At 67.2% G+C, this 53,774-nt stretch carries 64 protein-coding genes (2 of these 64 cut by a window edge); 17 read left to right on the forward strand and 47 right to left on the reverse strand.

Annotated elements, in window-relative coordinates; all coding sequences use genetic code 11:
• The 6 genes in view from GFS60_RS14810 to GFS60_RS14835 are tightly spaced (at most 53 nt apart) and all read right to left on the reverse strand, a layout consistent with a single transcriptional unit that may run on beyond the window.
• Window positions 1-1,774: the 5' portion of a xanthine dehydrogenase family protein molybdopterin-binding subunit gene (locus GFS60_RS14810; protein WP_159922306.1), read on the reverse strand. The gene continues 320 nt to the left of window position 1, outside the view; 1,774 of the gene's 2,094 nt are visible here — the first part of the coding sequence; it begins with the start codon at window positions 1,772-1,774; its stop codon lies off the left edge, out of view.
• A complete protein-coding gene (locus GFS60_RS14815) occupies window positions 1,774-2,763 on the reverse strand; it encodes an FAD binding domain-containing protein (protein ID WP_159922308.1) in 990 nt (329 codons plus the stop codon). Before GFS60_RS14815 ends, GFS60_RS14810 begins: the two co-directional genes overlap by 1 nt.
• Window positions 2,760-3,296: a 2Fe-2S iron-sulfur cluster-binding protein gene (locus tag GFS60_RS14820; RefSeq protein WP_159922310.1), complete on the reverse strand. Its 537-nt coding sequence runs from the start codon at window positions 3,294-3,296 to the stop codon at window positions 2,760-2,762. The genes GFS60_RS14815 and GFS60_RS14820 overlap by 4 nt, the downstream gene beginning before the upstream one ends.
• Window positions 3,297-3,342: 46 nt before the next feature.
• Complete coding sequence (gene phoU, locus GFS60_RS14825; RefSeq protein ID WP_109329850.1) at window positions 3,343-3,993, reverse strand: phosphate signaling complex protein PhoU; 651 nt, start codon at window positions 3,991-3,993, stop codon at window positions 3,343-3,345.
• A gap of 39 nt (window positions 3,994-4,032) precedes the next feature.
• A complete protein-coding gene (locus GFS60_RS14830) occupies window positions 4,033-4,302 on the reverse strand; it encodes a DUF4235 domain-containing protein (RefSeq protein ID WP_159922312.1) in 270 nt (89 codons plus the stop codon).
• A 53-nt stretch (window positions 4,303-4,355) separates the two neighbouring features.
• Window positions 4,356-4,817: an SRPBCC family protein gene (locus GFS60_RS14835; RefSeq protein WP_159922314.1), complete on the reverse strand. Its 462-nt coding sequence runs from the start codon at window positions 4,815-4,817 to the stop codon at window positions 4,356-4,358.
• 135 nt (window positions 4,818-4,952) lie between these two features.
• Between GFS60_RS14835 and GFS60_RS14840 the strand changes: the two genes are divergently transcribed.
• Genes GFS60_RS14840 through GFS60_RS14850 form a run of 3 tightly spaced genes read left to right on the forward strand, consistent with a single transcriptional unit; the run spans window position 4,953 to window position 6,861 of the window.
• On the forward strand, window positions 4,953-6,275 hold the full coding sequence (locus GFS60_RS14840; protein ID WP_159922316.1) for an NAD(P)/FAD-dependent oxidoreductase: 1,323 nt from the start codon (window positions 4,953-4,955) through the stop codon (window positions 6,273-6,275).
• 45 nt (window positions 6,276-6,320) lie between these two features.
• Complete coding sequence (locus tag GFS60_RS14845; protein ID WP_159922318.1) at window positions 6,321-6,644, forward strand: GNAT family N-acetyltransferase; 324 nt, start codon at window positions 6,321-6,323, stop codon at window positions 6,642-6,644.
• Window positions 6,637-6,861 carry a hypothetical protein gene (locus GFS60_RS14850; protein ID WP_109329860.1) on the forward strand — a complete coding sequence of 75 codons (225 nt, stop codon included), beginning with the start codon at window positions 6,637-6,639 and terminating at the stop codon, window positions 6,859-6,861. Before GFS60_RS14845 ends, GFS60_RS14850 begins: the two co-directional genes overlap by 8 nt.
• A 47-nt stretch (window positions 6,862-6,908) precedes the next feature.
• Here the strand turns inward: GFS60_RS14850 and GFS60_RS14855 are convergent, their stop codons facing one another.
• On the reverse strand, window positions 6,909-7,601 hold the full coding sequence (locus GFS60_RS14855) for an HAD family hydrolase (RefSeq protein ID WP_159922320.1): 693 nt from the start codon (window positions 7,599-7,601) through the stop codon (window positions 6,909-6,911).
• Window positions 7,602-7,718: 117 nt separating this feature from the next.
• Between GFS60_RS14855 and GFS60_RS14860 the strand changes: the two genes are divergently transcribed.
• Window positions 7,719-8,183: an SRPBCC family protein gene (locus GFS60_RS14860; protein ID WP_159927192.1), complete on the forward strand. Its 465-nt coding sequence runs from the start codon at window positions 7,719-7,721 to the stop codon at window positions 8,181-8,183.
• An 82-nt stretch (window positions 8,184-8,265) separates the two neighbouring features.
• Here GFS60_RS14860 and GFS60_RS14865 read toward each other — a convergent pair whose 3' ends face one another.
• The 4 genes from GFS60_RS14865 to GFS60_RS14880 form a co-directional block, all read right to left on the reverse strand.
• Window positions 8,266-8,535, reverse strand: coding sequence for a hypothetical protein (locus GFS60_RS14865; RefSeq protein ID WP_159922322.1), 270 nt, complete (start codon window positions 8,533-8,535; stop codon window positions 8,266-8,268).
• Window positions 8,532-9,224, reverse strand: a complete 693-nt coding sequence (locus tag GFS60_RS14870; protein WP_328799832.1) for a DUF6098 family protein — start codon at window positions 9,222-9,224, stop codon at window positions 8,532-8,534. Before GFS60_RS14870 ends, GFS60_RS14865 begins: the two co-directional genes overlap by 4 nt.
• 14 nt (window positions 9,225-9,238) lie before the next feature.
• Entirely contained in the window at window positions 9,239-9,481 is a 243-nt protein-coding gene (locus GFS60_RS14875; protein WP_159922324.1) for an acyl carrier protein, read from the reverse strand.
• A 78-nt stretch (window positions 9,482-9,559) separates the two neighbouring features.
• The gene (locus GFS60_RS14880; RefSeq protein WP_159927194.1) at window positions 9,560-10,003 is read right to left on the reverse strand and encodes a DUF4383 domain-containing protein; all 444 of its coding nucleotides are present in this window, start codon (window positions 10,001-10,003) and stop codon (window positions 9,560-9,562) included.
• A 238-nt stretch (window positions 10,004-10,241) separates the two neighbouring features.
• Here GFS60_RS14880 and ctaD point away from each other — a divergent pair, with 238 nt between their 5' ends.
• Window positions 10,242-12,005, forward strand: coding sequence for an aa3-type cytochrome oxidase subunit I (gene ctaD, locus GFS60_RS14885; protein WP_159922326.1), 1,764 nt, complete (start codon window positions 10,242-10,244; stop codon window positions 12,003-12,005).
• A 32-nt stretch (window positions 12,006-12,037) separates the two neighbouring features.
• Here ctaD and GFS60_RS14890 read toward each other — a convergent pair whose 3' ends face one another.
• Together GFS60_RS14890 and GFS60_RS14895 are read right to left on the reverse strand one after the other, a co-directional pair.
• A complete protein-coding gene (locus GFS60_RS14890) occupies window positions 12,038-12,844 on the reverse strand; it encodes an MBL fold metallo-hydrolase (RefSeq protein ID WP_159922328.1) in 807 nt (268 codons plus the stop codon).
• A 13-nt stretch (window positions 12,845-12,857) separates the two neighbouring features.
• Entirely contained in the window at window positions 12,858-13,286 is a 429-nt protein-coding gene (locus GFS60_RS14895) for an STAS domain-containing protein (protein WP_159922330.1), read from the reverse strand.
• A gap of 283 nt (window positions 13,287-13,569) precedes the next feature.
• Between GFS60_RS14895 and GFS60_RS14900 the strand changes: the two genes are divergently transcribed.
• Together GFS60_RS14900 and GFS60_RS14905 are read left to right on the forward strand one after the other, a co-directional pair.
• Window positions 13,570-14,001, forward strand: coding sequence for an ATP-binding protein (locus tag GFS60_RS14900; RefSeq protein WP_159922332.1), 432 nt, complete (start codon window positions 13,570-13,572; stop codon window positions 13,999-14,001).
• A gap of 112 nt (window positions 14,002-14,113) precedes the next feature.
• Window positions 14,114-14,362 carry a DUF6480 family protein gene (locus GFS60_RS14905; RefSeq protein ID WP_159922334.1) on the forward strand — a complete coding sequence of 83 codons (249 nt, stop codon included), beginning with the start codon at window positions 14,114-14,116 and terminating at the stop codon, window positions 14,360-14,362.
• An 18-nt stretch (window positions 14,363-14,380) separates the two neighbouring features.
• Here the strand turns inward: GFS60_RS14905 and GFS60_RS38595 are convergent, their stop codons facing one another.
• From GFS60_RS38595 to mbp1, 15 genes are all read right to left on the reverse strand, one after another.
• Window positions 14,381-14,530: a hypothetical protein gene (locus GFS60_RS38595; RefSeq protein WP_201453576.1), complete on the reverse strand. Its 150-nt coding sequence runs from the start codon at window positions 14,528-14,530 to the stop codon at window positions 14,381-14,383.
• 55 nt (window positions 14,531-14,585) lie between these two features.
• Window positions 14,586-15,650 (reverse strand): NAD-dependent epimerase/dehydratase family protein, encoded by a 1,065-nt coding sequence (locus GFS60_RS14910; protein WP_159922336.1) that lies wholly within the window; start codon window positions 15,648-15,650, stop codon window positions 14,586-14,588.
• A 41-nt stretch (window positions 15,651-15,691) separates the two neighbouring features.
• Entirely contained in the window at window positions 15,692-16,726 is a 1,035-nt protein-coding gene (locus tag GFS60_RS14915) for an NAD-dependent epimerase/dehydratase family protein (RefSeq protein ID WP_159922338.1), read from the reverse strand.
• Entirely contained in the window at window positions 16,717-18,036 is a 1,320-nt protein-coding gene (locus tag GFS60_RS14920) for a UDP-glucose dehydrogenase family protein (protein ID WP_159922340.1), read from the reverse strand. The genes GFS60_RS14915 and GFS60_RS14920 overlap by 10 nt, the downstream gene beginning before the upstream one ends.
• Window positions 18,029-18,991 carry a glycosyltransferase family 9 protein gene (locus GFS60_RS14925; protein ID WP_159922342.1) on the reverse strand — a complete coding sequence of 321 codons (963 nt, stop codon included), beginning with the start codon at window positions 18,989-18,991 and terminating at the stop codon, window positions 18,029-18,031. The genes GFS60_RS14920 and GFS60_RS14925 overlap by 8 nt, the downstream gene beginning before the upstream one ends.
• The gene (locus GFS60_RS14930) at window positions 18,982-19,686 is read right to left on the reverse strand and encodes an SDR family oxidoreductase (RefSeq protein ID WP_159922344.1); all 705 of its coding nucleotides are present in this window, start codon (window positions 19,684-19,686) and stop codon (window positions 18,982-18,984) included. The genes GFS60_RS14925 and GFS60_RS14930 overlap by 10 nt, the downstream gene beginning before the upstream one ends.
• Before the next feature lie 28 nt (window positions 19,687-19,714).
• Complete coding sequence (locus GFS60_RS14935) at window positions 19,715-21,145, reverse strand: PfkB family carbohydrate kinase (protein WP_159922346.1); 1,431 nt, start codon at window positions 21,143-21,145, stop codon at window positions 19,715-19,717.
• The gene (locus GFS60_RS14940) at window positions 21,142-21,654 is read right to left on the reverse strand and encodes a D-sedoheptulose-7-phosphate isomerase (RefSeq protein ID WP_159927196.1); all 513 of its coding nucleotides are present in this window, start codon (window positions 21,652-21,654) and stop codon (window positions 21,142-21,144) included. The genes GFS60_RS14935 and GFS60_RS14940 overlap by 4 nt, the downstream gene beginning before the upstream one ends.
• A gap of 83 nt (window positions 21,655-21,737) precedes the next feature.
• Window positions 21,738-22,781, reverse strand: a complete 1,044-nt coding sequence (locus GFS60_RS14945; protein ID WP_159922348.1) for a glycosyltransferase family 9 protein — start codon at window positions 22,779-22,781, stop codon at window positions 21,738-21,740.
• Window positions 22,778-24,358 carry an HAD-IIIA family hydrolase gene (locus GFS60_RS14950; RefSeq protein WP_159922350.1) on the reverse strand — a complete coding sequence of 527 codons (1,581 nt, stop codon included), beginning with the start codon at window positions 24,356-24,358 and terminating at the stop codon, window positions 22,778-22,780. The genes GFS60_RS14945 and GFS60_RS14950 overlap by 4 nt, the downstream gene beginning before the upstream one ends.
• 8 nt (window positions 24,359-24,366) lie before the next feature.
• On the reverse strand, window positions 24,367-26,007 hold the full coding sequence (locus GFS60_RS14955) for a carbamoyltransferase family protein (protein WP_159922352.1): 1,641 nt from the start codon (window positions 26,005-26,007) through the stop codon (window positions 24,367-24,369).
• A 119-nt stretch (window positions 26,008-26,126) separates the two neighbouring features.
• Complete coding sequence (locus tag GFS60_RS14960; protein WP_159922354.1) at window positions 26,127-27,077, reverse strand: UDP-glucuronic acid decarboxylase family protein; 951 nt, start codon at window positions 27,075-27,077, stop codon at window positions 26,127-26,129.
• 23 nt (window positions 27,078-27,100) lie between these two features.
• Window positions 27,101-28,315 (reverse strand): glycosyltransferase, encoded by a 1,215-nt coding sequence (locus GFS60_RS14965; protein WP_159927198.1) that lies wholly within the window; start codon window positions 28,313-28,315, stop codon window positions 27,101-27,103.
• Between the two features lie 43 nt (window positions 28,316-28,358).
• Window positions 28,359-29,336, reverse strand: a complete 978-nt coding sequence (locus GFS60_RS14970) for a glycosyltransferase (protein WP_159922356.1) — start codon at window positions 29,334-29,336, stop codon at window positions 28,359-28,361.
• A gap of 131 nt (window positions 29,337-29,467) precedes the next feature.
• The gene (gene mbp1 / locus GFS60_RS14975; protein WP_109329899.1) at window positions 29,468-29,710 is read right to left on the reverse strand and encodes a microaggregate-binding protein 1; all 243 of its coding nucleotides are present in this window, start codon (window positions 29,708-29,710) and stop codon (window positions 29,468-29,470) included.
• A 217-nt stretch (window positions 29,711-29,927) separates the two neighbouring features.
• Between mbp1 and GFS60_RS14980 the strand changes: the two genes are divergently transcribed.
• Window positions 29,928-30,755, forward strand: a complete 828-nt coding sequence (locus GFS60_RS14980; protein WP_159922358.1) for an SDR family NAD(P)-dependent oxidoreductase — start codon at window positions 29,928-29,930, stop codon at window positions 30,753-30,755.
• Window positions 30,756-30,842: 87 nt separating this feature from the next.
• Here GFS60_RS14980 and GFS60_RS14985 read toward each other — a convergent pair whose 3' ends face one another.
• The 9 genes from GFS60_RS14985 to GFS60_RS15015 form a co-directional block, all read right to left on the reverse strand.
• A complete protein-coding gene (locus GFS60_RS14985; protein ID WP_159922360.1) occupies window positions 30,843-31,166 on the reverse strand; it encodes a hypothetical protein in 324 nt (107 codons plus the stop codon).
• Between the two features lie 63 nt (window positions 31,167-31,229).
• Entirely contained in the window at window positions 31,230-31,379 is a 150-nt protein-coding gene (locus GFS60_RS38600) for a hypothetical protein (protein ID WP_201453577.1), read from the reverse strand.
• 27 nt (window positions 31,380-31,406) lie between these two features.
• On the reverse strand, window positions 31,407-31,658 hold the full coding sequence (locus tag GFS60_RS14990) for a hypothetical protein (RefSeq protein WP_159922362.1): 252 nt from the start codon (window positions 31,656-31,658) through the stop codon (window positions 31,407-31,409).
• Window positions 31,655-32,113, reverse strand: a complete 459-nt coding sequence (locus GFS60_RS14995) for a phage holin family protein (protein WP_159922364.1) — start codon at window positions 32,111-32,113, stop codon at window positions 31,655-31,657. Before GFS60_RS14995 ends, GFS60_RS14990 begins: the two co-directional genes overlap by 4 nt.
• 79 nt (window positions 32,114-32,192) lie before the next feature.
• Window positions 32,193-32,429 (reverse strand): DUF3072 domain-containing protein, encoded by a 237-nt coding sequence (locus tag GFS60_RS15000; protein ID WP_159922366.1) that lies wholly within the window; start codon window positions 32,427-32,429, stop codon window positions 32,193-32,195.
• Window positions 32,430-32,556: 127 nt separating this feature from the next.
• Entirely contained in the window at window positions 32,557-33,060 is a 504-nt protein-coding gene (locus tag GFS60_RS15005) for a DUF6328 family protein (protein WP_109329912.1), read from the reverse strand.
• Between the two features lie 35 nt (window positions 33,061-33,095).
• A complete protein-coding gene (locus GFS60_RS15010; protein ID WP_201453618.1) occupies window positions 33,096-33,812 on the reverse strand; it encodes a metallophosphoesterase family protein in 717 nt (238 codons plus the stop codon).
• Window positions 33,809-34,069 (reverse strand): BON domain-containing protein, encoded by a 261-nt coding sequence (locus GFS60_RS38605; protein ID WP_201453578.1) that lies wholly within the window; start codon window positions 34,067-34,069, stop codon window positions 33,809-33,811. The genes GFS60_RS15010 and GFS60_RS38605 overlap by 4 nt, the downstream gene beginning before the upstream one ends.
• Window positions 34,066-34,722: a nucleotidyltransferase gene (locus GFS60_RS15015; RefSeq protein ID WP_236603472.1), complete on the reverse strand. Its 657-nt coding sequence runs from the start codon at window positions 34,720-34,722 to the stop codon at window positions 34,066-34,068. The genes GFS60_RS38605 and GFS60_RS15015 overlap by 4 nt, the downstream gene beginning before the upstream one ends.
• 153 nt (window positions 34,723-34,875) lie before the next feature.
• Between GFS60_RS15015 and GFS60_RS15020 the strand changes: the two genes are divergently transcribed.
• Window positions 34,876-35,721: a DNA topoisomerase IB gene (locus tag GFS60_RS15020; protein ID WP_442972192.1), complete on the forward strand. Its 846-nt coding sequence runs from the start codon at window positions 34,876-34,878 to the stop codon at window positions 35,719-35,721.
• Window positions 35,722-35,802: 81 nt separating this feature from the next.
• Here the strand turns inward: GFS60_RS15020 and GFS60_RS15025 are convergent, their stop codons facing one another.
• The 3 genes from GFS60_RS15025 to GFS60_RS39940 all read right to left on the reverse strand — a co-directional run bounded on the left by GFS60_RS15025 (window position 35,803) and on the right by GFS60_RS39940 (window position 36,912).
• On the reverse strand, window positions 35,803-36,078 hold the full coding sequence (locus GFS60_RS15025; RefSeq protein ID WP_109329916.1) for a GlsB/YeaQ/YmgE family stress response membrane protein: 276 nt from the start codon (window positions 36,076-36,078) through the stop codon (window positions 35,803-35,805).
• 106 nt (window positions 36,079-36,184) lie between these two features.
• Window positions 36,185-36,724, reverse strand: coding sequence for a Dps family protein (locus GFS60_RS15030; protein WP_159922372.1), 540 nt, complete (start codon window positions 36,722-36,724; stop codon window positions 36,185-36,187).
• 65 nt (window positions 36,725-36,789) lie between these two features.
• Window positions 36,790-36,912, reverse strand: a complete 123-nt coding sequence (locus tag GFS60_RS39940; protein WP_257792479.1) for a hypothetical protein — start codon at window positions 36,910-36,912, stop codon at window positions 36,790-36,792.
• A 498-nt stretch (window positions 36,913-37,410) separates the two neighbouring features.
• Between GFS60_RS39940 and GFS60_RS15035 the strand changes: the two genes are divergently transcribed.
• The 4 genes from GFS60_RS15035 to GFS60_RS15050 all read left to right on the forward strand — a co-directional run bounded on the left by GFS60_RS15035 (window position 37,411) and on the right by GFS60_RS15050 (window position 40,300).
• Window positions 37,411-37,614, forward strand: coding sequence for a cold-shock protein (locus GFS60_RS15035; RefSeq protein WP_201453620.1), 204 nt, complete (start codon window positions 37,411-37,413; stop codon window positions 37,612-37,614).
• A gap of 160 nt (window positions 37,615-37,774) precedes the next feature.
• On the forward strand, window positions 37,775-38,572 hold the full coding sequence (locus tag GFS60_RS15040) for an SDR family oxidoreductase (protein ID WP_159927200.1): 798 nt from the start codon (window positions 37,775-37,777) through the stop codon (window positions 38,570-38,572).
• A gap of 108 nt (window positions 38,573-38,680) precedes the next feature.
• Window positions 38,681-39,178, forward strand: a complete 498-nt coding sequence (locus tag GFS60_RS15045) for an adenosine-specific kinase (protein WP_236603473.1) — start codon at window positions 38,681-38,683, stop codon at window positions 39,176-39,178.
• Window positions 39,179-39,463: 285 nt separating this feature from the next.
• A complete protein-coding gene (locus tag GFS60_RS15050) occupies window positions 39,464-40,300 on the forward strand; it encodes a formate/nitrite transporter family protein (protein ID WP_159922378.1) in 837 nt (278 codons plus the stop codon).
• 18 nt (window positions 40,301-40,318) lie between these two features.
• On the opposite strand, the gene GFS60_RS15055 is transcribed toward GFS60_RS15050, so the two are convergent.
• The gene (locus tag GFS60_RS15055; RefSeq protein WP_159922380.1) at window positions 40,319-41,221 is read right to left on the reverse strand and encodes an ATP-dependent DNA ligase; all 903 of its coding nucleotides are present in this window, start codon (window positions 41,219-41,221) and stop codon (window positions 40,319-40,321) included.
• 123 nt (window positions 41,222-41,344) lie between these two features.
• Window positions 41,345-41,974 (reverse strand): antibiotic biosynthesis monooxygenase, encoded by a 630-nt coding sequence (locus GFS60_RS15060; RefSeq protein WP_159922382.1) that lies wholly within the window; start codon window positions 41,972-41,974, stop codon window positions 41,345-41,347.
• Window positions 41,975-42,200: 226 nt separating this feature from the next.
• Here GFS60_RS15060 and GFS60_RS15065 point away from each other — a divergent pair, with 226 nt between their 5' ends.
• Window positions 42,201-43,502 (forward strand): ISL3 family transposase, encoded by a 1,302-nt coding sequence (locus GFS60_RS15065; RefSeq protein WP_159918917.1) that lies wholly within the window; start codon window positions 42,201-42,203, stop codon window positions 43,500-43,502.
• Between the two features lie 59 nt (window positions 43,503-43,561).
• Here GFS60_RS15065 and GFS60_RS15070 read toward each other — a convergent pair whose 3' ends face one another.
• From GFS60_RS15070 to GFS60_RS15090, 5 genes are all read right to left on the reverse strand, one after another.
• Window positions 43,562-44,791 carry an NAD(P)/FAD-dependent oxidoreductase gene (locus GFS60_RS15070; protein ID WP_159922384.1) on the reverse strand — a complete coding sequence of 410 codons (1,230 nt, stop codon included), beginning with the start codon at window positions 44,789-44,791 and terminating at the stop codon, window positions 43,562-43,564.
• Window positions 44,792-44,904: 113 nt separating this feature from the next.
• Window positions 44,905-45,372, reverse strand: coding sequence for an SRPBCC family protein (locus tag GFS60_RS15075; RefSeq protein ID WP_159922386.1), 468 nt, complete (start codon window positions 45,370-45,372; stop codon window positions 44,905-44,907).
• Between the two features lie 73 nt (window positions 45,373-45,445).
• Window positions 45,446-46,954, reverse strand: coding sequence for an FUSC family protein (locus tag GFS60_RS15080; protein ID WP_236603500.1), 1,509 nt, complete (start codon window positions 46,952-46,954; stop codon window positions 45,446-45,448).
• 231 nt (window positions 46,955-47,185) lie between these two features.
• Window positions 47,186-49,723, reverse strand: coding sequence for a polynucleotide kinase-phosphatase (locus GFS60_RS15085; protein WP_159922388.1), 2,538 nt, complete (start codon window positions 49,721-49,723; stop codon window positions 47,186-47,188).
• Window positions 49,716-51,146 (reverse strand): 3' terminal RNA ribose 2'-O-methyltransferase Hen1, encoded by a 1,431-nt coding sequence (locus tag GFS60_RS15090; RefSeq protein WP_201453579.1) that lies wholly within the window; start codon window positions 51,144-51,146, stop codon window positions 49,716-49,718. Before GFS60_RS15090 ends, GFS60_RS15085 begins: the two co-directional genes overlap by 8 nt.
• Window positions 51,147-51,338: 192 nt before the next feature.
• Here GFS60_RS15090 and GFS60_RS15095 point away from each other — a divergent pair, with 192 nt between their 5' ends.
• From GFS60_RS15095 to GFS60_RS15105, 3 genes are all read left to right on the forward strand, one after another.
• Window positions 51,339-52,526 carry a serine hydrolase domain-containing protein gene (locus GFS60_RS15095; RefSeq protein ID WP_159922390.1) on the forward strand — a complete coding sequence of 396 codons (1,188 nt, stop codon included), beginning with the start codon at window positions 51,339-51,341 and terminating at the stop codon, window positions 52,524-52,526.
• Between the two features lie 74 nt (window positions 52,527-52,600).
• Window positions 52,601-53,179, forward strand: a complete 579-nt coding sequence (locus tag GFS60_RS15100; RefSeq protein WP_159922392.1) for a putative immunity protein — start codon at window positions 52,601-52,603, stop codon at window positions 53,177-53,179.
• 138 nt (window positions 53,180-53,317) lie between these two features.
• On the forward strand, window positions 53,318-53,774 hold the 5' portion of the coding sequence (locus GFS60_RS15105; protein WP_159922394.1) for a hypothetical protein. The gene runs 86 nt beyond the window's last position; only the first 457 of its 543 coding nucleotides appear in the window; its start codon is at window positions 53,318-53,320; its stop codon lies off the right edge, out of view.

Genomic DNA, 53,774 nt, shown 5'->3' on the forward strand with positions numbered 1-53,774 from the left:
CCGTCCGCGCATTGACGACCCGTCCGATGGCGAACACACCGAGCATCCGATCCACCCGAATCTCACAGGTGTCGCGATGGACGTGCGCCTCCACGAAATGAGCGCCGAACGAATGGAGTGCGAACTTTTCGGCGTCGGGGTTACCCGGTGTCTCCGCACTCGCTTCCGCCCCCGGGTGCGGCGCCGTGCCGTGTGTGTCGCGGAACGCCCGGGCCGCGGCGATGACGGCACTGCCCCAGGAACTGATACCCGTGGAACCTCCGGCCACCGTGGCGGACGGTAGGTCGCTGTCGCCGATCTCCAGGTCGATCGCGTCGAGAGGACAGCCGAGGGCATCGGCCGCGATCTGGGTGAGGGCGGTCCACGTTCCGGTGCCGATGTCGACGGACCCGATCTGCACCCGGTACCTGTCGCCCTCGTAGCGAATGCGCGCAACCGACCCCGGTGACGTGTTCGCCGGGTAGGTCGCGGCCGCCACTCCGTACCCGACCGACCAGTCCGAGCCGGAGCGAGTCCCGGCTTTGGTGTCCCGGTCGGCCCAGCCGAAACGGTCGGCGCCTTCGCGGAGGCAATCGACGAGGCGCCGGCCCGACCACGGGTGACCGGACTCCGGGTCGGTGGCCGGTTCGTTTCTGATGCGCAGTTCGATCGGGTCGATTCCGCATACCTCGGCGAGTTCGTCCATCGCGACTTCGGCCGCGAACATTCCGGGGGTCTCGCCCGGGGCCCGCATCCAGGACGGTGCGGGCAGGTCGAGGGCGACGAGGCGATGGGAGGTGTACCGGGCGGGGGAGGAATACATCATCCGCGACGGCACCGCCGCCTGCTCGGCGAATTCCTTGATCCTGGCGGACTGGGTGAGCACCTCGTGGGAGACGGCGGTCAGGTGACCGTCGGTGTCCGCGCCGAGCCGGATGTGCTGCAGCGTCGGGGCTCGGTAGGCGGACAGCGCGAACATCTGCTGCCGGGTGACCGCGAACTTGACCGGCCGGCCGGGTACCTTCTGCGCCGCCAGCGCTACCAGAACGTTGTGCGCGTGAGGCAACCCCTTCGATCCGAAGCCGCCGCCGACGTGTGGTGCGATGACCCGGATGTCCTCCGGTTCGAGACCGAACACCGGTGCCAACGTCTTCCGGACCGAATGAACGCCCTGCGTCGAATCGTGCAGTGTCAGGACGGGGCCCGGTCCGCCCGGCCGCCACTGGGCGATCGTGGTGTGCGGCTCCATCGGATTGTTGTGCTCCATGGCCGTGGAGTACACCTGGTCGACCGTCCGTGGGGCGGCGGTCAACGCCGCCTCCACATCACCGCTTCGCGTGTCGGTGGGAAACCCGCCATTCACTGTTTCCGGGGCGTAGAAGTCGCTCCGGTCGGCGCGGAAGTCGGTGTCGTGGTCACGCACGTCGTACTCGACTCGGATCAGGTCGGCAGCCTGACGGGCAGCTTCGGGCGACTCCGCGACCACCGCGCCGAGGAACTGACCCCGGAAGTGGACCTCGGGGTCCTGCAGGATCGCGAGTTCACCGTCGGAGGTGTCCGAAAGCCGCGGCGCATCGAATACCGTCAGTATGGTGACCACCCCGTCCACGGCCTGCGCGTCCCCTGCATCCATGGCGGTGACCTTCCCGCGGGCGATGCTCGACAGGACGGGATGCAGATACGTCGGATTCGGCACTGCGTGCTCGAAGGCATACCGCGCCGCACCGGTCACCTTGTCGTGACCATCGAGGCGCTCGGTGGGCGTCCCGACGACCCTCGGTTCGAGCAACGCCATCAGCGTGCCTCCTCGGTGAGGGAACGGAGCGTCGCGGACAGGACGCGTCTGGTGAGGGTCACCTTGAACTCGTTTCCCGGCAGGGGGCTCACCGCGGACAGTTCGGCGTCGGCCGCCGCCGCGAAAGTCTGCTCCGTGGGTGCGGAACCCTTCAGCATTTCTTCGGCTCGCTCCGCGCGCCACGGTCGGTGCGCCACCCCGCCGAGTGCGATCCGCGCGGAACCGATGCGGTCGTTCTCGATCGTCAGTTCTGCGGCCACGGACACGAGCGCGAACGCGAACGACGCCCGGTCACGCACCTTGTGGTACGCCGACCGGCTTGCCGGCACCGGCGGTGGAAGCTCCACCGCGGTGACGAGTTCACCGTGCGTGAGCTCGGTGTCCCGGTCGGGGCTGTCCCCGGGGAGCCGATAGAACTCGGCCAGGGGAATGCGCCGGTCGCCGTCGACACTCCGCACGACCACCACTGCGTCCAGCGCGGTCATCGCGACGGCCATGTCGGACGGATGCACGGCCACGCAGTGCTCGGAGGCACCGAGGATGGCGGAGTAGCGGGCATACCCTCCGAGAGCAGAGCAGCCGGTACCCGGTGCCCGTTTGTTGCACGGTGTCGTCATGTCCTGGAAGTACACGCACCGAGTGCGCTGGAGAAGGTTGCCCGCGGTGGTGGCGAGATTGCGGAGCTGACCCGACGCGCCGGACAGCAGTGCCCTCGACAGCATCGGGTACCGGGAACGGACGAGTTCGTGCGCGGCCAGATCGCTGTTGCGGACGGTGGCACCGATCCGGAGCCCGCCGTCCGGGAGTTCGTCCACGTCGCCCAGGGGAAGCGCACTGACATCCACCAGTCGACCCGGCTGCGCCACACCGAGTTTCATATGATCCACGAGGTTGGTGCCGCCGGCCAGGAAGCGCGCGTCGGGGTCCGCGGTGACGGTGGCGACGGCCCCGTCGACGTCGGTGGCCCGCTCGTAGTCGAACGGGATCATGCCTCTGCCGCCTGACGAATCGCGGCCAGAATATTCGTGTACGCGCCGCAGCGGCACAGGTTCCCGCTCATCCGTTCACGGATCTCGTCGTCGGTCAGCTCGGGCGGCGCCGTCAGATCCTCGGTGACGTTGCTCGGGTGCTGCGCCCAGAACTCGTCGAGCATTCCGACGGCGGAGCAGACCTGACCGGGTGTGCAGTAGCCGCACTGCAGCCCGTCCTGCTCGACGAATGCCTGCTGCATCGCGTGCAGCTCGTCGCCGTCGGCCAGGCCGCTCGCCGTGGTGATGCGGGCACCGTCGTGAGCGACGGCGAAGGTCAGGCAGGTGGTGGCCCGCCGACCGTCCAGTAGCACGGTGCACGAACCGCATTGGCCGTGATCGCATCCCTTCTTGGGTGCCGTCACACCCAGATGCTCCCGCAGGGCGTCCAGCAACGTCGTCCGCGTGTCGACCTCGAGGGTGCGATGCTCGCCATCGACGTCGAGGGCGATCTTCGCGTGCCGTGCGCCCCGCGGACCGGAAGGGAGATTCATGTGTTGAGGCGTACCCATGAGCCCAGATTCCGAACCGCATCTGCCGCTAGCCCTGGTCGGGGAGGACTCCGGTCTCGAGGAAGATCACCCGCCTGCCGATTTCGACGGTGTGATCGCAGAACCTTTCGTAGAACCGGCCGAGGAGGGTGATGTCGACCGCAGCCTTGACACCGTGTGGCCAGTCCTCGGCCTGCGTGATCGCGAAGAGTCCGCGATGCAGGTCGTCCATCGTGTCGTCGGCGGTCAACAAACCCCTGGCGCGCTCGGGGTCGCGGTGCTGCAGGACCTGCTCGGTTTCCTCGGCCTGTGCCACCGCGACCGCACCCATCCGGGTGAACACCTCGAGCACCTCGTCCGGGACGACATGCTCCGGATGCCGTCGGCGGACGATCTTCGCGATGTGCACCGCGAGGCCACCCATCCGATGCAGGTCGGCGGAGATGTGGAGACCGCCCACCATGAATCGGAGGTCGTGAGCGACCGGTGCCTGCAACGCCAGCAGTGAGAACGCGCGCTGTTCCCAGCGGGACGCGGCTGCGTCGAGCTCGCCGCTCACGTCGATGACGTGCTCGGCGAGCCCCAGGTCCGCCTGCAGCAACGCACCACTGGCCTCCCGCATCGCCGTCACGGTGAGCCGGCACATAGCAGCCAGGTCACCGGCGAGACTGTCGATGTTCTCCGCGAATCGTGTGCGCATCGGGTCAGCCTAGGTGTGTTCTGTAGCAATTGCGTTGCACTAGCGGGGGTCCGCGTGCGCGAGCTTGCGGTATCCCCGCGCCCCTGCGCGGTCGACCGCAGCTCGGACCAGACCGAAAATCGTGCCCTGCACGGCGGCGGCGATGAATACCTCGCGATCGGTGCGGGAGAGATCCTTCGGGTCCGGCGCCTCCGGTTCACCCGCCACGCGCTTCCACACCTGGCCGAACACCGCCCCCGCCAGTATTCCGCCGCCGACACTCGCGGCGAGGGCCAGTGGTTTGTACATCACTTTCGATACGGCACTCATGTTCTCGTCCTTTGCGGCGTCGTCGCGGGTCGCGGTAGTCGGTGATCTGGTCTTCAGGGGCCGGGGCGATCGACCTCACCGCGCCATGCATCGGTCTCGGTGCCACGGGACTCGATGAACTCCTTGAACCGGGCCATGTCGCCTTTCACTCTCTTGCCCAGCACGCCCAGCTTGTCGGCCACGTTCTCGACGAACCCGTCGGGGTCGACGTCCATCTGCGCCGTCACGCGTGTCTTGTCGTCGTCCAGACGGTGAAAGGTGATCACCCCGGCGTGATGGGGGCCGTCATCGGACTTCCATGCCACCCGTTCGTCGGGGTGCTGCTCGGTGATGGTGGCATCGAATTCGCGTTTCACCCCGGCGATCGACACGACCCAATGGACGTGTGTCGGATCGATCTGACGGATTTCGTCGACACCCTCCATGAATCGAGGGAATTCTTCGAACTGCGTCCACTGGTTGTATGCCGTGGTCACTGGAACGGACACGTCCACGGCCTCGGTGATGGTGCTCATTTCGTCTCCTGTCGGTCGGTGTCGCGGTGAACGCGTACCCCGAGGGGGCCCGGGTCAATCCGGCGAGGAGGACCGGGCCCGCACGGACCGGCGGCTCGTGTTTCAGAATTCCCCGGGTGGGGCAATGCCCCCTATATGGCCAACGAATCAACTGGAGGGCCGCCGCGGATCGTCGTGGTGGGAAGCGGCTTCGCCGGATTCGAATGTGCGCGGCGACTTCGGCGCTCACTGCGCGGCACCGGCGCCCGCATCATCATGGTCTCGCCCAACGACTACATGCTCTACACCCCGTTGCTGCCCGAGGTGGCGGGCGGCATTCTGGACGCCCGGTTCGTCACCATCGCACTGTCGGACGCGCTCCCCGGCGTCGAACTCGTCCGGGGCGCTGTCGATTCCATCGACCTCGACAATCGCACCGTGCACGTCACCGATTGCGAGGCGGGTGCGGAGGTGCTGTCGTGGGACCGGCTGGTGTTCACGCCCGGCTCGGTGACGCGACTGTTCGACATCCCGGGCCTCCTCGACCACGGCCGGGGACTGAAAACGCCCGCGGAGGCGCTGTACTTCCGTGACCAGCTCCTCACCCAACTCGAAATGGCCAGCCGCGACACCGATCCGCGGGACGCGCGGGCGCGGCGGACATTCGTCGTGGTGGGCGCGTCCTACGCCGGGACGGAGTTGATTGCCCAACTGCGCGCTCTGGCCGACAGCGCGGCCGCCCGCCAGGGCCTCGACCCGACCGCGGTCCGGTTCGTGCTCCTGGACGCCGCCGACAAGGTGATGCCGGAAGTGGGGGAGAAGCTCGGTGCCCAGGTGCTCGACGTGCTGCGGTCGCGCGGTATCGAGGTGCGGCTCGAGACGACGCTGACCGAGCTCACCGAGAACAGCGTGACACTGAGCGACGGCACGGTGCTCCCCACCCGCACGGTCGCGTGGGTGACCGGAGTGACCGCGAATCCTCTCGTCGACTCGCTCGGCCTGCCCACCGAGAAGGGCAGGCTGAAGGTCGCCGCGGACCTGTCCGTCGAGGGACACCCCGGGGTCTTCGCCGGCGGGGACGCCGCGGCAGTCCCGGATCCGCGCCACCAGGGGTCGATCACACCACCGACGGCGCAACATGCGGTCCGTCAAGGGCGCACACTCGCCCGCAACGTCGCGGCCAGCCTCGGGGTCGGCGAAGCGAAACCCTATGCGCACCGCGATATGGGCCTGGTGGTCGATCTGGGTCCGGGCTTCGCAGTGGCCAACCCGCTTGGCATCCCGCTGTCGGGACTGCCCGCGAAGATGGTGACCAGGCTGTATCACCTCTTCGCCATGCCCTCGCCGGTCAACCGGTGGGCAGTCGGCCTCGCCTATCTCACCGACCTGCTGTTCCCTCGCCCGTTGGTGTCGATCGGCTTGGCCACCGAATCCCAGGCGCAGTTCGCGGTCAGCCAGGGCATCGGTGCGCGGAACTGACCGCGGCGCCGGGTACAGAAGGGTTGTCGAAGAGGAAGGAATGCGATGGCATCGCAGGTGCAGGACAATCCGCAGCGGAACCGTTATGAACTGATCGCGGACGGTGACGTTGCCGGGTTCATCGACTATTCGGCGGGCGACGGTGTGCTCACCCTGACCCACACAGAGGTGGGTGACGCGTTCGAGGGCAAGGGGTACGCGGGCCGGCTTGTGGAGGACACACTCGACGACGCCCGGAGCCGTGGGCTGGGAGTCCTTCCCGAATGCACATACGTGCAGCAGTGGATTCGCAAACATCCGGACTACCGGACTGTGGTGCCGGAAAACGATCGGGGCCGGTTCGACCTGGAACGGAGTGACGATGAGTGAGGACAAGAGAACCTTCGTGGCACGGCGCCTCGACGAGGTGATCCACGAGTGGGAGGCCGACGCCCCGCCCGGTTCGGGCACCGGTCAGGCGGACGGGCCGCTGGTGACGGCGCAGCGCCATCGCGCCGAAGTAGACACCGCGACCGACGAACGCGTCGACGAGATCGCCGCCTCGTACCCGGATATCGCCGCGGCCTGGTCCTCGCACCGGGACTGATCGCCGGCGCAGACGGGCGCCGCGGCACGTACCGGCGACGGCTGAGGTTACCGCTTGAAAAGACTTGCGAGCGCACTCGATTCGAGTCCGTCCGCAAGGGCTTGCGCGTCGTCGTACACTTCTTTCGCGCCGGCGTCGAGCAGTTCCCCGCGGGAGATGCCGCCACTGAGCAGACCGATGAACGGCACCCCGGCCTCGGTGGCCGCCTCGGCGTCCCATACTGCGTCCCCGACCATCACCGCGGTGTCGGGTGATGTGGACGATCGCTCCAGTGCGGTCTTCACCACTTCGGGATCCGGTTTCGCCTGTCCGACATCGCCCGAGGACGTGGTGTGCGCGATGCAGGAATCCACGTCCAGAACCGCACGAAGCACCGAGAGTTCGTCCTCGGGTGCGGAGGTCGCCAACACCACCTGCACGCCGCGACGGTGCAACTCGCGGATCAGCTCGCGGGCACCGGGGAGTGGCCGCATACTCGGCTGCAGATCCAGGTAGTACTGCTTGTGCAACTCCTTCGCCCGATCACCCACGTCGACGGCGGCGTCGCCCAGCAAGGTGTCGAGCAGCAACTGCGAGTCCAGGCCGATGGCGCGGTGTATCCGCCACGCGTCGATGTGATGCCCGACTTCGGCGAACGCGCGTTGCCACGCATCGACGTGGAGGTAATTCGAATCCACCAGCGTGCCGTCGACGTCGAACAACGCCGCCGTGGTGCCGGATCCTGACCCTGGATCTGCCACGATGAACCTCCTCGAAAATCCACACGTGTGGTCGAGCAAACCACACGGGTACGATCGCGGCCAGCCGTAGCCCGGGTGGTTTCGCGGGCGCCGGCGCCGGGTATGCGGCTGTCACCGATGCACCAGCGCGAGGGAGTGATCGTCATCAAGGCTCAATGGGATACAACAGCTTCGGTGTCTGCCGTCTGGTCCGTCCTCGCCAATGGGTGGTTGTATCCGTCCTGGGTGGTGGGTGCGTCTCGCATGCGCGCCGTCAACGCGGAGTGGCCCGCCGTGGGCAGTCAGCTGCACCATTCGGTGGGTGTCTGGCCGGTACTCATCAACGACTCGACGGAAGTCCTGGAAGTCGACGAGGAGCGAGAGCTTCGGCTGCTGGCGCGGGCCACGCCCGCGACGAAAGCCGTCGTGCACCTCCAGCTCGAGCCGAGAGGCTCCGGTTGCCACCTCGAGATGGACGAGAAGGTGGCGACGCCACCGCTGAAGTGGATCCCGCGGTCGGTGCAGGACGTGGCCGTCTATCCCCGCAACCGCGAATGTCTGCGCCGGCTCGCCTTTCTGGCCGAGCAGACGTCCACCCCCTGACAACCCGCCGCCGACTGCACGACACCCCCGGACTGCCCCGATGAGCCGCGGACAACGGTAGGGGCAGCGGAGAGGCCCACTCTCAACGCGGGACGAGTTCGAAGAATGTGCCGTCCTCGCCGGCGTCGGCATCGCGGTAGCGGAAGGCGAGTGCGAACCGGTCGAACGCGGAGAACCAGTCGTCCCACGAGATGCGTTCCAGGGCTTCCTCGGAAGCGCCGCCGGCGAAATCGAGCCGAAGTACGACGGTCTCCGGGGAGCCGGCGTTGCCGACTCTGGCCGGAGCTCCGTCGTGTCGGTCCACCCACCGCCGGATCTCGGTGTGGTCGGTGGTGGTTCGGGTGTCGGTCACGGCGTTCCGGTTCCGGCCGACATCACCGCGACACCAGTTTGAAGAAGGTGCTGTCCTCGCCGCTGGCCTTGTGCGCCTGGTACAGGAACGCCAGGGACGAGTCCTCGAACTTGTCGAACCAGATGTCCCAGTCGATGTGTTTGATGAGTTTCGGATGCCATCGCAGTCTCCTCTGATGTCAGGCAGTCGAATCTTGGCCCACGTCGAAGCGCTCCCGGTAGCGGTGCGCTGCTTCGTCGAGAACCGAATGGCTCAGTCGGGCGAGAGGGCCGGATATCCGTCAGCAGCGGTTCGTGATCCGGGCCCCGCCCGACGACTCGGCCTTTGAGTAACCAGGCGAAGCGGCCCTCCTGCTGAGACAGTTCGGCGTACTCGCGGATCCGTCTCGCAACCCAGTCCTCGACCGGCCGGTGCCACCACGGCTCGGGGGAGATGGTGGTCACCGACAAGCCGGGCAGGGTGAGTTCGGCCTCGTAATCCTTGCTGGGACCCTCCACCGCGTCGGCCCTGGGCCCCTTGGAGTGACGCAGGTAGACCTCGGAGTCGGAGGCGACGATGTCGGTCAGCGCTTCGAGGCTGTCGATCACCGGAAGATCTTCGTCGCCCACCGGGCGGCTGTGATGATCCGAAGAGCGGATCATCGGCTTCGCCGGTTCGGTATCCCCACTCGGCATGTGCGCGTCGATCATGTACTCACCAACGTTCAGCTCATTGCAGGGCCGGCGTCCGACGATCCGGTCATGTCCTTGAGGAACTCGTGGCAGCGGCGTGCGCGGTCGGAATCTTCCGCCATCACCTGCTCGAAGAACGACGCGATGTCGTCGCGGCCGGCGTTCTTGGCGTCCCGCACATATTGCCCGTAGTCGTGACCGGCCTTGAGCGAATGGTATTGGACGGATACCAGGTCGTAGCTGACGTCGTCGAATCCGGTTTCTCCGGTAGCCATGATGTTCTCCTTTGTTCTCGTTGAAGTCCCGCCGCCCGGTGTGGCGGCGGGCGATCGAGGGATAACTCGCGGGCTGGGTTACCGCGGGGGGACCGCGGTGGTGTGTCCGGTCGACCTCAGCCGGGGAAGCAGGAGGCCGAGCGCGATCATGCCGACACCCAGCGCGAAGTGCAGCCAGTTGTCCGCAGTGTTCACGGGGACGAAGTTGGCCGCGCTGTCCTGGTCGATGAGGAGTCCGTAAATCCACAGGACCAGGTAGATCGCGCCGCCGCCGACGAGGAAGGCCTTCGCCGTGTTGGCGGCGCGCGCCATGACAATGCCTGCGACGCCGAACAGGATGTGCACGATGTTGTGCAGAATCGACACCTCGAAGATGCCCAGCAGCATGGCGTGCGACTCGTGCCCGGCGACGGCCATCATGTCGTAGTCGGTGGTCACGCCCGGGATGAACCCGAGAATGCCCACCAAGAGGAATACCGCTCCGACCACCAGCGCCGCAATCTGTACGGGTGTGGCGGTCATCGAGCTTCGGGTTGAGGTCGGTCGTGTCATCGCCCTACTCCTTCGGGTGCGTTACCGGTAGTTCGCGGTCTACCCGCCGTGTACCTCGCCGCCATCACCTCAAACAGGGAATTAAGAATGTTTTTGTCGCGTCTTCCTCGCATGCCGGGAGGGGTGGCCGCCGCCGACCGCAATTCCTGCAGACCTGTGAGGATGGGGTTTACGCTGTAGTCCAAAAGTGTCGACCGTGGAGTTGGACATGACGGCAACTGGTGTGCGCCCGATCGAAGCCCGCAGGCCCTATCCGCCGCGTTATCGCCGCAAAGGGTCGTTCATCTACGACATGATCTCGACGACGGACCCGAAGACGCTGGGTTTGATGTACCTGGTCACCGCCTTCGGGTTCTTCCTCGCCGGCGGATTGATGGCGATGCTGATTCGCGCCGAGCTCGCGGTGCCCGGCCTGCAGTTCTTGTCGAACGAGCAGTACAACCAGCTGTTCACCATGCACGGCACGATCATGCTGCTGCTGTACGCCACCCCGATCGTCTTCGGCTTCGCCAATTACATCCTGCCGCTGCAGATCGGTGCCCCCGATGTGGCCTTTCCCCGGCTGAATGCCTTCTCGTACTGGGCCTTCCTCTTCGGCGGCCTCATCGCCTTCGCGGGGTTCATCACTCCCGGTGGCGCCGCGGACTTCGGCTGGACCGCGTATTCGCCGTTGACCTCCGCCATACACTCTCCCGGGCTCGGGGCGGACCTGTGGATCATGGGCCTCGCGCTGTCCGGGCTCGGCACCATCCTCGGTGGCGTCAACATGATCACCACGGTGATCTGCCTACGATGCCCCGGAATGACCATGTTCCGCATGCCGATCTTCACCTGGAACATCTTCATCACCAGCATCCTTGTGCTCCTTGCCTTCCCGATCCTCACCGCCGCACTCATGGGGCTGGCCGCAGACCGGCACCTCGGAGCCCACGTCTTCGACCCGGCCACCGGCGGCACGATCTTGTGGCAGCACCTGTTCTGGTTCTTCGGGCACCCCGAGGTGTATATCGTCGCGTTGCCGTTCTTCGGCATCGTGACCGAAATTTTTCCCGTGTTCAGCCGTAAGCCGATCTTCGGCTACAACGGCCTGGTCTTCGCAACCATGGCCATCGCGGCCCTGTCGATCGCGGTGTGGGCGCACCACATGTACGCCACCGGCGCGGTGCTGCTGCCGTTCTTCTCGTTCATGACCTTCCTTATCGCGGTGCCCACCGGGGTGAAGTTCTTCAACTGGATCGGCACCATGTGGAAGGGGCAGCTGACCTTCGAGTCGCCGATGCTCTTCGCCGTCGGCTTCATCATCACGTTCCTCTTCGGTGGTCTCACCGGCGTCATCCTCGCCAGCCCGCCGCTCGACTTCCACGTCACCGACAGCTACTTCGTGGTTGCTCATTTCCATTACGTGCTGTTCGGCACCATCGTGTTCGCCACCTACGCCGGCATCTACTTCTGGTTCCCGAAGATGACCGGGCGGATGATGGACGAGCGCCTCGGCAAGTGGCACTTCTGGACCACGTTCATCGGCTTCCACGGAACTTTCCTCGTGCAGCACTGGCTCGGGGCTGAAGGTATGCCGCGCCGGTACGCCGACTATCTGCCGCCGGACGGGTTCACCACGCTCAACATGATCTCCACGGTGTTTGCTTTCGTCCTGGGAATCTCCACGCTGCCGTTCCTGTGGAACGTCTTCAAGAGCTACCGGTACGGCGAGGTCGTCACCGTCGACGACCCGTGGGGTTACGGCAACTCGCTCGAGTGGGCCACCACCTGCCCGCCGCCGCGGCACAACTTCACCGAGATTCCGCGGGTGCGCTCCGAGCGTCCCGCGTTCGAGCTGCACTACCCGCACATGGTCGAGACGATGCGGGCCGAAGCGCACATCGGCCCGGGTGGCCACAAGCAGACGGCCGTCGACGTCGAAGACACCGCCCAGCGTTCGGAGGAGCCGGGAGGACCGGCAGGGGACCGGTGAGGCTCCCCGGTGTCGAGGGCGAGGGAGGGCGATCAGATGGTCACGGTCTCGCCGCGGTCGACGTAGACGACGCGCTCGGCCAGCGAACGTTTCTCCATCTCGACCCGAAAGTCTCCCAGGGCCGAGGCGAACACGGTGTAGTCGTCGAAGTGGACGGGCACTACCCGGGGAAGATCGAGTAGCTCGACCGTGTCTGCGCCCTGCTGCGCGTCCATCGTCACCGTGAGCCCGAACGGTAGCCGGCGTCCGGCTGGCAGACGGGTACCACCGAGGTGCAGCACGCCGCCGTCGACGGGAGGAAATCGCTTCGGAATCTCCTGCAGTTCCTGCACGAAGAGGGTGTCTCCGGAGACGTACAGGCGACGTTCGACCGAACCCGAACGCGGGCCGAACTCCAGCATCGTCCCCATCACGGGCGGCAGCAGACGATGCGTCCACCCGGGCGCGTGGCGGCCGGGGAGGGATGTCACCGTCACCTGCACGTCGTCCTTCGAGATGGTGGTCGATTGCCACGTCCGTAGCCCGGAGGCCCGAGAGAACCCGCGGCGCACCAGTCGCTTCGCGGCGTGGGGTGTGGTGAGGACCGGGAGGTCGTGGTCGAGGTCTTTCTGGGCGGTGCGGTCCCAATGGTCGCCGTGCATGTGGGACAGGACGATCACATCGAGGGGCGGTAACTCGTCGATCCGCAGGGCTGGGTCCTTCAGGCGCCGCGACACCAGGCCGTAACCGAGATAGGCGTGCTGGCCGCGGTGCAGAAAATTGGGGTCGGTGAGCACGGTGATCGGGCCATAGCCGAGGAGAACGGTTGCGTTCCCCACGAAGGTCAGCGAGACAGTCATCACTGATCGGTCGTCATGCGTGCCCGCGAGCATCTATCCAGTCGAGAGCCTTGCGTACGGAGTCCCAGGTGGGGATCTTCGTGTCGAGTCCGGTGGCCTGAATGGGACGCAGCACCGCCCGGTTGCCGGCAAGCGCCCAGGTCATGTGCCGCTGCCGCGCGGACTCGGCGAACGTCGAGAGCACCGACAGCGCTGAGGTTCCGACGAAGTCGACGCCGGTCATGTCGATGACGAGCGCGGCGTCGTCCTGCGCGAGGTCGGCCAGCGCCAACGCGAACGACGGTGCGGCAAGCACGTCGATGTCACCCGAGATTCGGCCGATCGTGGCGCCCCCGGGCGCGGCCGCTTCGACCGCGACACCGATTTCGTGGTCGTGCGCGAGACGCGATCCCCGGTCGCAGTGCGGTGCGGCCACGGCGCTGACGCTGCGTGAAGATTTCATGACCCTCCGATCGCATGCAATCTGTGGGCGTCCGTGCGCGTCTCTTCGTTCCGCGGCGCGGACACACCAAGTGCAAGCGTCGGTGGCCCGATGCCACGTACAGGGCGCACAACCTCCGTCCATTGCGCATCCTGTGGCGTCCGGACTGCGTGCGGCTGTGTTCTCAACCACGCGCGATCAACCCTACGTCCACGCACGGCGCGCTTTCAACCGATTGGCGGTTCCGATCGCTGGGTACGCTGCGCGAAGATCCACGCACCTGCGACCGAAATGTGGAGTGCAGATGGCCGAGATCGGCGAATTCGGGAAGCTTCGAGCGGCGCCGGGTTCACCTGTCGAATTACGGGTGACGGCCGAGTTCGATCAGCTTCCGGTGATCAGGGCGGTGGCCGAAACACTCGCTGCCCTCGCTGATTTCGGTGCCGACGAGGTAGCCGACATCAAGCTCGCGGTCGATGAGATCGCCTCCGAGCTGATCGGCGCCGTGGTCTCCGATGTGGATCTGACGTGTTCGTTCGTGACCTCGGATTCCGCGCTGGCCGTCACGGTGGCGGCCAGAATTCCGGCGGGCAACGTGCCGGACCGCGGGGCCTTCGGGTGGCGCGTCGTGGAGACGGTGACCGACGGCGTGACGGTCACCGAGAGTGAGCTCGATTCGGCGGCACCGGAACGGCAGGTGGCCGTCGAATTCGTCAAACATCGCGGACCGCAATGAGTGCCGGGCGGGGTGCTGTCCTCGTGTGGACGGTGCGCGGGCGGGTACTCGGCGAGGATACGCGCGGCTCGTGCTCGCGAAATGTCGAATCAGGACAGGGAGGATCGTCGCCATGACCGCTCAACCCCCGGATCCGGACCCGGCCGAGACCCCCGATCTCGAGCCGGGGGGTGGCGTCAGCCCCGGTTCGACCCCACCTGATGCGGCGCAGACCTCGGGGACGTCGTTCTCCGAGCCCCGGACCGGCAGACACTTTCCGCCTACGGGCATCGCGACAATGGTGGCAGTCGGTGCGATCGCCGCGGTGTTCCTGGCAATTGCCGTTCTGCTGATTCTCGACCTCGCCGGCGTGTTCGACTGAGTAGGAACGAGACCCGCGTCAGCTCGGGTCGTCGTCCTCGCCCTCGGCCTGATCCGGTTGATGTGTGCCGGACAGCAGATTCTCCGGGTCCGAATCCGGGTCTTCCGCCGGGTCGTAGGGCTTTTCGGACTCACTGCTCGTGCCTGGCGTTCCCGCGTCATTCGTCATGGCAACTACTCAGTCCTTTCCTTGTCACTCACGTACGGCGTCGCGGTGTCGATGGTCATGGTCGCTGCCCGATTCCGGTCGCGAATTCCCGGAGCCGACCACCTACCGTGTCCCCGTGCAGGGGTGGCGTGGGCAACCCGGCACCATCGCGCAACCCACCGAGAAATTCCTCGAGGGTTTCCCGGGGCGTGTAGCGCGGCTGCCACCCCAATTCCGTCCGAGCTCTGGTCGTGTCCATGATCGGCAACTGCAGAACGGTGTCGAGGAGTCCGGGGGAGGCGGGTACCGCGTGGGTGTGCCACGCCGCCCACAGAACACCGCGGACCGCGGGCCGCGGAAGGGGAATCTGACGGGCACCGAAAAGTTCGGCGAGGTAGGCGCCATCGACAGGCGGTTCCGCCGCAAGGTTGAAGGCACCGCGCACCGGCCTGAGTACCGCCTGGACGTACGCCGCAGCCGCATCGGTGGTGTGCAGAATCTGCGCACGCAGATCCTCGACGAGGGGAACGGCCGGGATGAGCCCGCCCCGGACCAGCCGGCCGGCCAGCAGGGGCCCGACGAACAAACGACGCTGCGCGGTGGCCGACTCCCGCTTGAAGATGAAGCCGGGACGCATCCGCACTACCCGCATGTCCGGGTTGTTCAGCTCGTACGCGTCCAGCCACCGCTCGAGATACGCCTTCTCACGCGGGTAGGCGGCGCCGGGCCAGCCGTGGGTGGGCCAGTCCTCGGTGACGCCGGTGTCGGAGGGCCCCGGCGAATACGCCGCGACCGAAGAGGCGTACACGAGGGCCGGAACCCGTTCCTCGGCCACGGCCTCGAACACGCGGATGGCACCGAGGACGTTGTTTTCGAATGTGACCTCCGGCTCATGGGTGGGCTGGAACAACCAGGAGAGGTGGATGACGGCGTCGGCGCCCCGCACGATCGGCCGGAAGTCGTCGACGCCGGCATCGGCGAATATCCACCGTGTCTTCGAGCAGGTCCAGTCGGTGTGCCTGCGCGCTACGCCGACGATCTCCTCGACCGACGGCTCCTCGCTCAACGCCTCGACGATGCTCGTTCCGACATTGCCGGTGGCACCGACGACGACGACCTTCAGCCGCTGCTGCTCGCTCATGGCAGCCGAATACCCACCGAACGCACTCGTAATCGGCAGGGTCACCGGGTCCCGTCGAACGGCGATCGGCGGCGCAGCACAGGACTGTCTCCGGCATCGCCGCCGATGACGCCGCGTACCGCCGCGTCGAGCGTGTCCTGCGCCGAATACCGGGGTTCCCACTGAAGTTCGCGGCGGGCCCTGGCCGAATCGAGCAGGGGAACCGAATAGGCCAGATCGATCCACCCGCGGTGGACAGGTTGCAGGTGGGCACGCCACGTCACGTCGACGAGAAGCGTGAGCAGCGAGCGCGGCACGTGCACGGGGCGGGCGTGAAGCGCCGCACCGAAGTTGTCCGTGCCCAGCGGGGGATCGACCGACAGATTGAACGCCCCGGTTGCCCGCTCGAACACCATTCGAGCCAGCGCGTCGGCAACATCGTCGGCGTGGACGGCCGGGATCGCCAGCGAGCGGTCCAACGGGACGAGCGGAAGAAACTTCAGAACGCCCGCGGGAATGCCCCGCGGCAGGGTGTAACGGCCGAGTTCACTGCCCGCTGCCTGCTGGCCGATGAATCCCGGCCGTACCCGGGTGACGGCCACCGAAGAGTTCTTTTCGAAGTCGTCGAGTCCCGCCTCGGCGGCGGCCTTGTCGACGCTGTACACCGAGCCCGGCACACCGCCGCGGGGTGCGGACTCGTCGACCGTCCGTCCGGGGGCCGGTGAGTACACCGCCCCGGACGACATATGGATCAGATGCGCGACACCGGCGGCCTCGGCTGCGGCCGCCACCGCCAGGGTGCCGTCCACGCCGACGCGTCGGAGGTAGTTCCGGTCGTGGGTGGGCTGGAACGCCCACACGAGGTGGATCACCGCGTCGGCGCCCTCGAAGATGGGCCGCAACAGGTCGATCGCATCGGGGTGCGCCACGTCGATCGCGTGCCACTGCAGCCCGTCGTACGGCGGGACCTGCGCGGGAGGTCGTCGTGCGAGCCCCACCAGCTCGAGGTCCTGGTCGAGGTGTTCGGATCCGCCTCGGAGCCGGTGGAGCAGGGAGGTGCCGACGTTACCGGTCGCCCCCGTGATGATCAGCCGCATCGCTGTGCCTCGCCGTCCCCGAGTCCGTTCGACACGAGCTGAAAGCCGGAATCTCTCAACACGGCGGGGTCCAGGAGGTTTCGCGTGTCGACGATCGCCTTGCGCTGGGCGAGTGTGCCGACGAGGTCCCAGTCGAGGGTTCGGAAGTCACTCCATTCGGTCAGAAGGACCAGCACCGCCGCGTCTTTCGCTACCAAGTAGGGGTCGTCGACCACTTGCACACCGGGGATCGTCGGGGAATCCGGCGACACTCCGGGATCGTAGGCGGTGAGCACTGCTCCTTCAGCGGACAGTGCGGCCGCGACGGTCAGCGCCGGGGAGTCGCGGACGTCGCAGGTGTCGGCTTTGAACGCCAGGCCCAGCAGCCCGATGCGTACCCCTTCGAGGGAGCCGCCTGCGTCGATCCCGGCGGCCTGCCGCGCTTTGGCGACCACCCGGTGCGCCTGCGCGGCATTCGTCTCGAGCGCCGCACGCAGCAAGGGAAACGACACGCCCCCGCGTTCCGAAGTCGCCAGCAAGGCGTGGGTGTCCTTGGGAAGGCACGATCCTCCCCAGCCGGGCCCGGGGTTCAGGAAGCTGGCCCCGATACGGTGGTCGGCGCCCATGGCCCGTCCGACGTCGCGGATGTCGGCGGCGAAGTGATCACACAGCTCGGCGAGGGTGTTCGCGTAGGACAACTTGAGTGCGAGGAACGCGTTACTCGCATACTTGGCGAGTTCGGCACTGGCCGGATCCATCCGCAGAACCGGCGCCTCGACGCCGGCATAGAGGTCGACGACGCGTTGCCCGGCGTCCGCGTCCGAGGCGCCGACGACGATGCGGTCGGGGTTCAGGAAGTCGTGTACCGCATGGCTTTCCCGCAGAAACTCCGGATTGCTCACCACGGTGATCCCATGGGGTTCGAGGCGTTCGCCGATGCGGATGGTGGTTCCCACCGGCACAGTCGATTTGGTCACCACGATACTGCCGGGTGCGAGCAGTGCCGCCAGTTCGGTAACCACGGCGTCGACGGAAGAGAGATCGGCGGCGCCGTCCTGACCCATGGGGGTGGGCACGCACACGAATACGGTGTCACACGACGCGAGTGCGGTCCGGTCGGTGGTGATGTGCAGGCGTTCCGATGCCACACCCTGCGTGACGAGCCGTTCGAGTTCCGGCTCGAGGAAGGGCAGCTCACCACTGCGCAGGGCCTCGACGCGGTGCGCGTCGATGTCCACCAGGGTGACTCGGTGTCCCAGATGGTAAAAGCCTGCCCCGCTGGTCAAGCCCACGTAGCCGGCGCCCACGACGCCGACGTGCCGGTCAGACATCCAGCCCTCCTTCCATCACGTGCTTCTCTGCACATACCTCGCCCACGGCGCCCAGCACGTCCTCGACGGTGATCGCCGCGAGCCCGGGGTCGAGACTGTTCCCGTGCGGGTCACCGCGCCGTCCGGACCACAGGCACGCGTGCTGCGGGCGGCGAGGCGGTCCCCAGTGTGCGGGTGAGACCGGGCCGAACAGGATCACCGACGGAGTGCGAAACGCGGTGGCCAGGTGCGCGATCCCGGTGTCGCCGCACAGGATCAGTCGCGCATCGGCGACCACTGCCGCGGTCCCGCGCAGCGATGTCTCGCCCGCCAGGACGGCGCCCGGCGGCAGTCCGGCGGAATCGGCGACCGCTTCCGCGAGTGGCCGCTCACCTGCACTGCCCGTGACGACGACGCGATGCCCCTGGTCGGCGAGGACGCGGGCCACCGTTCCGAATCGGTCCACCGGCCAGCGGCGGGCAGGGGATGCCGCCCCGGGATGTATGACGACCGCGCCAGGCGCGGCGGACGCCTCCGGTGGCGGGGTGAGATCGAGATCCTCTGCATTACAGGAGATTCCGAACCACTCGAGGAGGGAACACCACCGCTGCACCTCGTGCTGGTCCGCCGCCCATTCCGGCCCCGGGAGGTCCTGGTAATCGGCGTGCCGGTAGGTCAGGGTGCGGGGCGGATTCTGGCGCAGCAGATCCGCGATGCTCTCCGGGCCGCGCCCGTGGAGATTGACCGCCAGGTCGAGCTCTCCGCCGCGGAAGTCGAGGGCGCCGAGACCGGCGGTCGGGACGAGTTCGTCGACTGCGCCGATCAACTCCACGAGTGGCGCCAATCCCGTTGGGGCCGCGAGCGCAATCCGCCGGTCCGGACAGGACCGGCGGATCCCGCGCAGAGCGGGCACCGCGGTCAGGAGGTCACCGATACCGAGCGCGCGCAGGACGAGGACGGTCGGCGTCAGGGCCATGAGCTCTCGGTCGACGAGCACACGACCATCTCTCGAACCTCACATCCGGGGGGCTGGCTCAGGGCGAACAGCACCGTGTTCGCGACGTGCGCCGGATCGTTCAACTTGGCATCCGCCGGCGGCTTGTACTGCTCGTCGCGTCCGTCGAAGAAAGGAGTGGTCATTCCGCCGGGAATCAGCAGCGTGACGCCCACCTCGCCCGCGGTCTCGGCCGCGAGGGCCCGGGTGAAACCCACGACACCGAATTTGGCCGCGCAGTAGGCGGTGGCATCGCTGACCGCTTTGATTCCCAAGGTCGATGCGCAGGTCACCACCGTTCCGCGGGATTCCTTCAGGTGCGGCAGCGCCGCACGAACCACCGCCACCGTGCCCAGGAGATTGACGTGCACCACGCGCTCCCAGTCCTTGGTGGGGACGGTGTCGAGCCGGCCGCAACTGTCGATGCCGGCGGCCGTGAACACGCCGTCCAGCCGCCCGCCTGCCCTTTCGACCAGATCGTGCACGGCCTGTTCCGCCGCACCGGAGTCGGCGAGGTCGGCGATGATGTACTCGACGTCACCCTCCGGTGCCACCCGGTCGATTACGAGCGGCCTACCGCCGCGCTCCCGCACGGCGCGGACCGTCGCCGCGCCGAGACCGGACGCACCACCGGTGACGAGTACGGTACCGATCTGATCGTTGCTGGCTGTTGTCATCAGGGCTCCCTTCGAAAGTCGAGGGCCGTCACCGCGGCCCGGGGTAGTTGCGGCCGTCACGGGATTCGGCTCGAGTTGCCGCCCGGGCGGTCGCGAGCATCCGGGTCGTCGAGTAGCCGTCGACGACCCGCACGAACACCACGTCACCGCCGTGCCGCCGGACCACCTCCGCTTCCGGAATTTCCTTGTCTGCGTAGTCGTCGCCCTTCACCCACACATCCGGGCGCAGGCGTTCCAGAATTTCGGCGGGCGAGGACTCGTCGAAAATCACCACGGAGTCGACCGAACCGAGTTCGGACAACACCCGCGCGCGGTCCTCGGCGCGTACGAGGGGACGGTCGGCGCCCTTCATGCGGCGCACCGAGTCGTCCGAATTGAGGCAGACGATCAGCGCGTCACCGAGCATGCGGGCCTGTTGAAGCAGGCTCACGTGCCCGCGGTGCAGCAGGTCGAAACAGCCGCCGGTCGCCACCAGCCGTCCACCGTTCCGGCGTACGCGGTCGGCGAACTCGTACGGGTCGGTGTGAGCGTCGCCGCCGCCGAAGGAAGGCGCCTGCGTGGAGGAACACACCGAGACCGCGGAGGCCCCGCCGAGGCCGACGAAGCGGGCGGCCGATTCGACCGCCGCGGTCACCGCCTGCTCGACCGAAGACCCGTCCAGAAGTGCGGTGGCCGCCGCACTGGCGAAGCGATCTCCGGCACCGCACGTGTCGGGCCTGCTCGCCGCGGCGAGACGGGCCGATTCGGGGACGGCGATCATTCCGCTCGTGCCTGGTGACCGGGTGGCAAGTGCTGCCCCGGCGGCTCCGACCGTGACCGCCACCGCGTCGCTGTCCCACCGCACGGTCAGCCCGGCGGCCCGGTCGAGTGGTCCACGCGCGTTGGGTTCGGCTCGGGTGGCCTCCGCGTCGTTGGGTGTGATCAGCCGGGCGCCCGGCACCGGTGCCGGGCCGCGGGGATGGGGATCCCACACCACCGGAACGTGCGCGGCGCGTTCGGCGACGAGCGCCCGGATCTCGGGGTGGTTCGCCATTCCGCGTCCGTAATCCGACACGAGGATGGCACCCGCACCGGTGATCGCCGCTCGCACCTGCGCTCCCAACGGCTGGGTTGTCGCGATCCCGCCGCCGGAATCGAGGCGGACCAGGGACTGGCCTCCCGCGCGGACCCGGGTCTTGCAGACCGTGGTGCCGACGAGGGGCACCGCGACGACCTCGACACCGGAGCCGAGCAGATTCGTGAGCCGGTCGGCGTCGGCGTCGGTGCCGAGGGCGGTGACGAGCACGACCTGCCCGGTGGATCTCGCTGCGAGGAGTGCGGCGAGGCCGGCGCCGCCGGGCCGTTCCCACCGCCGCTCCACGTCGACGACGGGCACCGGTGCCTCCGGGCACAACCTGTCCGCGCTACCTTCGATGTCGACGTCGAGCAGGGTGTCACCGATCACCACGAGCGGCGTCACGAGGTGACTCCCAGTTCGGCGTCGAGGGCGGCGCACAGCACATGCACCAGCGCAAGATGCATCTCCTGCACCGTCGCCACCGTGGGCGCTTCCACCGCGATGGCGTCATCGCACAGTGCGGCAAGAGGATTCGGTGCCGGACCCGTCAGAGCCCAGGTGGTCACGCCGATGTCGTGGGCGGCCTTGGCTGCGGCCACCACGTTGGGACTGGTTCCGCTGGTGGACAGAAGCACGAGGACGTCGCCGCGGCGTCCGTGCGCCCGGACCTGCCGGGCGAACAGCTCTTCGACGCCGTAGTCGTTGAGAATGGCGGTGGCGGCCGAGGTTTCGGCGTGCAGGGCGATGGCCGACAACGGCCGGCGTTCGTCGCGGAAACGGCCGACCAGTTCACCCGTCAGATGCTGCGCCTCAGCGGCGCTGCCCCCGTTCCCGCATGCCAGTAGCCGCCCATCGGCCGCGAAGATCTCGGCGAGGCGGCGGCCCCAGCGGGCGATGGTCGGTGCGCACATTCGGTTACGTGCCAGCGCATCACTGAGTTCCGCGAAATGCTCGACCGTGAACGTCCGGTCGTCTTCCGCTCTGTGGTCGTCGATCACGGCGTACCTCCTGCGTCGGTGCGGACATCCGGGTGCGCGGTCAACTGCTCGATGGCCGCGAGAACCTCCTCGGTGGTGACAGTGTCGAGACAGGGATGACCGGGCACGGGGCACTCGCGCGCCCGCGTCCCGGCGCAGGGTGCGTTCGCGCGCCCCAGAAGCCGGTGCGGAACCCCGTAGGGTGCCCACCTGTCGGCGGGCACCACCGGTGCGAAGAGGGACACCACCGGCGTGCCCACGGCCGCGGCGAGGTGCGCCGGCCCGGTATTCGGGGCCACCAGCACCCGCGCGCCGGCGAGGATTGCGGCCATTGCGAACATGTCGGTCGCGCCGCCCAGATCGGTGGCCCAGTCCCCGGCGACGTCGCGGGTGAGATCCCGTTCCCCAGGTGTCCCGGTGACCAGCACGCGAAGACCCGCCGCCACCAGTCCGCGGACCAGGTCGCGGCTCCGATCCACGGACATCCGGCGGGCGGGCACCGCCGCCCCGGGATGGACGACGATGTACGGGGCGTCCCCGGTGACGGTGGATACGTCGGGCAGGGGTCGCCGAACCTCGAGCCGGCCGTGGTCACCGGCCGGCAGCGCGTACCCCGCGGCGGTGGCCAGCGACAGCGCGCGCTCGGCCTCGGGCGGGTCGCCGCCGACATGATGGCGTAGGTCGAGCAGTGCCCCGGGGTAGTCCTCGCTGATCGCCCCGATCCAGGGCACCGCGGCCATCCGGAGTACGAGGGCGAGGGGGAGCGGTGACTGGTGGAACGAGGTGAGGATCAGCGCGCGGTCGAGTTCGAGTGTCTCGACCTGTTTGATCAGTTGGTGCACCGATTCGGCGGTGACGGGGGAGTGCTCGAAGTCGACCCACGGCGCCTGCCACTCGATGATGTCGTCGACGCCGGGCAGCAGTTGCGCCGCCGCACGGCCGCGGGGGCCGACCAGCATGGTGAGGCGGGCGCTCGACTGCGCCACGGCCCGAACCGCCGGACCGGCGAGCAGGACGTCGCCGGCGCTGTCCAACCGGGCCACCAACGCGTTCCCCGTCATCGCCGATCTCCCATCGCCAGAGCGACCGCGGCCACGAGAGTCGGGGCCACCGCCGCCTTGCGGTGCGCGGCCGCCACCTCCTCGGGCAGTGTCCGCGTCGTCGGGACGAGGACCGCACGCGCACCGGCGGTCAGGGCGGCGTCGACGTCCGCTCCGGTGTCGCCGATCAGCACGCAGCGGCGTACATCCACCCCCAGTTCCTCCGCTGCCCGCCGGACCATCGTGGGATGCGGTTTGCGGCACTCGCAGCCGTCGGCGGCGTCGTGCGGGCACACCTGCCAGGTGTCGAACGGCCCGAGAACCTCCTCGACCCGCGAATTGACCGCGGCCAGCCGCTCCGGGGAGATCAGGCCCTTCGCGACGCCCGACTGGTTGCTGATCACCCCGATCGGAACCCCGTGTGCGCGCAACCGCCCGAGAAGTTCGACCGCACCGGGAACGGGCCGCACGAGGTCCGGGTCCGAAAGATAGGGCACGTCGACGATGATCGTGTCGTCTCGATCGAACAGGACGGCGGCCGGACGTTCCCGCTCGGCCCGGCGCACCTGAAACTCCCCGCGTAGCCGCCACCCGCACGCGACGGGGGGAATGAGGACGCTGGTGAGCGCCATTCGGAACACCTCGCGGGGAGTACGCGGTCCGGGAAGGATTCGGCGCACCGCGAAGTCGACGGTGCTGCCGGCCCACAGAGCACCGGCGACCACCGCCGCCCGCCGCTTGCCGACCAGGCCCAGCGCCAGGGCCAGACTTCCCGCCGCGGTCGCGAGGACGTGTCCCCGCATGCGTCCGGGACCCTCGCCGATCTCGTGCCGCCAGTGCGGGCCGAACTTGCGGCGCATCAGGGCGTTGTCCGCATTGCCGGCCTGCGCCCGCACACTCGTCAACATGGTCCCGCGTCCCGGCGGATGCGTGGTGACGCGGGCGCCGTCGACGATGCGGTACCCGGCGCGAATCACGCGCAGCGCCAGGTCGGCGTCTTCCCGGAAGGCGCGGGGAAACCGCTCGTCGAAGCCACCGACGGCCTGGAGCGCGGACCGGCGATACGCCATGTCGGCGGTGATCCATCGGGCACCGGCCAGGGCTGCGGTCCTGCGTTCGTCGTCATCGGGCGGGCGGGACGTCGGGAGCGGCACCACGATGCGTGCCTGCGACGCTCCCACCGGGTCGTCCGCCGCGGCCGCGGCGGCCTCCTTCAGGTCGGCGGCGAGGTCGTCGAACCAGGTGGGCGCCACCAACACGTCGTCGTCGAGGAACGCGATCCATCGGCTCGCCGCCGCCCGCCAACCGACGTTGCGGGCGGCCGCCGGACCGCGGCCTCCCGAGGTGAGGAGCCGCACGGACAGATCGCCGGTAGGCACCTGGAGTGGGCCGTGGTCGCCGGGACGGTCGTCGACCACCACGATCTCGTGCGGCCGCGGACCCGTGGCGGAGGCGAGCGCCCCGAGGAGACGTTCGAGACTCGGCCTGCCCACCGTCGGGATCACGACCGAGTAGGCGACTGCACTGTCTCCAGGTGCAGTGTCTCCAGGTGCGCTGTCTTCGACTGCGCTGGGTCCGCGCCGATCGTCCTCGCTCATGACCGGGTTCACCGACCGGTCACCGACGGCCGCGTCACCACGAAAGGCCCGATCGCCAGCAGGTCGACGGGGGCCGAACCGAAACACTCGAGCGCGTCGCGGGGGCTGTCGACCATCGGCCGGCCTGCGGTGTTGAGGCTGGTATTCACGACGACCGGCAGGCCCGTGAGCCTCTCGAACTCGGTCAGCATGCGCGCGACCAGTGGCTCGGCCCCCTCGTCCACGGTCTGGATGCGCGCGGTGCCGTCCACGTGGGTGACCGCCGGGATCCGGTCCCGCCACGCGGGGTGCACGTCGTGCACGAACAGCATGTAGGGGCTCGGTATCGGCCCGCGGCTGAAGATGTCGGCGGCGCGATCCGCCGCGACCATCGGCGCCACCGGGCGGAACTGTTCCCGGCCCTTGACGTCGTTGAGTCGTTCGAGGTTCTCGGCGCGGCCGGGGTGAGCCAGGAGGGAACGGTGCCCGAGGGCCCGGGGACCGAATTCGGCGCGTCCCTGAAACCAGGCGACGATCTTGTCGTCGGCCAGCGCCTCGGCCACGACGGCCGCGACATCGTCCGGTTCCGTGAACGGGACCTTCGCGGCGACGAGGGCTCCCCGGATCTCCTCGTCGGAGAATCCGCGGCCGAGGGCGGCGCCCGTCCACCCGGGCGGCGGTTCACTCGCCTCGGCGGCGATGGCGAGTGCGGCGCCGAGTGCGGTCCCGGAATCACCTGCGGCGGGCTGTATCCACACCTGTTCGAACGGACTGTCGGTGTGGATGCGGGTGTTGGCAACACAATTGAGGGCGATACCGCCGGCCAGGGTCAGTTGGGTGGCATTGGTGCGCCGGTGCAGCCACGAACACAACTCCAGCAGGACTTCTTCGAGGCGGGTCTGGATGGAGCACGCGAGATCGGCGTGTTCGGGGGCGAATTCGCCGTCTGGGGCGCGGCGGGGAGCAAGCGTGTCCCAGTCGATCGGCAGGGTCCGGAATCCGCCGTCGTCGGTGGTGACGACCCGTTCGCGAAGGTACTCGAGATGGCGGGGTTTGCCGTACGACGCGAGCGCCATCACTTTGTACTCGTCGCTCGAGCGCGCGAACCCGAGGTGCTCCGTCAGGTCCTCGTACATCAATCCGAGTGAGTGCGGAAGCTGCTGCGTGGCAAGGATATCCAACTTCCTGTCGCGGTACTCACCGGCAAGCATCGAGGTACTCTCACCGCGTCCGTCGAGGGTGAGGACGGCCCCGTCGCCGAAGGGGGCGACGAGCCCGGCGGACGCCGCGTGCGCGACATGGTGCCGCACGAACTGCACCTTGTCGGGGTCGAGGCCGGGTAATGCGGTGGCGAGAAAGCGCGGCGCGCGACGCGCATACGTGGTGCGCAGCTCTTCCCACCCGGGATCGAGGCCGTCGAGACTGTGGTCGACGAGTTCCGGGTCGTACGAGTAGCCGACGGCGTCGAGATCCTGCGGACGGAGCCCACCGACCTCGAGACACCACCTGGCAGCCTGCTCGGGTAATTCCCAGGTGGAGAAGGGTACCGGCCGCTTCCCGTGTTTCCGCCGGGAGAATCGTTCCTCCTCGGCGGCGGCCACGATCTGCCCGTCGACGACGAGCGCGGCCGCGGAATCGTGGAAGACGGCATTGATGCCCAGAATCCGCATAGCGCCTCTCTCGTTGTGCTCGATTCGGATGACCAACGTGGCACGGAACGGTGTCGCCCGATCTGGGTGGCGATTACCCTCGGAAAGGGACCATAAACACCTATAGGTGATTTACCCGTTCACGCCGCCGCGGAGCGCTCCGTGACCCATCGGACCGTGCGACGCAGCCCCTCGTCGGCGCCGACGCGCGGTGCCCAGCCGAGCGCGCTCCGGGCGCGGGCGATATCCGGACATCGCTGCTGGGGATCGTCCTGAGCTGCAGGTATGTGCACGATCGGCGATCTGCTGCCGGTGAGGTCGAGGATGCGTTCCGCCACGGACAGGACCGTCATCTCGTCCGGATTCCCGATGTTGACCGGACCCCGCTCCCTCGATTCGGCGAGCGCGCACAGGCCGGCGACGGTGTCGGTGACGAAACAGATCGACCGCGTCTGCCGTCCCGTACCCGCCACGGTGATCGGTTCGCCGCGCAAGGCTTGACCGAGGAAGGTGGGGATCATACGCCCGTCGGCGTCGCGCATCCTCGGCCCGTAGGTGTTGAAGATTCGCGCGATGGCGATATCGCAGAGCCTCGCACGGCCGTACGCCGCGCACAGCGCCTCCGCGTACCGCTTGGCCTCGTCGTACACACTGCGCGGACCCACCGGGTTGACATTTCCCCAATAGCTCTCGCGCTGAGGATGTTCCAGTGGGTCTCCGTACACCTCACTCGTCGAGGCGAGCAGGAACCGGGCCCCCTGCGCCACCGCCAGATCGAGTCCGTTCTTCGTACCGTGCGACCCGGCCAGCAGGGTTTGCACCGGCAGTCGTTGATAGTCGACCGGCGACGCCGGCGACGCGAGGTGAAAGACGACGTCGACCGAACCGACGTCGGGAAACGGTTCGCTCACGTCGTGGTCGACGTACTCGAACAGGGGGGAGTCGCGCAGTGCCTGCACGTTGGCCGGAGTGCCGGTCGACCCGTTGTCCATGCAGCACACCGCTGTACCCGACCGGACCAGTTCCTCACACAGGTGAGAACCGACAAAGCCGGCGCCACCGGTGACCAATGCGCGTTCGAATCGTGTCATGAGCGTGTGGCCCCGGGTTCCGGTTACCGCGCGACGACGGAACCGGCGCCCTGCTCGGACGGGTTGATGCGCTGATAGGCCCGCACCGTGTCCGAGGCAATCCGATCCCAGGAGTACCGGGAGCGGGCCCGGTCGTGACCGGAGGCACCGAAGGCGGCGCGCGCCGAGTCGTCGGCCAATAGGCGTCGCAGCGCCGCTGCCAGCGCATCGGGATCCCGTGGGGGCACCAGCCGACCCGTTCCGCCGTCGACCACCGTGTCGAGCATGCCGCCCACCGCGGCGGCCACGACGGGAACGCCGCAGGCCATGGCCTCGACGGGAACGATGCCGAACGGCTCGTACCACGGCGTGCACACCACGGCGTCGGCGGAGCGCAGCAGGGCGGGCATCCGTTCCCGGCTGATCTGGCCGGGCATCAGGACGCGATCCCGCACCCCGAGCTCGTCGGCGAGGTGGAGCAGCCGGGCGGCCTCGGGGTCCTCGGCGAGGCAGCCGTGCGCGGGACCGCCCGCGATCACCAGCTCCACGTCGGGCAGCTGCGGGAGAGCGGAGATGGCGATGTCGAACCCCTTCCTGGGCACCAGCCGCCCCACGGTGACGAGCCGGTGACGCGCCCGCGTCGGTTCCACCGGGCCGGTGGGGGTGAACAAGTCGAGGTCCACCCCGCACGGCACAACGGAAACACTCGAACGGCGAAGACCCATCCGCACCAGTTCGAACACCTCGTCCGAGCAGGTGGCCACGATGCGATCGGCGGCTTTCGCGAGATCGAGCTCGAGCCGAATCCTGTCGTGCGGGCTGGTGTCGGCATCACCCTGATAGCGACGTTTCACCACGCCCAGCGCATGAAACGTCTGCACCGTGGGCACGCCGAGGGGGCGGGCAGCGGACTGGGTGGCCAGTCCGGACATCCAGAAGTGGGCGTGGGCGACATCCGGTCGGTCCGCGGCCCATGCGCCGCGCAGGTACATCCCGAAATCGTCCATCCACGGCAGCAGGTCGTCCTTCGGGAGAACCCGGGGCGGACCCGCCGGCACGTGAACCACCCGATAACCGGCGGGAGTCGGGACCTCGTCGGGCAGCGTGGTCGAATCGCGACGGGTGTACACGGTCACTTCGTGTCCCATCCTGACCAGGCCGGCCGACAGTTCGGAGACATGCACGTTCTGTCCGCCGGCGTCAACGCCACCGAGAGCGGCAAGGGGACTGGCGTGTTCGGACACCATCGCGATTTTCATCATCCTCCGTCCCGGCTCGCGCCGTTTGTGTTGTGCGGGTGTTCTATTCGGAAGTCTTGGCCAAGAGTTCGTCCCACCGATCGAGGAAGGTGCCCAACCCGAAGTTCTGGAGGGCGAAGTCGCGCGCCGCCTTCCCGTACAACTCGGCCCGGTCCGGTTCGTGCACGAAATCGGCGACGGCGCGTGCGAGTACGGAGACATCGGCGGCGATGACTCCGGCCTCCGGCGGAACGGAAGTCGGCACCTCCGTCGATGCCACCGCCACCACAGGCATTCCGAGGTGCATCGCCTCGACGAGCGACAGCCCGAGCGAAGTCCAGCGCGCCGTGTGCACGAACACGCGTCGCCGGGCGACCTCACGGTGCAGTTCGGCGGTGAGCAGATCACCACATCCACGCACGCGACCTTCCGATCCGGGCGGTGTCCAGGTGTCCGTTCCGATTCCGAACACGTCTACCGGCGCCGCCGCCGCCGCCGCGAGGGTCGGCAGCAGATCGCTGCCGGTCACCCGCCACCGTCGCTGCGGTTCGTTGATCATCGTCACGGCCCTCGGTAGTTCACCGGTGTAGAGGTGTCCCGGGTCGACGATCCCGTGGGAGATCACGTGCGTGCGGGCAGAACCGTTGTCCCACATCAGGTTATTGAAATGAGTGACGTGGACGATCGGTATGTCGGACTGGCCGGCGAGTGGATGCGGGGTGGTGGCGGCACCGGCGGCGGGGGTGTTGTGTTCGAGATACAGTGCAGGAACGTCGCGTCCGGGCTGCCGCCCGAGCCATTCCTGCGCGAGTTCGAGTTCGTGTGGGCGCTGCAGGACCACGACGTCCACATTCGATCGGCGCAGCTCCTCGGGAGAGACCTCGCGGGCAGATTCCGGCCAGGGGCGACCGCAGCTGCCACGTCCCCAGTCCCCACCCTCCGGCAGGGTCGGGATCAGGTACCGGTGGCGGCCCTGAACGAACGCCGTGGTCCACGCACCGTGTACGTGCCACAGCACGATGTCGAGTTCGCGCTTCGGCATGCGTACAGAGTGTCCCGAAGAAGGAGAAGTAAACCGACCACCCCGGGAATGGGCGCCGCGAGGGGCGTCACGACGCACGACTGCAGGCCCCGTGACTCCTCGGCCCGGGGCCTGCAGTCGAACTGCTCGTCCTATTTACCCTGCTCGGCGCGCTGCCGGGCTTCTTCGGCCGCCGCCTCGCCGCGTGCCTTCTCGGCTGCTGCTTCCTTCTCCGCGACTTCGCGCTGAGCCTCGGCCTTGTCCTGCTGCGCCTGCCCTTCGCGAGTCATGCCGTCGTTGCCGGTCACAGCTCCCGCTGCTTCCTTCGCTTTGCCCTTGACGTCTTCGACGACACCCTTGACACCCTCGGCCGGACCTGACTTGTCGTCTGCCACTGAGATGCACCTCCTGGTCGGTGGACGCGCGCACGGACAATCCCCGCACACACGCTCCGACTACCCGGGCGCCGTAGCGGCCAAACGACAGCGATCCCTTCGGCGTGTGCTGCGTATTCGGCTCCCGCTGAGGGGGACACCGCGCGTCCGGGGCCCGCTCCGCTTCTTATTCTGAGGCCGAGAGTAGAACCGCCCAGCTCCTGTTAGGGGATTCACCGTGACAGATCCGGACATGCGCACGAACTCGGTGGCGGTCGTCACGGGTGCGGGGAGTGGGATCGGAGCAGGACTCGCCAGGACGGCAAGGCGGCGCGGTATGCAGCTGGTACTCGCTGACGTCGACGCCGCGGCCGTGCACGACCTTGCCGCGGAACTGGGCGGCGATACCATCGCCGTTCCCACCGACGTCGCGGATCCGGCGGCCGTGGACGCCCTCGCCGACGCCGCCTTCGAAACCTTCGGCCGAGTCGATCTGCTGTTCAACAATGCGGGCATCATGCGGGCCGGGTTCATCTGGCAACTCGCTGAATCCGACTGGGACACCGTGCTCGGCGTCAACGTGAGAGGCGTCGTCAACGGAATCCGAGCGTTCGTCCCCAGAATGATCGACCAGGACGGCACCAGTCGTGTGGTGAACACCGCCTCCGTCGGCGGATTCGCACCAGGACCGATGATGTCGCCGTACAGCGCGTCGAAGTTCGCGGTGGTTGCCCTGACCGAATGCCTGCAGATGGAACTGGCGATGGTCGAAGCCCCGGTGTCCGCAAGCGTCCTCGCACCAGGACCGGTGAACACCTCCGTGTTCGAGAATCCCTACGGCCGGGTGTCGCACCCCGCAGTCGAGCGGATGGTCACGCAGATGCGGGACCTGCTCACCACGCACGGCCTCGACACGGACACCTTCGCCGATCGGGTCTTCGACGGCATCGATCGCGGCGACTTCTGGCTCGCACCGCAGGGGGACCACCTCGACGAGATGGTCAGAGAACACACCGCCGGCATCCTCGAACGGCGAGAACCCCTGATACGGGGCTCTTTTCGCTGACTTCGCCCCGTCTCCAGCCGGGACAGTCACCGCCGCAACCAGGGGAGGGGAAATCCCCCGGTCAGCCGATAGGGGATACAGCCCGGATCAATGACCTTCCTGGTCGCTGAGCGATTCTCCGTCGAGGGCCTTGACTCGCTTGCGCTCGAGGAGCACGAGTGTGGCGCCGCCGATGAGGCACACCACACAGATGATGGCGCCGATCACGGCCCAGCCTTCGAAACCGTAACCTGCTCCGACCAGTGTCGCCCCGAGCGCAGCGATTCCGGCGGCGATCAGGAAATACCCCGGCCAGTTGCGACTGTCGGTGATCGCTTCCCCGGCGTGCCCGCGGATGGTCCGCGCGTCGTCCTGGGGACGCTCGTTCTCTGAGGGGCCCTTCCCGGCCCCGGTATCCGGCTGATACGTCACTGCTGCCGACCTCCTGTGCTCATGTGACCTCGTCTATACGGACGATCCGGTGACGCACCCGGCTCATTCGTCGGGGTCATCGGATCCCGCCGATTCCTCGGCCAATTCGGGCGCGTTCTCCCGGGTAGCCATGCCACCGTCCTTGCCCTGATCTGCAGGACCGGGCCGGCCACCCTTGGGTGTGTCCCGGTCGTCGTTCGTGTCCTTCTGCATCTGAAATACGCTCCTAGGGTGGAGATCTCAGTGGGCATTCCGCCGCCGCCGTACCACCAGCAGCACGAGGAGGAGGGAAGCGACGACGCCGACCGCTGCCACGCGTTGCGGTTGCTGCTTGAGCGTCTCGATGTCGTGGCGTGCGTGCGCCTTGGCCCGCGAGCCGATATCGATCTTCTTGTGCAGAGCATCGACGGTGGCGGCCAGTTCCGCCCGCTGTTGCTCGACCGGGGGGCTTGGCGTGGGGACCTCGCCGTTCGGCTGCTGTGCCTCGGTCATCGGAAGCCCTCCTTGACGGTGTCGACGTCCGCCCGGACGCTGCGGGTGGTCTGCTCCGGAACGGGAGGCAGCGCGTTCTTGGCGCGACGCCCGCCGACGGCTGCGGTGATCGACCCCGCGATGATCAGCACGGCGGCCACGATCAGGGCGGCGAGCCACGGTTCGAGGGCTGTGGAGAGCCCGAGCACTGCCGTGGCAACGAGCGTCGCCGAGCCGAACAGCAGCAGCAGAAGGCCCGCTCCCGACACGCCGACGCCGATACCGACCCGTGTGCCTTTCTCCTTGACCTCCGTCAGGGCGTGACTCACTTCGATGCGGACGAGTTGCGACACCTGCTCGGTGAGCCGCTCGACGAGCTGCACGGTCGACAGATCGTCGACGTTGTCCGAGCGGCCCGCCGGGGTGGAACCGGGCGACCCGGTCCGATGCGCGTCACTGCGATGGATGTCCGTCATGTCACTGCTCCTTTCGTACTCGAACGCCTACCCGGCTGCCGACAGCACGAAACGCCGAGGCCAGCGCGCGTCGGCGGTCTCACGTGTCCGAGGAGTCCTCGCCGCGGGCGCCTCGCCCCGATCGTCGCTGCATGTCGTCGATCAGTTTCGATGCGGTGACCTTGGTCAGGTCGTCGGGAACGGTCTCACCCAGCTCCTGAGCGAGAGTGTGCAGGTAGGACCGTTGTGGCCCGGTCATCGGTTCGTCTCCGGTGATCCAGTCGTCCGGATCCTTCTCGGGGGTCGGCGACGGTCCGGAGGATTGAGAGTCGGCCATGCCATTCCTGTCTGCTCGTTCGGTTCGGTTCGGGATTTTTGACCCGAGGACGTGGCATCCGAACGATTGCCCGCCGGCCGACATTCCGAAACGGCCGTATCTGCCGGAGGGGGAATTGGCGCCGCCCTCACTTGCGGTGTCGCCCCTGCAGTATGCGGGCGAACAACCACAGTCCGAGAAACAGGGCCACGGCCACGGCGGCGGCGACGACTCCGACGACGGGTGAGACGACGAAGCTGAAGATGAGCAGCACCACACCGATGAGCGCCATCGCCAGCGTGGTGATCCCGCAGATCGCCAGCCGGTGCGCCACGGCAACCAGGTCGTACAGGGCGTGCAGGCGGAACAGCATCCGGTGAATACCTACCGGGGCGACCAACAGCATGGTCGATGTCACCGAGAGGGCGACGGTGACGAGGTAGATGAGAACCTCGGCGTCCGTGAGCTCCCCGAACCTTTCCTGGAAGGGCAGCGTGAGAAGAAACCCGGTGAGCAGTTGGACCCCGGTCTGTACGACGCGTAGTTCCTGGAGCAGACCGTTCCAGTTCCGGTCCAGTCGTTGGGTCTCGGTCTCGTGGCGGGCGCGGAAATTCCAGTCCGCGTCATCGCGCTCCAGTCGGCCACTGTCCATCCGTCATCACTACTCTCTCGGCGTACCGAATTCGTTCATTCCGTGTGAATTCCGTACACCGCGTAAGCGGAGTGAATCACGGGTTGCGCAACATTGCGCACCCGAACGCCGCCAGGGGTGGTGCCGCGTTCGCGTCCCGCGTGGGCGTGGCCGTGCACGGCGAGGTCGACACCGAACTCGTCGATCGGTTCGCCGAGGAGATACGACCCGAGGAAGGGATAGATTTCGGGAGGCTCACCGTGCAAGGTGTCGGAGATCGGCGAGTAGTGGGTGAGGGCCACCCGGATGTCGGTCTCGAGGGTCGACAGGGCACGGCGTAGCTCCGCGGCGACCTCCACGGTATGACCGGCGAAGTCCTTCATCTGCCGCTCCCCGAAGGCGCTCGCGCATTTGCCCGCGAACCCGCCACCGAACCCCTTGATTCCCGCTACGCCGAGGGTCTGACCATCCACCGCCACGGTGGCAGTGGTTCCTTCGAGAACGGTGATGTCCCGGCTTTCGAGCAGTGCGGTGATCTCATCGGCGGCATCGCAGTGGTGATCGTGGTTCCCGAGAACCGCGATCACCGGAACGCCGAGATCCCGGAATTCGTCGGCGACCACCGAAGCCTCTTCGACGGTGCCGTGGCGGGTCAGGTCACCCGCGAGCAACAGCACATCGGCGTGTTCGTGGAGTTTGTCGAGTGCGGGACGAAGCAGACCGCGCGCATCCTCGGCGAGGTGCACGTCACCGACAGCTGCAATGCGCATCAGTCGAGTTCCTCTCGGCCTGCCGGTTCACGATTGTCCACGACCTGAACATCGTTGCGCACCGACATGGTAGGAAGGTGCTCGCGCACAACGACTTCCAGATCATCCCTGCGGTGGGCGCAGCTCACCTCTCCACTCAGATAGACCTGGTTCGCTCGCACCGAGATTCGCACGCCGAGTTCGGACGTGCGTGGGTCCTCCGCCAGCGCGCGCCGTAGATGCGCGACAAGGTACTGGGGCGGCTGCTCTTCCGGATTCATGCGCTCTCCTCCGTTGCCGGCGGCGACTGATGGCCACTGCCCGTGCCGTCGGAGATGTGAAGGTCACCGAGTAGTGCCAGAAAAGCTCGGGCGTAGGGTGATTCGCCGGCACTGAGCTCCACCTCCTGCCAATCGACCTGCTCGCGCAGATCTCGGGCGATACGCAGCAGCGGGACGAAGTCGCATCGGTGCGCGTCCAGCACGAGAAGTTTGTCGACCATGAGGTCGGTAGCACTGATCACCAGTGCCGCGGTGGGGCCGACCCGCATCCACGTCGCGCGTTCGAAGAGCTCGTCGGTGACGGGCTGGTAGTTGGGCCGGAAGACCAGATCGACCAGCACTTCACCGTCGTAGACCTTGACGAGCCAGTCCTCGGGCGGAACCACCCGGGTCATCCCGGCGGCTTCGAGGGCGCGCAGTGCGGACTCCGCGTCCTCCTCTTTCAGGAAGATGTCGACATCGTGATCGGACGGCGGTCCACCGCGCGCGTAGACGGCGCAGCCGCCGGCGACCGCGAACCTGATACCCGTGTCGTTCAGCGTGCTCACCACCTTGGTGAGCGTCTGGAGAAGTTCGGTCTCGTCCATGTCGAATCCGGTCGCTTTCTGCCCGGGCAGCCTCCGATGCGGAAGATCGGCGTGCGTGCTGTTCACACCTCCTGTCCGCTACGGGTGCCCCGACTCTCGCCGCGCGAAACGTGGCGGTGTGAGGGACCCCCGGCACGGGTATTACGGGACTTCCGAGATCCGGGTGCACGAGTGTCGGGGCAGGTGACGGTTAAGGGGAGTACATGCGGTTGCGGCACAGTGACCCGTGCGGGCCGGGGTTTCTCGTACGACGCACCCGACGGCGCGGCCGGAGTGTCGGACGAGGACCGAGCGCGGATCGACGCACTGGTCATCCCGCCCGCGTGGCGTAAGGCGTGGATCTGCCCGCGCCGCAACGGCCACATCCAGGCAGTCGGACTCGATGCTGCCGGTCGCCGCCAGTACATCTACCACGAGCAGTGGCGGCAGGAACGGGACGAGGAAAAGTTCGACCGGGTGCTGACCATGGCGTCACGTCTGCCGGAACTGCGGGAACGGGTCGATGCGGACCTGTGCCGCCGCGGCCGTGGGCGGGAACGGGTGGAGGCGGTTGCCTTGCGGCTGCTCGACCGCGGGGTCCTCCGGATCGGCAGCGAGGAGTACGCCGAAACCAACGGGTCCCGCGGGGTCGCCACCCTGCTGCGGAATCATGTGGCCGTGAAGGGCGGGGAGATTCGACTCGACTTTCCGGCCAAGAGCGGAGTGCAGCGCACCCTGACCATCGAGGACGGTCCGCTCGCGACGGCGATCCGGTCGTTGCTGCGCACCGGGGCGCCGTCGGATCGGCTGTTGGTCTACCGGAAGGGGGACCGCTGGACGGAGGTGCATGCCGACGACATAAACGCGCGCTTCAAGGAGGTGGCGGGGGAGAAGTACACCGCCAAGGACCTGCTCGGGAATACACCGCAGATCGCCCGCACGTCCTATGTCGACCCTCGGGTCATCACCGCCTACCAGTCGGGACGGACGATCGGTGGGGCGCTCGCGCGGGCACGCAAGACACGCACGGAGGATGCGGAGCGAGCGTTGGTCGAACGCGCCGTGATTCGTCTTCTCGCCCGATGACACCGCAGCACGCTCGGTGACACCGAAAAAAGGGGCCTGCCCATCCTCTCGGATGGGCAGGCCCCTTTACTTCGGTTGCGGTCAGCGGCGGGCGGCGGTGCGTCCGGTGACCAGCTTGACGAGGAACAGGAGAATCACGGCCCCGAGGAGGCAGGTGAAGAAGCTGAACCAGAGACCGCCCCCTTCGACGTCCACATTGAGCAGTTTGAGGAGGAAACCACCGAGCAGTCCGCCGATGATGCCGACGACGATGTTGAGGAGGATGCCCATCTGAGCATCGGTCTTCATGATCTTGCTGCCGATCCAGCCGGCGAGTCCGCCGATGATGATCCAGCCGATAATTCCCAGTCCTAGCACGGAAGTGTCCTTTCGGAAGCGAGCGAGCCCGGTTCGGCCGGGATCACTCGGTCAGGTGACGCTCGAATAGGTGACGCGTGGTCGGGTCGGACAGAAATGCCGACGATCAACGAGCCTGCGCCGCGGCCTGCTTCTCCGAGTGTGCGCCTTCGTTGGCGAGTGACCCACCCGAATTTTCGAGATGAGCGCGAACGAACCACTGGAACTTCTCGAGTTCGGCGGTCTGCCCGATCAGCAGGTCCTCGGTGATGGGGTCGATATCACCGAATTCTTCGATGGCCTTGCGATTGTCCTCGATGACGCCGGTGTAGACGAGATCGAGCGCGGCGAGGTGCGCCTGGGCGGTGTCGCGGCCGACCGAGTAGTCGTCCCACGTACGGTCCCGTCCGATGGCCGCGGGTGTGCCGTCCGGTGACTTGCCCAGGGCGGCGATACGCTCGGCGGCCGCATCCGCGTATCCGCGGACCAGTTCGACCTGCGGGTCGATCATCTCGTGGACGCCGATGAAGTTCGGCCCCACCACGTTCCAATGGATGTGCTTGAGCGTCAGGTGCAGATCGTTGTAGGCGCTGAGCCGTTTCTGCAGGGTGTCGGCGACTTGCGAACCCTGCTCCGCGGACAGGCCTGGCACGGTGAATTTCGACATTCTCGATCCTCTCGTTCGCTACTGCCGTGTACCGGCAACGGTGTCGGTTGCGCGGGGGACGTCGTTCAGGACGACGAGTCGGCGGTCTCGGTGGCGGTGTGCTCGAACATCCACTCGAGCCGGTTCTTCAACTCTTCCGTCGACAACGTCCAACTGCCGGCCCGGGTCGATCCGGCGGGCGTGGTCACCGCGTACCCCCAGGCCGCAGCCGCGAACCAAGTATGTGAACCCGCCCACCGCAACTACTGTGCTCCATCACGCCCGTCGTCCTTCCCGATTTCTGGAACCTCTCGTCGGAAGAACCGGGGTTCTTCCGTGTTCCCTTCAGATTCGAACGATACGACCGTACAACAAAATCTATATCTGTCAAAACAGATCTTGTGTGGGTGCGCATGCGAATGTCTTCTGATTGCGACGACAAGGTGGTGGCGGCCCAAAAGATTTCGATTCGGCAACCTCTGCGCGCAAATGGCGCCCATTCCGCGTTTCGAGACCCTATCTTCGGGGGAATCGACAGCGACACGGTCGTGTCCGGTGTTCGGAGGAGGCGCAATGCTCAACGTAACTCTGCTGGTGGGCCTGCTGGGATCGAGTCTGTGGGTGGCGGCCGCGCTCCAAGGCATGGCCGACCGGAGGTCGGTGCGATGAGCACCGGAGATACGCTGGCACGCTCGACGGATCGGGGCCTGCGCTCCGGGACCGTGCGATGGTTCAACGAGGATCAGGGGTTCGGATTCATCGCCCCCGACGACGGGTCCGAGGATGTGTTCGTGCACATCTCCGAAATCGCCGGAGACGGCCATCGCTGCCTCGCCGACGGGCAAACCGTGAGGTTCGAGGTGTGCCGGACGGCGACGGGGGACCAGGCGCGCAACGTGCGGGTCCGCTGAAGGGCCGGTTCGCGACAACGGGGTGCGGTCCGGGTTCGGGTTCACACCACCCGGGCGGGGTAACCGGCGGGGTGACGACACAGCCGAACTCGACCCTTCGGAGGCAACAGTGAGCGAACATGCCCCGCACACCATCGACTACCCCGGCCACACCGCCGAGATGGCCGACCAGCCGCAGGACGAGATGCGCGCCTACCGCGGCAGAGATCTGCTTGCGGGCAAGAAGGCCCTGATCACCGGGGGCGACTCGGGCATCGGCCGGGCAGTCGCCGTCGCCTTCGCGAAAGAGGGCGCCGACGTGGCCATCGCCTATCTCGAGGAGAGCGACGACGCCGGCCACACCGCTGAACTGGTCGCGGCCGAGGGCCGGAAGTGCCGCGTCTTCCCCGGTGACCTGGCTGACCCGCAGCACTGCCGTGACGTCGTCGAGCGCACGGTGTCCGAGTTGGGCGGACTCGACGTCGTCGTGAACAACGTGGCGTACCAAGAGCCCGTCGATGACTTCCTCGACCTGTCCGACGACCAATGGCGCCGCACGTTTTCCGTCAATATCGACAGCTTCTTCCACGTGACCAAGGCCGCTGTCCCACACCTGGCCCCCGGCTCGGCCATCATCAACACCGGTTCGGTGAACGGGCTGCGTGGCAACAAGTCGCTGATCGACTACTCCGCCACCAAGGGTGCGGTGAACGCACTGACGTACTCGTTGGCGCAGGCACTGCTCGAGCGGGGAATCCGTGTCAACTGTGTCGCCCCCGGCCCGGTCTGGACACCGCTGATTCCTGCCACCATGGACGAGGAGAAGGTGGCGGACTTCGGCAAACAGGCCCCCTACGGGCGGGCCGCGCAACCGGACGAGATCGCCCCCTCGTACGTGTTCTTCGCTGCGGGTCTGCTGTCGTCGTACTACAGCGGGGAGGTTCTCGCACCGCTCGGCGGCGAGACAATGCCCGGTTGAACGACCCCTGGCCCGGCGAGTCACCGGTGTGCCTCGCTGCACAGGCGTTGTCCCCGTTGCCGGAGCGGCGCACACTGAGATCGATGCCGGCTTGCGTGGCCGCAGGCGATGGAGGAGACGATCGTGGAGTTGCATACCGTGGCGATCGACAAGCCCGACGACATGAATGTGATCGTCGGGCAGGCCCATTTCATCAAGACGGTCGAGGATCTGCACGAAGCACTGGCTGGAGTAAGTCCGCACCTGCGGTTCGGGGTGGCGTTCTGCGAGGCGTCGGGTCCCCGCCTCGTGCGCTGTTCGGGCAACGACGACCGTCTCGTCGAGTTGGCCACGCGCAACGCGGTCGCGGTCGGTGCGGGCCACTCCTTCTTCGTGTTCGTGGAGGAGGGTTATCCGGTCAATGTGCTGAACACGCTGAAGCAGGTGCCCGAGGTGTGCGGCATCTTCTGCGCTACGGCCAATCGGGTCGAGATCATCGTGGCCGAGACGGAACTCGGAAGGGGCATCGCCGGAGTGATCGACGGGTTCACACCTGCCGGCGTCGAGACGAGTGCCGATGTCGCCGACCGTAAGGCCCTCCTCAGGACCATCGGGTACAAGCTCTGAGCGTCGAGTCACATCTCGTCGGTGCACCCAAAGCGTGAGGACGACACGCGCACAGTGACCACTGTTGTCGCCATGTCGGTGTGTATCGGCCTGGCCGACGAGGATCGCCGTCGACATCGTCGACTAGCGTTGGACTGCCTGTTCATCACACAGGTGGCGGGATGGTCGTGAGCGGTTCGTTACCGGCCGGACAATCGGCGGGTTCAGATAGTTAACGCGTCGTTTCTACTGTCGCTCGAAATGCCGAAGCATCCAGTTCGGCACCGTCCCACAAGGAGAGCCACGTTGTCCTACGTCAAGCCATCCGACTTGGTCACGGCGATGATCGATGCCGGTGCGTCCAAGGTGTTGATGTCCACACGCGACACCGTGATTCGCGCCTATATGGGAGGCGCGATACTCGCCCTCGGTGCGGTCTTCGCCGTCACGGTCGGCGTGCAGACCGGCCAGCCGCTCATCGGTGCGCTGCTCTTCCCCGTCGGTTTCTGCATGCTGTACCTCCTCGGCTACGACCTGCTCACCGGTGTCTTCGTGCTCGCCCCGATGGCCTGGCTCGACAAGCGGCCGGGGATAACCGGTGTCGGGGTGTTACGGAACTGGGGACTGGTGTTCCTCGGCAACTTCCTCGGCGCGTTCACTGTCGCCGTGATGATGGCGATCGTCTTCACCTATGGATTCGCAACCGAGCCCAACCAGATCGGCGAGGCCATCGGCCATCTCGGCGAATCGCGCACACTGGGTTACGCCGAGTACGGTGCCTCAGGCATGCTGACCCTGTTCATACGCGGCGTCCTGTGCAACTGGATGGTGTCGACGGGGGTTGCCGGGGCAATGATCGCCACCGACATCCCCGGCAAGGTCATCGCAATGTGGATGCCCATCATGCTGTTCTTCGCAATGGCATTCGAACATTCCGTCGTCAATATGTTCCTGTTCCCCTCGGGTCTGCTGCTCGGCGGCGACTTCACCCTCCTCGACTACCTGATCTGGAACGAAATCCCCACCGTGCTCGGCAACCTGGTCGGCGGATTGATCTTCACCGGCCTGGCCCTGTACCTAGCGCATCGGCGCACCGCACCCACACCCGTTGTCGCCCGCGACGCAGAGCTCGAGACCCTCTGAACACCGTGGGGCGCGGGTCTACGGCAATTTCTCGATGGTCACCCAACTGGGGTCTATGCCCGCTCGGAAACCCCTCCACGATGGGCGGTGGAGCCGCCGATTCGGGGAGAACTCGCGGTACTCGACGGTGCCGACGAGGAGCGGTTCGACCCAGCGGGCGTGACGGGCAAGCTCATCGGGGACCTGGCTGTCGAACGGACTGGTGGGGCGTTCGAATGGTCGGAGCAGCGCAAGCGTCCGCCGCCGGTCGGCTCCACTGAAGCCGGAGCCGACCTCCCCGACGAACACCAAGCCGACCCCATCTCGGTGGGCACCGACGATCAGCGACCGCAGCCCACCGCGGCCGGTCGCCTCCCACCCGCCGACGATCACCTCTGCGCTGTTGAGGAGCGTGGTCTTCACCCAGTCCGGTGAGCGGCGTCCAGGGAGATACGGCGACGTCACCCTTTTCGCGACGATCCCGTCGAAACCGTGCTCGTCGGCCACCTCGAGCATTGCCTCGCCATCGACGTCGACCCAGTACGGGGCCACATGCACGACCTCGCCTTCGAGACCGGCGTCGGCCAGGAGCTGGCGGCGCTCGAGGTAGGGCCAGCGCAGGATCGGCGCCCCCCGGTGCGCCATCAGATCGAAGACGCAATATGCCAGGCCAGTCGCGGCAGCGACGATCTCGCCGTCGATTACCACGCCACGGCCTGCGTCTATGTCGGAGAGTCCGACGGCGATCTGCGAGTACTCGGCGGTGATGTCGGCACAGTTGCGGTTGAACAGATTCACGGAGTCTGCGGTGACGGTGGCGACGGCGCGGATGCCGTCGTACTTCATCTCCACCGCCCAGTCGTCCCCGCCCGGGGGAAGGCCGAGCGTCGCCAACATCGGTTTTACCGGGCGCAGAGGCAGTGCGGGCCGATGGATTGCCACCCTCCCGATTCTGCCCCCGTACTCAGCCGACGGCAGAGCCCGCGGTGCGCGAAAGCCGGGCGAAGAGATGGACGGGCACACCGCCGCATACCGAGCGGTGTGCCTTCTCGACCATCCGGCAGGTCACGCCATCTCGGGGACGTGCAGGTGGGCGATGGCGAGCTCGAACTCGCACGTGTCGAGCACCTCGGCGTTCGCCTCGCGGGCTGTTTCGTCGCGGATGCTGTCGACGCGTTCCCTGTTGCGTTCCATCGCTTCGGCGCTGTCGAATGTCAGCGACGACACCCCGCGACCTGCGGCATGATCGAGCATCAGGCTGGCGCTGCAGAATCCGTCGAGTTCCTCCATCTTGGGTAGTGCGGCCATTTTCCACATGTCGACGCCGCGGTCCATGTGGGCCGGCTCGGTCTTGATCCACGTGACGCGGCAGCAGGCCCCGCGCTCCGAATGGTGGTCGCGATGCATGACCGCGATGTCCCACCGCGACACCTCGGTGGTGCCGTGGAAAATTTCGGCGGCGGTGTCACGCAGATTCTGCACCGGTCCCTCGCTGGCGCGTAGAGATTCCTCGTCCCGCCACGAACTGGTTGCGATGCATCGGCCCGAATCACGATCGACGAGAAGGGACATACCGAGACAGCCCTCGATGTCCGCCAGTGCGGGCATCACGGTGTCCCGAAAGTGCTTGATCCCGGCGTCGATGTACGACGGGTGCGAATGAATTGTGGTTGAGCGTGCGAACACGATCGGCACCTTTCTCCTCGGGGCGGCGCCGACACGGCGTCGCCGGTCATTCCCCGTGTTTCACACTGCTCTTCCAATCCGCCGGAGGCAATGGGCGGCTCCGCCGCCTGTGCGCCTTTTTGGGCTCTACTGCTGTGATCGTGGGTGGAGTTCGGTGCGGGTGAGGGCGCACGCCGTTGTCCCAGTAGCGTTCTGGCTTGTCTAGGGTCAGTCGGCTACATATGTGGGGAACGGCGTGCGCGAAGCCAGGATATGGCGTCAGGTGTTGGGTGTCGAAAAGACGGTGATCGAGGGCGTCGATTTCGACGACACGGCCGGGGCGGTGATCGTCGCGGTCCGGCCGCAGGCCCGGGCCCGGTCCCGGTGCGGGGTGTGTGGTCGTCGGAGCCCCGGTTACGACGGTGGCACCGGTCGGCGGCGGTGGCGCGGCCCGGACTGCGGACTGGTCCGCACCTTCGTCGAGGCCGACGCACCGCGGGTGTGCTGCCGCGAACACGGAGTCACGGTGGCCGCGGTGCCCTGGGCCCGGCACCGGGCCGGGCACACCTACGCGTTCGACCAGACGGTGGCGTGGCTCGCCACCCATACCTCGAAGGCCGCGACGTGTGAGTTGATGCGCACCGCGTGGCGCACGGTCGGGACGATCGTGGACCGGGTGTGGGCCGACACCACACCCGCCCGGGACCCGCTGGCGGGGCTGCGGCGGATCGGGATCGACGAGATCTCGTACAAGAAGGGCCACAAGTATCTGACGGTCGTCGTCGACCACGACTCCGGCCGGCTGGTGTGGGCGGCCCCGGGCCGTGACGCGGCGACCCTGTCCGGGTTCTTCGACCTGCTCGGGCCCGAACGGTGCGCGAAGATCACCCACGTCACCTCGGACGCGGCCGGATGGATCGGGTCGGTGGTGACCCGGTTCTGCCCGGATGCGGTGCGCTGCGCGGATCCGTTCCATGTGGTCGCCTGGGCCACCGAGGCCCTCGACACGGTGCGGCGGGCGGCGTGGAACCGGGCACGGTCCACCGAGAACGCCTCCCGCGGCGGTGGGTGGAAACCGCGGCGTCGCCCGAAGGCCGGCCCGGCTCGGTCGGTCAAACGCAGCCGGTGGGCGTTGCTGAAGAACCCGGACGCCCTCACCGCGCAGCAGCAGGCGGTGCTGCGGTGGATCGAACTCCACGATCCGGTCCTGCACCGCGGCTACCGGCTCAAGGAGAGTTTGCGGTTGATCTTCCAGCTCCCGGTCGAGCAGGCCGCTGCCGAACTCGACCGCTGGATCGACTGGGCCCGGCGGTGCCGGATCCCGGCGTTCGTCGCGTTGCAGAAAAGCATCCTCGTCCACAGACCCGCGATCCTCGCCGCCATCGAGCACGGGCTCTCGAACGGTCGGATCGAATCGGTCAATACCAAGATTCGCCTCATCACCCGCCGCGGATTCGGGTTCCACACCCCCGAGGCCGTCATCGCACTCGCGATGCTCAGCCTCGGGGGCGCCCGCCCACAATTACCCGGCCGAATCCACCCACGAATGAGTCAGTAGAGCCCCTTTTTGGTTGTCCCAGCTACCAGAAAGGCGCACGGGCGCGGAGCGCCTCTGGTTCATTGGCCGGGGTCGGGTCGCGCCTGCAGCACCGGCGCGGCGGCTGCGAGCAGCGCGTTGCGGTCGCGGTTCAACGGGGGATAAATCCGTTGGGTGTTGATGGTGACTTTGGTGGCTTTGGCCTGCGCACCGTGCGCCACCACCTGGCGATCCCATCCCTCGGTGTACACCGCGCCCGCCGGTCCGAGGTCGAGAACAGTCGCGTACCAAGGTATCCGGAGCGGCATCATCGGCTCTCCGAGTAGATCACCGATCACGTTGTAGCCCGCGTAGCGGCCCATCGGACGCCCGTGCTGGCACGACATCACCGACAGGTGGTCGTCGTCCACCCATGCCGCGGCGACGTCCCCGGCGGCGAATACTCCGGGTGAGCCGAGAACTCGCAGATAGTCGTCGACCGGCAGGCGACCCAGCCGGTCGCGGTCCCCGGCGAGCTGGGCGGTCAGCGGATTTGCCCGCATGCCCGCGCACCAGACGACGGTGCCCGCGGCCAGCACCTCTCCGGACGAGAGCGTCACGCCGTGCTGGTCAACGGCGGCGACGCCGACGCCGGTCATCGTTTCGACCCCGTTCTCGGACAGCGCCGCTTCGATCACCGGTCGCGCCGACGCCCCCATGTCGGAACCGACGTAGGGGTTGTGGTCGATCAGCACCACGCGCGGGTCGAGGTTGCGTTCGGCACACAGTGTCGTGAGCATCCCGGGCAGTTCCGACGCCGTTTCGATGCCCGTGAGACCGGCGCCGACGACCACCACGGTCGCCGCGCTCACGTCCGCTTCGCCGTCGGACAGAGCGGCCAGATGGCGTTGCAGCTTCAGTGCGCCGTCGTAGGTGTCCACGTCGAAGCCGAATTCCCGCAAACCGGGAATATCGGGTTTCGCCACCCGACTGCCCAGTGCCATGACCAAGCGGTCATATTCCTGCGTGGCGCCCTGCTCTCCGCTATCCGCGACGGTGACGGTGCGCGCCGTGGTGTCGATCGCCGTCACCTCGGCGGTGATGTGCCCGACGTCAGCCGGGTCGAGCAGGTCGCTCAGCGGAATGCGGCACGCGCTCAGGTCTGCCTCGTAGTTGCGGACCCGGATGTCGTGAAATGGCAGCTTGCTGATCACCGTGACATCGACGGTGCCGGTCGCGTCGAGTTCCTCGAGTCGCCGCGCCGCCCCCAGCGCGGCCCATAAACCGGCGAATCCCGAACCGAGGACGAGGACGCGGCCTGAATCAGTCACACCGATATCGTGTCAGGGTCCTGGCCGGGGCGACCGTTGATTCGCATCACGCGTGATCATGGGTCCTGTCGGCCGTCGGCCACACGCCGTAGGCTCCGCAGCGTACGGGGCGGTCAGTGGGCCCGTTTCTCGGCGGCGTCGGCGATGTCGTCGAGGTCGCGCCGGATCGCCTTCGTGGTGGCCTTCAGGGCGAAGGAGCCGAAGATCTTCATCATGAATCGCGAGAACGCGCCGAGGTCGTTCGCTTCTGCGGAGAAGTGAAAGGTCAGGGTGGTGCCGTCACCGGCAGGGGACAGGGTGAACACGGTCGTATAGTTCGCCCCGTGGGAGGCAGCCTTCACCACGGTGCGCTTCTCCGGGTCGATCTCCGCTACCCACATCTCTTCGGTCGACGACTTGCCGAACAACACCCGGGTTTCCCGCCACCGCGTGCCGACTTCGTACTTCGTCGAGTCGAGCCGTTCGAGCTTCTCCACCCCGCTCAGCACCGACTCCGCGTTGTCCAGGTCGGTGAGGACTGCCCAGACCGCGCTTACGGGCGCATCGATCGTTCGACTCAACTGGATTTCCGAAGCTGACATGAGTGTTCCGTTTCTTCGAGCAATCGCCGAATGTTTCCCGGGCAACGGTAGGCGATCATTCGCCCTTCGGCTGCTACATGCTGGGCCCGAGGTGCCGGGCGAGGGTGCGGTAGCCGAGTTCGTGAAGGTGGTGATGTTCGGGCCACAGGGTGCGGGTCCAGGCCGGGTCGGTGTGAGCTGATGTGATCGCGGCTGTGGTGGAAGCGTGCAGGTCGAACTCGAGGTCATGGCAGAGTTCGGCGACGGCAACCGGGTCACGGGTGTCGGCGATCCGCCCGATCGTGTGGGCAACTTGTTCGTCCGCGTCGCGCAGGATCCGCCGATACGAACGCGGAAGCACGGTCCACAGCACGACAAGCGCCATCGCCACGCCGAGAAGGGTTTCGAGGAGCCGATCCCGGGTGACGACACCGAGGTCCATGTGCGTCCCCAGGCTCCCGACGACCAGGGCGAGCGGCGTGATGAACACCATCGCCACGCCGTAGTTGCGGACAAGGAAAGCTTCCGTCCCCGCCATCAGGAGAGCCACGACGAGAACCAGCGCGGCGGCCGTCAGGTCGAGTGTCGCCAGCACCGCCAACAGGCCGAGACCGAGCACGGTGCCGAAGAAGCGGTGAAGGCCGCGGTACGTTCCCAGTACGCGATCCGGGCCCTGGTGAAGGATCATCGCCGCGGTGATCACCGCCCAATCGGGCCGTCCGACATCGAGACTCAGCGCCAGGAGACCGGCGGCGGGGCACGCCACCAGCAGCCGAGCGACGATGGTCCAGGATCTGCCCCGCGGATGAGCCGCCCGCCCGAGTCGGTAACGAATCGACGGCCTGGGCAGCGGTACCTGTGGTCGCAGATCGTCGGTGTCCGAGGCGTGGTCTGCGTCGCGACCGTCCACCATGGACGCACACCGCAAATGAGCGGCATGCAGGGCGCGGGTCAGCGCGTGATCGCGACCGACGAGTGCGGCGTCGTGCAGACACTGCCACGCGGCGTGCAGCGCCCGCACCGCGTCCCGGCGTGAAGTCGGTGATGAACTGTCGGAGAGCGCGGCACCGACGGCGGCGACCGCTGCCGCGACCGCGGCCCGCTCGGGGGTGCGACGACGCACCAAGAACCCGGACATCGAGACGAGCAACGCCGATGCCGCTCCCGAAGCCGTCCAGGCCAGCACCTCCGTCGTAGACACACCGAGAGCGGGCAGCGACGACGCGATCTCCACGGTCAGCAGAGGAAGGAAGGCGCCGGGGGCTCCGAGTCGCAGGCCGTCGACGACGAAGGCGCAGACGGCGACGACGACGGTCATCGTGAGGATCAGCACCGTTGCCCACAGCGCGGAATTCCCCAGTGCGGAGTCCCCCGCGGCCGCCGCCGCTGCGTGGACCGGTGCGCCGACTGCGGCGCCCACACCCGCCAGGAACACCAGTGCAGCGGCCGCGATCGACACCACCCGCCACCGCACGCGGTACGCCCGGCCCTCGCCGTAGACGACGGCGAACGCGCCCAGCGTGGCCGTCGCTGCGACCGCAGAGTGTCCGAGCGCAATCCCGGCGAGGGCGGGCAACGCCGCCGCCACCCCGGCGCGCACCACACCCGGCCACCGCCGGCCCTGGCCGGCAACCCCGAGGAGTAACGACCGTGGCGGGGCCGGCGCAGGAATCTGCACATCGTGTTCCCGCGACGCGGTTCCCTGGTTCTGCGCTCCGACCGACACGACGACACAGAATACGAGCGACCGAGTGCGTCGAGGTAGTCGATGAGTTGTTTCTCTCACCCTCGGTAGGTGCGGTCGACACGCCAACCGGACGATGCGACCCTCCGACTACAACCGGGGGTCCACGGGCTCGGACTCGAGCGCAAGAACCGCGAACACCGGTTCGTGCACTCGCCACAGTGGGTCGCCTTCCGCCAGCCGGGTCAGCGCCTCGAGCCCGAGCGCCTGCTCGCGCAGGGCCATCGATCGTTTGCGGCCCAGAGACCGGTCGCGGAGCACGTCGAGATTGTCGGTGTAGTCGGGACCGTAGATGATCCGCAGGTACTCCTGCCCCCGCACCTTGATGCCCGGCTGAATCCTTCTGTGTGCCAGTTCCGCGGGTGCCTGGCCGACCGGCTTGACCACCATGCCCTCACCGCCGGCATCGGTCAGTCGTGACCACCAGGCGGTGGCGGCGTCCCGGGACGCATCCGAGGTGAGATCGACGAACACGTGTCGGGTGGCGGTGACGAGGGGATCGTCCAGCATCGCCAGCTTGGCGAGGTGCCAGGAGTGCGGTTCGGTGACCGCAGGCGCCCGGCCCTCGCAGGCGAGGATCTGGAACGGGGCCAGTCGCACGCCGTCCAGTCCGGTCACCGGCCAACAGTATCGGGCATATGCTATCCGAAACCGATCGGCGTTGACCGCACGGGTTCGGGTGCGGGCCAGCAGCTCCCCGACGTCCAGACCGCGGGCGGCGGCGCGCTCGAGTGCGGCGATCGCCTCCGGCAGCGCTGCACCAGCAGCAGCCCCGACCGATGCGTACTGGCTGCGGATCAGCTCTCCCGCCTTCGCCGACCAGGGCAGCAGTTCGCAATCGAGTACCAGCCACGATGACTCGAGGTCGTCCATCAGCGGCCCGCATGCGGCGCGTAGCCGGTCGACCAGTTCACTCATCGTGGCCGCATCGTCGAAGAACGGGCGCCCCGTGCGGGTGTAGACGATGCCCGAGCTGCCGTCGGTGACGCCGAACCGCTTCGCCGCGGTTGCGGCATCGCGGGCCAGCACGGCGATCGCCCGGGAACCCATGTGCTTCTCCTCGCACACGAGCTCGGTGACGCCGTCGGACGCGAACTCGGCGAGGGCCTGCGCCGGATGCTCCAGATAGCCGTCGAGGTTCGAGGTGGCCGGTGGGGCCATGGTCGGCGGAAGGTACACCAGCCAGCGCGGGTCGACGGCGAATCTGCTCATGATCTCGAGGGCAGCGGCGGTGTTCTCCTCGCGCACCTTGATGCGTCCCTTGGTGTACCGGACGTCGATGTGCCGCGTTCCGCGCACGTCGTCGATGGACAGCTGGCCCGGATCGCGCTGTGCCGGGGGATCCGACCTGGTCGAGCCGGTGGTGAGGGGGCGCACCGGTTCGAACCACACCCGCTCCGCCGGTACGGAAACTATTTCTCTGCTCGGGTAGCGCAGGGCGGTCAGCTTGCCGCCGAAGACGACGCCGGTGTCGAGGCAGAGGGTGTTGTTGCTCCACTCCGCCTCCGGCACCGGGGTGTGGCCGTAGACGACGACGGCGCGGCCGCGATAGTCCTGGGCCCACGGGTAGCGCACCGGCAGTCCGTACTCGTCGGTCTCGCCGGTGGTGTCCCCGTACAGGGCGAACGAGCGCACCCGGGCAGACGCGCGGCCGTGGTAGGCCTCCTTCAACCCGGCGTGCGCGACCACCAGATTGCCACCGTCGAGTTCGTAGTGACTGATGAGACCGTCGATGAAGGCGTGGGCGTCCCTGCGGAAGTCGTCGGGTTCCGCGGCGAGCTGGTCGAGCGACTGCTGCAGCCCGTGCGAGGTGGCGACCTTCCGGCCGTGCAGTGCCCGGGCAAGCTTCTGTTCGTGGTTGCCCGACACGCACAGGGCGGTTCCGGCCGCCACCATGCCCATCACCAGGCGCAGCACTCCCGGGGTGTCGGGTCCGCGGTCGACCAGGTCGCCGACGAACACCGCGGTTCGGCCCTCGGGGTGCGACGCGCCGCCGCCGTCGGGATCGAGCGTCCAGCCGAGCTTGCGCAGCAGCGTCTCAAGTTCGCTCCGGCAGCCGTGTACATCACCGATGATGTCGAACGGTCCGGTCAGCTCACGCTTGTCGGTCCATGCCTTCTCCAATGCCACTGTGGCCGCAGCGATGTCGTCCACTCCGGTGAGCACGTGCACACGCCGGAATCCTTCGCGGCCCATCTTCGGCAGCGATCGCCGAAGTTCCTTGTGCTGCCTTCGGATCACGTGCGCCCCGAAGTCGCGGTCCGATCGGGCCTGGTTGCGTGTGATTGCGACATCGTCGGGGACGTCGAGCACGATCGCGTCCACCAGGACGTCGTGAGACTTGGCCAGATCGATCAACGCCTTGCGTGATTCACGCTGCACGTTCGTGGCGTCGACGACGGTGAGCAGGCCCCGACGCAGCCGAGTTGCGGCAATGTAGAGCAGCACGTCGAAGGCATCGGACGTTGCCGCCTGGTCGTTCTGGTCGTCGGCGACCAGGCCGCGGCAGAAGTCGGACGACAGCACCTGAGTGGGCGCGAAATGGTGGGCAGCGAACGTCGATTTTCCGCTTCCCGAGACTCCCACGAGCACGACCAGCGACAGCGCCGGCACCGAGATATCAGACATCGGCGCCGCCCACCCGGGTGAAGACCGCCATCTGAGTGGGGGAACCGACCGCGGGGTCGTCGTCACCCACCGGGCGGAAGTCGACGGCGTAACCGAATTCTTCACCGACATGGTCTGCCCAAGAACCGAATTCGGCGCGGGACCACTCGAAGCGATGGTCGGGGTGGCGCATACCCCGAAGGTCGGCGTAACGCACGTTGTACTCGGAGTTCGGGGTCGTCACGATCACATGCCCGGGCCGTGCCGTGCCGAACACCACCTGCTCGAGTGCGGGCAGCCGCGGCGGGTCGATGTGCTCGACAACCTCCATCAGCACTGCCGCGTCGTAGCCGGCGAACCTTCTGTCGGTGTAGGTGAGCGCCGCCTGGAACAGCTGCAGACGTGCGCGGCGCCGCTCCGGCATCCGATCCAACCGCAACCGGCGTCCCGCGATCGTCAACGCTCTCGTCGACACGTCCACACCGGCGATCTCGGTATAGCCGGGGTCGTCCAGCAGCGCGGAAACGAGTTGACCGGACCCGCATCCGAGGTCGATGACCGTGCGAGCGTCCAGCTCGTCGAGCACTCGAAGGACCGCCTCACGCCGAAGCAAGTTCAGCGGCGGCGGGACCGAGGTGTCCGGCGCGGTCACCGTGTCGTTGTCGGGCTCTTCGTCGACCGGCGGTTCCAGCTGCTCCTCCACATCGTCGCCGAGTTCGGCGAGTCGCTCGAAGGCGGCGCGAGTCAGTGCGGACTGGTGCCGCAGATAGCGGCGGGTGATCAGCGTCCTTTCGGGGTGCTCGGTGAGCCAGGATCCGCCGGCCCGGATCAGTTTGTCGACCTCGTCGGAGGCGACCCAATAGTGTTTCGCGTCATCGAGCACGGGAAGCAGCACGTAGAGGTGATTGAGTGCGTCGGCGAGCCGGACGTCACCCCGCATGGTGAGTCGGACGTAATGGGAGTTTCCCCATTCGGGAAATGCGACGTCCAGCGGCACGGCGCGGGCCACGACCGTCCATCCCAGCGGGGTGAAAAGTCGCTCGGCCAGCTCCGGTCCACCGCGACACGGCAATGCGGGCAACGAAATCTCGAGCGGTATCCGGGTGGCAGCGAGCTCGGGTTTCATCGTGCACCGGCCGGCGCGGGCGGTGCGGAATACCTCCGCCAACGCCACCGACAACAGCGAGGAGACAGCGTAGGGCCGATCGTTGACGTACTGGCCGAGCGCATAGTCGGGTGCAGACCTGCCTGACATGCGGGCGAGCCGTACCGAGTCGACATCTAGCAACAGCGCTGCCGTGCAGCGATCCGCGGTCGCCTCGGGATAGAACACGCGAGCGACACCGCAGGATTGGGGGAACTCCTGGACCCGATCAGGGTGCTTGTGCAGCAGGTAGCCGAGATCGGTGGCCGGTCGTACTGTCGTGGAGATCGTCAGAATCACCAGGCACAGTCTGCCGCAGACGAGGCGTTCGCCGCAGCAACATATTCGGCAGGCCTTGATTCCGTACTTCGCGGCGGGAGTACACGGTGGCCCGTGATTTACGGCCAGAACCCCTCAGGCCGAGGAAGGTTTGTGCCTAGAATCAGGAAGCAGCGAGTCCTGCTCGACCCTGCGCACGAAGGGATCGACCTCATGAGTTCGTCGACTCGCAGCCGGGTGCGTCGAAGCGCGGTTGCCGCGCTCAGCATCGTTCTTGTTTTCGGCGCCGTGTCCTGTGGCTCGGAAGAACGCGGCGGACAGCAGACAACAGAGCACGGTGCGGATGCACCGCACGCGGACGATCCCGACGCCGACAGAATCGTCGACGTAGTTCGCAACAAGCTGGCGGAACTCGATCTCAGCGGTGCCGTCTTCGGTGTGTGGCGCGGTGACGAGGAAATTGTCAGCGGAGCAGTGGGGGAGTCGCCGCTCGGCGTTCCCGCGACGCGTGACATGCAATTGCGAGTCGGCCAGCCGATGGAACCAATGCTGTCTACCGTTCTGTTACAGCTGGGCGAAGCCGGAACGCTGAGCCTGGACGAGCCGATCGCCAAGTGGGTACCCGACTTTCCGCGCGCCGACAAGATCACCCCACGGATGCTCGCCAACAGCACGACGGGCATTTCGGACTACGTCACCAACCCCGAATTCCTGAAGACCTTCTACGCAAATCCGATCAAAGGCTTCACGTCTCAGGAGATCTTCGACCTCGCCAATTCCCGCCCACCGCTGTTCGAACCGGGGACCAGTTTTGCGTACGCGCACAGCGATCTGTGCCTGCTGGGAGTGGTTCTCGAGCAGGCGACGGGAAAGCCGCTCGGTGATCTGCTGGAGGAACGCATCTTTCAGCCACTCGGGATGAATCAGAGCAGCGTGATGTTGACACCCGAGATCAGTGAGCCGATTCTGCACGGCTATACCAACGAACGTGGCGTCTTCGAGGACTCCACGTTCTGGAATCCGACCGCGTTCCTCAACAGCGGCAACATGAACTCGACGGTGGCCGAAGTCGCGCGGTGGGTACGGGCGCTCGGCAACGGCGAACTCCTGTCCGACACGGCGTTCACGGAGATGATGGCGGACAAGACCGCCGGGCTGGGCCCGCTGACTGCGGACAGGTACTTCGCCTTCGGAACCGTTCACCTGGGCAGTTGGCTGCTCATGAACCCGGCTTTCGGGGGCTACAACGGCATCGCACTCTACGACACGGAGTCGAAGACCACGATCGTCGTCTACGCCACGCTCGGACCGACGGCCAACGCAAACGCCAATAACACCGTGCCGATCGGCAACGACCTCGGCGCACTCCTCCTCCCGGACAACCCGCCCAAGGTGCCCTGACCGACCCGGCACCTCGAGCTGGTCACTGCCTAGGTAACTTTGAGGCTCAGGCCCCTGTGTAGAAGGGTGACCCCATGGCGGATGACTCCAGCGAGATCGAACTCAGCCGCGCTGAACTTCGCGGGATCGCCGGCTATGCAGTGGCGTGCGCGCGACCTGCATTGGCGGTTTTCGAACGTGAACGCCCGCACGATCAGCGCCCACGAGCCGCGATCGACGGTGCAGGGGCGTTCGCGGAGGGAGCCGAGCGGACCACAACTCTCCGCGACAGCGCGTGGGCAGCACACCGAGCTGCTCAGGAGGCCCGCGATGCAGGACAGCCCGCAGCGAGCGACGCTGCCCGCGCGGCCGGCCACGCGGCCGGTGCGGCGTTCCTCCATCCACTCGCCAAAGCCACGCAGGTAAAGCACATCCTCGGCTCCGCCGCTCATGCCGCACGAGCGTTCGAACTCTCCGCCGGCGACGATCCCGTCGTCGGAGCCGAATACATCGCGCGGACGCAGAGACTTGCGAATCACGTGGTGGTAGACGTCCTGCGCCGCTACCCGGTGGCCCCGGGTGGGGGAGGACGGGTCGGGGAACTGATCCGTCAGTTGGACGCGTGCCTCCGTTGTTCCCCCACGATTGCGGACCCCACGGACACACCGGCGTAGTCGGCGGACTCGAGCCTGGACGCCACCCCAGACCTCGTCCATTTCGCACCATCTGTAACAAACTCTGTTCCGATTCCGAAAGTGGAAGGGGGCGGACGACGTCTTCATTCTCGCGGTAACAAAGGAAATGGAGTGCTCATGAGTAACAAGCTGGGACGCCGCGTAGGCGCGGCCGCACTCACTGCGCTCGGGGTGGGAACTGCAGTGGTGGCCGGGGGAGGCGCGGTCGCAAGTGCTCAGCCCGCGCCACCGACATCGACAACGATGACGTGTTCGAGCGCGAATCCACTTATGTGGGCACCGCCATTCACGTGGACCGTCAACGCCGCCTCCGGGGAGTCGCTTCGACCGGGTGGAACCGCGCTGGAGCCGTCGATTCTGCTCAGCGGCGGCAACGAATTGCCCGCGCCGCCCGGTGGTCTGATCCCCAGCATCGGAGTCAACTGGTACGGCACGAGGGTGTCGGTCGACTGGCACAACACAACGACAGGTGCGACCGGTCACAGCGTCAGCGATGAGGCGGCCTGGCAGCAGAAGCCTGGAATACCGATCAACCGCACCTGGGCGGGGACCGGAACGGTGTCGTTCACCGTCA

It is taken from the genome of Rhodococcus sp. WAY2 (assembly GCF_009859915.1).
GTDB classification, from domain to species: domain Bacteria; phylum Actinomycetota; class Actinomycetes; order Mycobacteriales; family Mycobacteriaceae; genus Rhodococcus_F; species Rhodococcus_F oxybenzonivorans.

Coding starts and splice junctions, on each gene's coding strand:
- GFS60_RS14815 (WP_159922308.1), bottom strand. CDS start 2,763: ATGATCCCGTTCGACTACGAGCGGGCCACCGACGTCGACGGGGCCGTC.
- GFS60_RS14820 (WP_159922310.1), bottom strand. CDS start 3,296: ATGAATCTCCCTTCCGGTCCGCGGGGCGCACGGCACGCGAAGATCGCC.
- phoU (WP_109329850.1), bottom strand. CDS start 3,993: ATGCGCACACGATTCGCGGAGAACATCGACAGTCTCGCCGGTGACCTG.
- GFS60_RS14830 (WP_159922312.1), bottom strand. CDS start 4,302: ATGAGTGCCGTATCGAAAGTGATGTACAAACCACTGGCCCTCGCCGCG.
- GFS60_RS14835 (WP_159922314.1), bottom strand. CDS start 4,817: ATGAGCACCATCACCGAGGCCGTGGACGTGTCCGTTCCAGTGACCACG.
- GFS60_RS14840 (WP_159922316.1), top strand. CDS start 4,953: ATGGCCAACGAATCAACTGGAGGGCCGCCGCGGATCGTCGTGGTGGGA.
- GFS60_RS14845 (WP_159922318.1), top strand. CDS start 6,321: ATGGCATCGCAGGTGCAGGACAATCCGCAGCGGAACCGTTATGAACTG.
- GFS60_RS14850 (WP_109329860.1), top strand. CDS start 6,637: ATGAGTGAGGACAAGAGAACCTTCGTGGCACGGCGCCTCGACGAGGTG.
- GFS60_RS14860 (WP_159927192.1), top strand. CDS start 7,719: ATGCACCAGCGCGAGGGAGTGATCGTCATCAAGGCTCAATGGGATACA.
- GFS60_RS14870 (WP_328799832.1), bottom strand. CDS start 9,224: ATGATCGACGCGCACATGCCGAGTGGGGATACCGAACCGGCGAAGCCG.
- GFS60_RS14875 (WP_159922324.1), bottom strand. CDS start 9,481: ATGGCTACCGGAGAAACCGGATTCGACGACGTCAGCTACGACCTGGTA.
- GFS60_RS14880 (WP_159927194.1), bottom strand. CDS start 10,003: ATGACCGCCACACCCGTACAGATTGCGGCGCTGGTGGTCGGAGCGGTA.
- ctaD (WP_159922326.1), top strand. CDS start 10,242: ATGACGGCAACTGGTGTGCGCCCGATCGAAGCCCGCAGGCCCTATCCG.
- GFS60_RS14890 (WP_159922328.1), bottom strand. CDS start 12,844: ATGACTGTCTCGCTGACCTTCGTGGGGAACGCAACCGTTCTCCTCGGC.
- GFS60_RS14895 (WP_159922330.1), bottom strand. CDS start 13,286: ATGAAATCTTCACGCAGCGTCAGCGCCGTGGCCGCACCGCACTGCGAC.
- GFS60_RS14900 (WP_159922332.1), top strand. CDS start 13,570: ATGGCCGAGATCGGCGAATTCGGGAAGCTTCGAGCGGCGCCGGGTTCA.
- GFS60_RS14905 (WP_159922334.1), top strand. CDS start 14,114: ATGACCGCTCAACCCCCGGATCCGGACCCGGCCGAGACCCCCGATCTC.
- GFS60_RS38595 (WP_201453576.1), bottom strand. CDS start 14,530: ATGACGAATGACGCGGGAACGCCAGGCACGAGCAGTGAGTCCGAAAAG.
- GFS60_RS14910 (WP_159922336.1), bottom strand. CDS start 15,650: ATGAGCGAGCAGCAGCGGCTGAAGGTCGTCGTCGTCGGTGCCACCGGC.
- GFS60_RS14915 (WP_159922338.1), bottom strand. CDS start 16,726: ATGCGGCTGATCATCACGGGGGCGACCGGTAACGTCGGCACCTCCCTG.
- GFS60_RS14920 (WP_159922340.1), bottom strand. CDS start 18,036: ATGTCTGACCGGCACGTCGGCGTCGTGGGCGCCGGCTACGTGGGCTTG.
- GFS60_RS14925 (WP_159922342.1), bottom strand. CDS start 18,991: ATGGCCCTGACGCCGACCGTCCTCGTCCTGCGCGCGCTCGGTATCGGT.
- GFS60_RS14930 (WP_159922344.1), bottom strand. CDS start 19,686: ATGACAACAGCCAGCAACGATCAGATCGGTACCGTACTCGTCACCGGT.
- GFS60_RS14940 (WP_159927196.1), bottom strand. CDS start 21,654: ATGTGCGCACCGACCATCGCCCGCTGGGGCCGCCGCCTCGCCGAGATC.
- GFS60_RS14945 (WP_159922348.1), bottom strand. CDS start 22,781: ATGACGGGGAACGCGTTGGTGGCCCGGTTGGACAGCGCCGGCGACGTC.
- GFS60_RS14950 (WP_159922350.1), bottom strand. CDS start 24,358: ATGAGCGAGGACGATCGGCGCGGACCCAGCGCAGTCGAAGACAGCGCA.
- GFS60_RS14955 (WP_159922352.1), bottom strand. CDS start 26,007: ATGCGGATTCTGGGCATCAATGCCGTCTTCCACGATTCCGCGGCCGCG.
- GFS60_RS14960 (WP_159922354.1), bottom strand. CDS start 27,077: ATGACACGATTCGAACGCGCATTGGTCACCGGTGGCGCCGGCTTTGTC.
- GFS60_RS14965 (WP_159927198.1), bottom strand. CDS start 28,315: ATGAAAATCGCGATGGTGTCCGAACACGCCAGTCCCCTTGCCGCTCTC.
- GFS60_RS14970 (WP_159922356.1), bottom strand. CDS start 29,336: ATGCCGAAGCGCGAACTCGACATCGTGCTGTGGCACGTACACGGTGCG.
- GFS60_RS38600 (WP_201453577.1), bottom strand. CDS start 31,379: ATGCAGAAGGACACGAACGACGACCGGGACACACCCAAGGGTGGCCGG.
- GFS60_RS14990 (WP_159922362.1), bottom strand. CDS start 31,658: ATGACCGAGGCACAGCAGCCGAACGGCGAGGTCCCCACGCCAAGCCCC.
- GFS60_RS14995 (WP_159922364.1), bottom strand. CDS start 32,113: ATGACGGACATCCATCGCAGTGACGCGCATCGGACCGGGTCGCCCGGT.
- GFS60_RS15000 (WP_159922366.1), bottom strand. CDS start 32,429: ATGGCCGACTCTCAATCCTCCGGACCGTCGCCGACCCCCGAGAAGGAT.
- GFS60_RS15005 (WP_109329912.1), bottom strand. CDS start 33,060: ATGGACAGTGGCCGACTGGAGCGCGATGACGCGGACTGGAATTTCCGC.
- GFS60_RS38605 (WP_201453578.1), bottom strand. CDS start 34,069: ATGAATCCGGAAGAGCAGCCGCCCCAGTACCTTGTCGCGCATCTACGG.
- GFS60_RS15030 (WP_159922372.1), bottom strand. CDS start 36,724: ATGTCGAAATTCACCGTGCCAGGCCTGTCCGCGGAGCAGGGTTCGCAA.
- GFS60_RS15040 (WP_159927200.1), top strand. CDS start 37,775: ATGGCCGACCAGCCGCAGGACGAGATGCGCGCCTACCGCGGCAGAGAT.
- GFS60_RS15045 (WP_236603473.1), top strand. CDS start 38,681: ATGGAGGAGACGATCGTGGAGTTGCATACCGTGGCGATCGACAAGCCC.
- GFS60_RS15075 (WP_159922386.1), bottom strand. CDS start 45,372: ATGTCAGCTTCGGAAATCCAGTTGAGTCGAACGATCGATGCGCCCGTA.
- GFS60_RS15085 (WP_159922388.1), bottom strand. CDS start 49,723: ATGTCTGATATCTCGGTGCCGGCGCTGTCGCTGGTCGTGCTCGTGGGA.
- GFS60_RS15095 (WP_159922390.1), top strand. CDS start 51,339: ATGAGTTCGTCGACTCGCAGCCGGGTGCGTCGAAGCGCGGTTGCCGCG.
- GFS60_RS15100 (WP_159922392.1), top strand. CDS start 52,601: ATGGCGGATGACTCCAGCGAGATCGAACTCAGCCGCGCTGAACTTCGC.